The following is a 48,924-nucleotide window of genomic DNA, read 5'->3' as shown; positions in this document are numbered from 1 at the left end:
CGGTGGGTGCACCCGGCGGGCCGGGGGTGCGCCGGCGGGCGGCAGGGGCGCACCGGTGGGACCGGGGCGCGCCAGCGGGCGGGGAGGTGCGCCGGTGGGGGCGGGGAGTGCTGGTAGGCGGCCGGCGAGGCGTCAGGGTAGGACGTCGGCTGGGGTTAGTTGTGCTTGCAGCTCGTCGTGGTAGGCGCCGACTCGGGCGTAGACTCCCGGCTTTCCTGGTTCGGCACAGCCTTCGCCCCACGAGACGACTCCTACGACCCTTCCGGCGGCCACCAGGGGGCCTCCCGAGTCGCCCTGGCAGGTGTCCACTCCGCCCTCCGGGTAGCCGGCACAGACCATCGCCTCGGGGGTGTACTGCTGGGGGTACGCCTTCGCACAATAATCATCGCTCGTGACCGGGACCGTCGCCTTCAGCAGGACGTCCGACGAGTCGCCCATCGGCTCCGTGTTGCCCCAGCCCAGGATCGTCGCCTCGGTGCCGGCCTGGTAGCCCGGGTCGTCCTTCGTCGCCAGCGGCAGCGGCTGCGCGGTCAACGGCTGCGTGAGGGTCAGCAGCGCCACGTCGTAGCCCTGCGTGGCGTCCTTGAACTGCGGATGCACCCACACGTGGGACACAGTGGACACCGTCCCGTCCCGGCCGCTCAGCTGCGTCCGTCCACTGACGACTCGCAGCGACGGCGGGCTCTCCCCCTGCGCGCAGTGCGCCGCTGTCAGCACTTTGTCCGCCGCGACCAGCGTCCCGCCGCAGAACTGGAGGCCGGTGGCATCGGTCAGCGCCACGGTGAACGGGTACTCCGCGATGTTCGCGGGCTTGCCACCGACGATCCCGGGCTCCGCGTGCGCGGCCGGCACGCACACACACGCGGCGACCAAACTCGCGAGAACCACGATCGATCGGGTGAAACGGCGGACTACAGGGATCATTACCAGCTCCTTCGGCGCCCTGGTGAACGGTGTCGCAGTCCAGGATTGCGCGTCGGGAGGGTTCTACACATCTACCAAAAGACAGAAATTTTGCGGACAGGTCGGGCCCGGTAGGTGGAGCATACCTACCGGGCCCGAGTGTCCGCGCTGTCCGGCCACAGCCAGCGCGAGCCGGTTTTCCCCGTCAGGAGAGGGAAAACCGGGGTCCTCTCAACACGGACGGAGCTCTAGACCAGATCCGTCAGGTAGCGCGCGTACGCGCCGGTGGTCAGGAAGTTCGGCAGCTTCTCGCCGAGCGCCGTCTCCACGAAGATCTCGCGCGCATCGTCCAGTTTGGCCTCCGGGCCCAGGTCGGCCCGCACCGACGCGAGCTCCTCGTCCAGCATGGTCCGGACCAGCGAATCGGTCACCGCCGTGCCGTCGTCGAGCTTCGTGCCGTTGCGGATCCACTGCCACACCTGCGCCCGCGCGATCTCCGCGGTCGCCGCGTCCTCCATCAGGCCGAAGATCGCGGCGGCGCCGGTCCCCCGCAGCCACGCGTCCACGTAGCGCAGAGCGACGTTGATGTTGGCCCGCAGACCCTTTTCGGTGACTTCGCCACCCGCGCTGGCCACGTTCAGCAGATCCTCAGCGGTCACCGAAACGTCCTCGCGCGTCCGGCCGAGCTGGTTCGGCCAGCCGCCCAGCACGTCGTCGAAGACCTCCCGGCAGACCGGCACCAGACCGGGGTGCGCCACCCACGAGCCGTCGAAACCGTCGCGCGCCTCGCGTTCCTTGTCCTGCCGGACCTTCTCGAACGCCAGCGCGTTCGCCTCCGGGTCCTTGCTCGGGATGAACGCCGCCATCCCGCCGATCGCGTGGGCGCCACGCTTGTGGCAGGTCTGGACCAGCAGCTCGGTGTAGGCCCGCATGAACGGCGCGGTCATCGTGACCTCGGCGCGGTCGGGCAGGACGAAGTCCGCACCGGCGTCGCCGAAGTTCTTGATGATCGAGAAGATGTAGTCCCACCGGCCCGCGTTCAGGCCGGCCGCGTGCTCACGCAGCTCGAACAGGATCTCGTCCATCTCGAACGCCGCGGTGATCGTCTCGATCAGCACGGTCGCCCGGATCGTGCCCTGCGGGATGCCCAGCTCCTGCTGCGCGAGGCGGAACACGTCGTTCCACAGCCGCGCCTCGAGGTGGTTCTCCAGCTTGGGCAGGTAGAAGTACGGCCCGCTCCCCCGCGCCAGCAGCTGGCGCGCGTTGTGGAACAGGTACAGCCCGAAGTCCACCAGGCTCGCCGAAACCGGCCGCCCGTCGATGCGCAGGTGCTTCTCGACCAGGTGCCACCCACGCGGGCGAACGACGATCGTCGCGGGGTTGTCGCAGATCGTGTAGCGCTTGCCCGACTCGGTGGTGAAGTCGATGTCGCGCCGGATGGCGTCGAACAGGTTCAGCTGCCCGCCGACGATGTTCGACCAGGTCGGCGAGGTCGCGTCCTCGAAGTCGGCCAGCCACACCTTCGCGCCGGAGTTCAGCGCGTTCACGGTCATCTTGCGGTCGGTCGGGCCGGTGATCTCCACACGCCGGTCCTCGAGGCCGGGCGCCGCGGGCGCCACCTGCCAGGAGTCGTCGTTGCGGATCCAGCGGGTCTCCGGCCGGAAGTCGAGCACCTCTTCGCCGCCGGCGAGCTTCTCCCGCCGCTGCCGCCGCTCGTCGAGCAGCTCGCGCCGCCGTCCGGCGAACTCGTTGTCCAGCCGCGCGATGAAGGCCAGCGCCGCCGGGGTGAGGATCTCGTCGTACCGCTCGCCGGCCGGGCCGGCGACCTCGATCTGCGAGGTGAACCTGTGGGACATGGCAAGCCTTCCTGGAGGGGCCGCGAGGCGGCCAGGGCGAGCGCGCCCTGGCCGCTCGCGACTTCTTCTAGAACTGGGCTTCTTCGGTGGAACCGGTGAGCGCGGTGGTCGAGCTCTCCGGGTTCAGCGCGGTGCTGACCAGGTCGAACCAGCCGGTGCCGACCTCGCGCTGGTGCTTCGTGGCGGTGTAGCCCCGCTCCTCCGAAGCGAACTCGCGCTCCTGCAGGTCGACGTAGGCGGTCATGCCCTCGCGGGCGTAGCCGTGCGCCAGGTCGAACATCGAGTAGTTCAGCGCGTGGAAGCCGGCCAGCGTGATGAACTGGAACTTGTAGCCCATGTGGCCCAGCTCGCGCTGGAACTTCGCGATGGTCGCGTCGTCCAGGTGCTTCTTCCAGTTGAACGACGGCGAGCAGTTGTAGGCCAGCATCTGGTCCGGGTACTTGGCCTTGATCGCCTCGGCGTACTGGCGGGCGACCTCGAGGTCCGGCGTGGAGGTCTCCATCCACAGCAGGTCGGCGTACTCGGCGTAGGCCAGGCCGCGGTCGATGCAGGGCTCGATGCCGTTGCGGACCTTGTAGAAGCCCTCGGAGGTGCGCTCGCCGGTGATGTACTTCTGGTCGCGCTCGTCCACGTCACTGGTGATCAGCGTCGCGGCCTGCGCGTCGGTGCGGGCGACGACCAGGGTCGGCACGTTCAGCACGTCGGCCGCGAGGCGGGCCGCGTTCAGGGTGCGCTCGTGCTGCTTGGTCGGGATCAGCACCTTGCCGCCGAGGTGGCCGCACTTCTTCTCGGACGCGAGCTGGTCCTCCCAGTGCACACCCGCGGCGCCGGCGGCGATCATGCCCTTCATCAGCTCGAACGCGTTCAGCGGGCCACCGAAGCCGGCCTCGGCGTCGGCGACGATCGGCGCGTACCAGTCGATGTCGTTGTTGCCCTCGGCCCAGTTGATCTGGTCGGCGCGGCCCAGCGCGTTGTTGATGCGGCGGACGACGGCCGGCACCGAGTTGGCCGGGTACAGGCTCTGGTCCGGGTAGGTCTGGCCCGCGAGGTTCGCGTCGGCCGCGACCTGCCAGCCGGACAGGTAGATGGCCTTCAGGCCGGCGCGCACCTGCTGGACGGCCTGGTTACCGGTCAGCGCACCGAGGGCGTGCACGTAGTCCTCGGTGTGCAGCAGGTTCCAGAGCTTCTCGGCGCCGCGGCGGGCCAGCGTGTGCTCCTCGACGACGCTGCCCCGCAGCTTCACCACGTCGGCCGCGCTGTAGGAGCGCTTGACACCCTTCCACCGGGGGTCCGACGCCCACTGCTGCTCGAGCTTCGCGGCTTCCTGCTGCAACTCGTTGGGCTGCTCTGCCATGGGAGTTCTCCACCTTTGCGAACTTTGCGATGACTCGCTTGCTTGGATCGACCATGACATGCGCTGCGCAAACACCGCCAGCGCTCCAATTTGCCAATTTCTGCAAATTTTGGCGTAGCATGTTGTGAAGGTTGCGAAACGAGGTTTCGCAGCCGCTGCAAAGTTCGTGGACTGAATCGGTCACGTGATCGGTGCGGTCGGGAAAAGATCCTCGGGAAGGGCCTGTCGTGGAGAAGACTTTCGCCGGCGCGAAGCTGCGCCACCTACGCGAGAGCCGGTCGATGAGCCAGGCGGACCTGGCCAGGTTGCTGGAAATCAGCCCCAGCTACCTGAACCAGATCGAGCACAACTCGCGTCCCTTGACCGTTCCAGTGCTGCTTCGCATCACCGAGGCGTTCGGGGTCGACACCGAGTTCTTCGCCAACAACGACACCAGCCGCCTGGTCGCCGACGTGCGCGAAGCGCTGCTCGACGAGTCGCTCGGCATCGAGGCGACCACCAGCGAGCTCAACGAGCTGGCCACCAACCTGCCGACCATCGCGCAGGCACTGGTGCGGCTGCACCGCAGCTACCGGGCGGCGGTGGAGAGCACGGCCGCGCTGGTGACCGAGAACGGCACGGGCCCGCACGGCAGCGCCGCCGCGCCCCTGCCCCACGAGGAGGTCCGCGACTTCTTCTACGAGCGCGAGAACTACGTCGCCGAGCTGGACGAACGCGCCGAGCGGATGGCCGAGGACATCGGCCTGCGCCGCGGCGGCGTTCACAAGACTTTGCAGGACCGGCTCGCCGACCACTACGGCGTGCAGGTGACCACCGAGGGCATCAACGAGGCCGCGGGCGAGCAGCACCGCTACTCCCCCGACTCGAAGATCCTGCGGCTCGCGCCGAGCCTGCGCGTGGGCCAGCGGGCGTTCCGGATGGCTTCGCAGATCGCGTTGCTGGAGTACGACGACCTGATCACCGAACTGGCCGACTCGTGGGCGTTCTCCGGCCCGGCCGCGCGGTCGCTGGCGCGGGTGGGCCTTGCGAACTACTTCGCAGGCGCGCTGATCCTGCCCTACGGCCCGTTCCTGTCCATGGCGGAGAGCTTCCGCTACGACATCGAGCGGTTGTGCGACCACTTCGGTGTCGGGTTCGAGACGGTGTGCCACCGGCTGTCCACCCTGCAGCGGCCCAAGCGGCGCGGCGTGCCGTTCTCGTTCGTGCGGGTGGACCGCGCGGGCAACATGTCGAAGCGGCAGTCCGCGGCGGGCTTCCACTTCTCCCGGGTCGGCGGGTCGTGCCCGCTGTGGAACGTCTACGAGGCGTTCAGCTCGCCGGGCAAGATCCTCACCCAGATCGCGACGCTGCCGGACGGCAAGAGCTACTTCTGGATCGCGCGGACCGTGTCGCGCAACATCGGCGGATACGGCAGCCCGGGCAAGATGTTCAGCGTCGGACTCGGCTGCGAACTCCGGCACGCCGGGCGGCTCATCTACTCGACCGGTCTGGACCTGGACGTCAAGGCGGCCGCGACGCCGATCGGCATGGGCTGCAAGGTGTGCGAACGGCCGGCCTGCCCGCAGCGCGCGTTCCCGACGATCGGCAAACAGCTCACGGTCGACGAGAACACCAGCACCTTCGTCCCGTACCCGGCGGTGCCCAAGGGATAGCGTGGGCGCATGACGACGCTCTTCCGGATCCTGGCCGTCAGCGGGAGCACGCGGGCGGGCTCGACCAACTCGGCGATGCTCGCCACCGCGCAGGCGATCGCGCCGGAGGGCGCGGTCGTGGAGGTCTACGACGGGCTCCGGTCGTTGCCGCACTTCGATCCGGACGACGACCGGGACCCGCTCCCGGACGCCGTCGCCGACCTGCGCGGACAGCTCAAGGAAGCGGACGCGGTGCTGTTCTGCACACCGGAGTACGCGGGCGCGCTGCCCGGGTCGTTCAAGAACCTGCTCGACTGGGCGGTGGGCTCGGACGCGATGGACGGCAAGCCGGTGGCGTGGATCAACGTGTCGTCCTCGGTCACCGGCGCCGCGGGGGCGCACGCATCGCTGCGGACCGTGCTGGGTTACCTGGGGACGCGGATCGTCGAAGAGGCGTGCGTGCACATCCCGGTGCCGCGGGATGCGATCGGCGCGGACGGCCTCATCCACGACGAGTCGATCCGGGAGCGGGTGCGCGCGGCGCTGACCGCGCTGGCAACCCGCTAGACCCGGGCCAGCCCCTCGCCCACCGCCACCCTCAACGGAGCCGCTACGCGGCACTAGCTTTGTTCGAGGGTCTTCTGCAGCGCCTTGTTCGCCTTGCGGGCCATGTCGGCGATGGCTTCGCGGCGTTCGGCGTCGGCTTCGTAGTCGGCGCGCCGGTCGCGCACCACGCGCGCCGGGGAGCCGACCGCGATCGCGTAGTCCGGGATGTCGCCGCGCACCACGGCGTGCGCGCCGAGGACGCAACCGCGGCCGACGCGGGTGCCGCGCAGCACCGAGACCTTCGTGCCGATCCAGGTGTCCGGCCCGATGCGGACCGGCGTCTTCACGATCCCCTGGTCCTTGATCGGCAGGTTGATGTCCGTGGTGACGTGGTCGAAGTCACAGATGTAGACCCAGTCGGCCACCAGGGTCGCCGCGCCGAGCTCGATGTCGAGGTAGCAGTTGATGACGTTCTGGCGCCCGAAGACGGCCTTGTCACCGATGCGCAGCGAACCCTCGTGGCAGCGGATCGCGTTGCCGTCGCCGATGTGCACCCAGCGCCCGATCTCCAGGCGGCCGTAGCCTGGGCGGCAGTGGATCTCCACGTCCTTGCCGAGGAACACCATGCCGCGCAGGATGATGTGCGGGTTCGCCAGCCGGAACTTCAGCAGCCGCCAGTACCGCACCAGGTACCAGGGGGTGTAGGCGCGGTTGCGCAGCACCCAGCGCAGCGAGTCGGCGGTCAGGAACTTCGCCTGACGAGGGTCGCGCCGGGCGCGGCGCCACGCCTGAACCCGGGACAGCACCGGCGATCCCCACATCGATGTCATAGGTTGACAGTATGCCGACCCCGTTGATCATCGATACCGACCCGGGCGTGGACGACGCCTTCGCGATCGCGCTGGCGGCGCTGAGCGAGGACGTCGACCTGCTGGGGGTCACGACGGTCTTCGGCAACGTCCCGCTCGAGGCGACCACCCTCAACGCGCGCCGCGTGCTGGCGCTGTGCGGGCGCGTGGACGTGCCGGTCGCGGCAGGGGCCGCACGGCCACTGGTGCACGCCCAGCTGCAACGCGCCAGCCACGTGCACGGTTCGGACGGGCTGTCCGGGCGCTCGGCAGCGCTGCCCGAGCCGGACCGCGCGCTGGAGCCGGGCGGGGCGGTGAGCCTGCTGGTTTCCCTGCTGGAGGCGGCCGCGGAGCCGGTGACGATCGCGCCGATCGGGCCGCTGACGAACATCGCGCTGCTGCTCGCGGCGCACCCCGAGGTGCGGGAGAAGATCGGCCGCATCGTCGTGATGGGCGGCGGGTTGGCGGGCGGCAACACGACGGGCGCGGCGGAGTTCAACATCTGGAGCGACCCGGAGGCGGCGCGGCGGGTGCTGGTCGAAGAGACCGTGCCGTGCGTGCTGGTGCCGATGGACCTGACCTACCGGTGCGCGGTGGACAGCGCGTGGCTGGGCAAGCTCGCCGCGTCCGGGCCGATCGGCGCCGCGCTGGAGGCGCTGACGCCGGACTACCTGGCGCACTACCGCAAGGCGCTCGGGTGGGACGGGATCGTGCTGCACGACGCGGTCGCGGTGGCGGAGGCGATCCGGCCCGGGATCCTGCGGACGGAGAGCTACCCGATCGACGTGGAGTGCTCGATGGGCCCCGCCCGTGGCGCGACGCTGGTCGACCGGCGGCGGCAGGCGCTGCGCGCGGACGCGGAAGGCGACGTCGCGCCGGGGCGCGTCGAGGTGGCCGTGGACACGGACCTGGACGGGCTGCGGGGCTTCATCCTGGAGCGGCTGGCTCGCGGCTGACGGCCGGTCGTCAACGGGCGAGCCTGGCCCTGGCCTCTTCGGTGAGCGGCGCGAAGAGATTGACCAGGTTGCCGTCGGGGTCGCGGAACAGCAGCGAGCGGTTGCCCCACGGCATCGTCGTCGGCTTCTGCACGATCTCGGGGACGACCGCCAGCGACGTCAGCCGTTCGTACGCCCGGTCCACGTCCTCGACGAGGAACTCGAGGATCGTGGAACGGTTCGACTCGGGCACGGCAGCCCCGGGGCTGAACAGTGACATCGTCTCGGCGCCGCCGATCGCGAGCGTGCACGCGGAACCGGGGAACTCGGCGAACTGCTCGGCGAGCCACCGCGCCCGGAGGCCGGTCACCTGCTCGTAGAACTCGGCAAGACGGGCGACGTCGCTGGTGATTACACGGACGGAGACGAGCTGCACGGCGGGTCCTTTCGGCACTTCTGGGAGGAACACCGGCCACGCTAGGGGCGATAGTGGACAGGATCCGCCCGGTATTGCGAGGATCTTCGGGTGACCCGGCCGATCGCCCGCGTGCTGGCCCTGCTGGAGATCCTCCAGAGCGGCGGGACCCGGACCGTGGCCGAGCTCGCCGGGCGGCTCGACGTCGACGAGCGCACCGTCCGCCGCTACGTCGATCACCTCCGTGACCTCGACGTCCCGGTCCGCACGGTGCGCGGACGGCACGGCGGGTACCGGCTGTCGCCCGGCTACCGGATGCCCCCGCTGATGCTCACCGACGAGGAGGCGCTCGCCGTTCTGCTCGGTCTGGTCGCGGGGCGGCGGGCCGGCCTGATCACCACGTCGGTCGCGGCCGTCGAGAGCGCGGTCGCGAAGATCCGGCGGGTGCTGCCCGACGCCGTCGGGCGGCGGCTCGACGCGCTGCTGGAGATCGCCGGCTTCACCGCGCCCCCACGGCCGGCGCTCACGGCGGAGGCCGGGGTGCTGCTCACCGTGGCGGAGGCAGCGCGGGATCGCCGGCCGGTCGAAATCGCTTACACCGCGGGCCATGGCGGCGCCAGCGAACGCGTCGTCCACCCGTACGGGGTGGTGGCGCACTCCGGGCGGTGGTACCTGAGCGGCTTCGACTCGGCCAACGGGCAGGTGCGCACGTTCCGGGTCGACCGGATCAGGACTGTGGAAATCGCCGCGGGAACGTTCGACGTGCCGGCGGGGTTCGATCCCGCCGAGCGGGTGCTCAGCGCCCTCGCCGAGACGCCGTACGAGCACGAGGTGTCCGTGCGGATCCGGTCGACGCCCGAGCGGATCCGCTCCGTCTTCCCGCCGTCCGTCGCGTCGCTGGAGACGATCACCGGCGGCGATCCCTGGGTGCGGGCGCGGATCCGGGCGCAGCGACTCGACTGGATACCGCCCCTGCTCGCGGCGCTCGATCAGCCGTTCGTCATCGAGCAGCCCGGCGCACTCCGCGACCTGGTCCGGGCACTGGCGGATCGGCTGGCCCGCCACGCCGGCGCGCGAGCGGACGACTGATCACCAGGGGTGCGCGGGGTGCGGGATGCGCACGGCGGCCAGGCGCTTGTTGCGTGCGGAAGCGCTTTCCCCGACCTTGGACACGCTCGTGCAGCGCGGGTAGGTCAGGCCGGGGTCCGGGTCGAGGATCTTCTCGCACGTGACGGAGTGCTCCTCCGCGCCGAGGAAGAACCGCAGGCTCGTGCCCGGCCGCACCAGGACGTGGGAGAGCCGCACGTCGTGTTCGTCGCGGTCCTCGCCGAGGCCGAAGAACGGGTCGGCGTAGCGGACGCCGTCGGCCTCGAAGTGGTGCTCCGCGCCCTCCGCGTCGAGCGCCTCGGCGAGCACGCCGAGCGTCACGCTCGCCGGGATCACCAGCCGCCACCACTGCGGCGGCTTGCGGCCGGTCACGGTGACCTTCAGCTGGTAGACGGCCAGCTTCACGGTTTCCGCGAACGCCTGCAGCTCGCGGCGCAACGCCGTGGCCTCGGGCTCCAGCGCGCCGGGCCCGCCCCGGTCGCGCACGTAGTGGTAGGCCTCCTCGACCCCGCTGCGTTCCCGCGCCGACAACGCGTACTCGGTGACCAGCCGCCGGCGCTCCGATTCGGACAGACCCGGACCGTCGTCCCACATCTCCAGCATCGCCGCCGCGTGCGGGCGCACGTTGCGGTACCCCAGGGCGACGTGCCAGGCCGGCAGCACCTCGTCGCCGAAGCCGGCGACCACCTCGATCGCCGCGACGCGTTCGACCGGGGACGCGAACTCCGCGGCGTGCAGCAGTTGCGCGGCGCCGTCGACCGGGCGCCTGCCCTCGAACCAGCGCAGCGCCTGCCGCCAGGCCTCGTCGGCGGGCAGCGGCGCGAGACGGCTCAGCAGCTGGGCGGCGCGCAGCCCGGGCGTGACCGGTCGCGGTTCCCGGGCCGCCCACTCGTCGAGCGCCCACTGGCCCAGCGGCGTCACCTTCCGGTCGGCGTCGAGGGCGCCGAACTCGGTCAGCACGTCCAGCGCCGCGTCGAGGGGGAACAGGTCCGTGCCGCCGAAGCTGGACGCGACCGCGTCCCCGTCCTCGCTGCCCTTGAGCAGACGGTGCACCGAGAACACCAGGTCGTCGAGCAGCGGGCCGTTGGCCAGCGCGGTGAGCACCGCCCGGCACATCGCGAACGCCCCGCGACGGCGCGGATCGGCCGACTCGGCGCGCAGGACCGCGTCGAGCCCCTTGAGCCACAGCTGCGCCGGATCGTCGTGCGGCGGGCGCGCGACCGCCTCCGCGACGCCGACCTCGATCAGGCCCGCGCCTTCCGCGGCCACCCACGGCCGGTGGATCGTGACGACGTCCGCGGCCGAGCGGACCTTCTCGCCGACCTCGACCCCAAGCACCCCGGCGACCGAGGGGACGTCGGCGGGACGCAGAACTCCTTTGGGGGTAACGGGTCTCCCGTCGCCGACCCAGCTCGCCAGCGCCCTCGTCCGGGACAGCGCTGGGCACTGACTCGCCAGTGTGGAGATTCCGGTACTCACCCGCAGGACTTTAGCGAGGGCGGTCCGTTACCCGGACGGGTGTTTCCGTCCACAGTAGAGTTGTCGACTTGTCGATCATGAGACGCAGGCTAAGCTCGGCCCGGTGAGCGATCTCAGCCTGACGGTCCTCGGTTCCGCCACGCCCTACGCCGAGCCGGGCAACCCGTGCTCCGGTTACCTGGTGTCCAGCGGGGAGACGCACGTGTGGCTCGATGCGGGCCCCGGCACGCTCGCCGAGCTGCGCCGCCACACCAGCCTGGACCGGCTCGCCGCCATCTGGATCTCGCACCTGCACGCCGACCACTGCGCCGACCTGCTCACCGCGTACTACGGCGCCCTGTTCGCGGACGTCGAGCTGCCCGCGCCGATCCCGCTGTTCGGCCCGCCCGGGATCGCCGACCGGCTGGCCGACTTCCTGACCAACGGACCGTCGCGCAGCCCGGTCGAGCGGGCTTTCGCCGTGCACGAGCTGTCCGACGGGCACCGGGCGGAGATCGGGCCGATGACGTTCACCGCCGCGGCCGTCGAGCACGGCATACCCGCGTTCGGCGTGCGCATCGAGACGGGCGCGGCTTCGCTGGCCTACTCCGGCGACAGCGCGCCCTGCCCCGCGGTGACCAGCCTGGCCAAGAACTGCGACGCGCTGCTGTGCGAGGCGGACGGCCCGGAGCCTTCGGAGGCGCACCACACCCCGGAGGACGCCGGCGAGGCCGCGGCCGGCGCGGGGGTGCGGCGGCTGATCGTCACGCACGTCGGGCCGTTCCTCACACCTGGCGACGCCGTCACCCGCGCGGCGGCGCGCTTCGAAGGGCCGGTCGCGTACGCGGCTCCCGGCGCCGTCTTCCACCTGCCCTAGAGCCTGTCCTCGAAGCCGGATGAGCAGCGCGGCCAGGTCGATCATGCTCCGGTGGGAGCCGTCCGTGGCCGTCGCAGGCCAGGTGGATCTTGACGGTGGGTCCGCCGCGGGACCCGTCTTCCACGGCCCATATCGCTCCGGCAAGTCTCGCCACGCCGGTCATGACCTTGAACAACATCCCGTTGATCACCCGGCGGTCATCGCCCCGCGGGCGTCCCTTCGTCCCCGACACCGGCGCCAACGGCTCGATCACCTGCCACTGCTCATCAAGTCGAATCACCGACTCCTCGGCTGACCGGTCACTCCCGTTCCTCCGGATCGCCGGATTAGTGAGCGTTGCTAACAGCTCTTAAACAGAGCTACCTTGGGCGACGTGCGGGAACTGGCCGAGAACCTGATGACCACGACGGCCGCGCTGCGACGGGTCGTCCGCAGGCGCGTGCGCGACACCCTGCCGCACGCGCCCTTGCGCCCGGCGCAGGTCGAGCTGCTCCGCGTGGTCCACGAGCACCCCGGCATCGGCGTCGCCGCGGCTGCTCGTGCTCTGCACCTCGCCGGGAACTCCGTCAGCACGCTCGTCAACCAGCTCGTCGACGCCGGGCTGCTGGACCGCCACGTCGACCCGGACGACCGCCGCGCTGCGCGGCTCGAACTCACCGCCGCGGCGCGGGCCCGGCTGGCCAACTGGCGCCGCACCCGCACCGGCTTCGTGGCCGACGCGATCGCGACCCTGCCCGCCGGGGACCGGGACGCGATCGAGGCCGCCCTGCCCGCTCTCGGCCGGCTGATCGCCGCGATCCAGGAGGAGAGATGACCACACCCGCGGTGCGCTGCGCCGGGCTCCGGCACGCCTTCGGCGACACGGTCGCCGTCGACGGCGTAGACCTGGAGATCCCAGCGGGGCAGATCTTCGGACTGCTCGGCCCCAACGGCGCGGGCAAGACCACCACCATCCGCATGATCACCACCCTGCTGCCCGCGAAAGCCGGCGCGGTCGAGGTGTTCGGGCTCGACGCCGCGCGGCGCAAGATGCGCGTGCGGCGGCTCATCGGCTATGTGCCGCAACAACTTTCCGCCGACGGCGCGCTCAGCGGACGGGAGAACGTCGCGTTGTTCGCCCGCCTCTTCGACGTCCCGCGCCGCGAACGGGCCGAGCAGGTCGACAACGCACTGGGCGCCGTCGGCCTGCTGAGCGATGCCGACCGCCCGGCCTCGACCTACTCCGGCGGCATGATCCGCCGCCTCGAACTCGCGCAGGCGCTGGTCAGCGCGCCCCGGCTGCTGATACTCGACGAGCCGACCATCGGGCTCGACCCGGTGGCCCGCTCCAGCGTCTGGGAACGCATCGAGCAGGTCCGCGCCGACACCGGCATGACGGTGCTCGTGACCACGCACTACATGGACGAGGCCGAGCAGCACTGCGAACAGGTCGCGCTCATGCACCGCGGCAAGATCCGCGCCTTGGGCAGCCCGGCGGACCTGCGGGCGGAACTCGGAACCGGGTCCACTTTGGACGACGTATTCCGCGCGGTCACCGGTGACGCGTTCGACGACGCAGACAAGGGAGGGATCCGCGATGTCCGCGCCGCTCGCCGCACCGCCCGCCGCCTCGGCTGATCCGGGCGCCGTCCGCCGCCTGCTGTCCAGGGTCGGCACGATGTGCCTGGTCGAACTGCAGAAGCTGCGCCGCGACCGCGCCGAACTCCTCACCCGCGCGATCCAGCCCGCGCTGTGGCTGCTGATCTTCGGCGAGACCTTCACCCGCCTGCGTGCCATCCCCACCGGGAGCACCCCCTACCTGGACTTCCTCGCCCCGGGGATCCTCGCGCAGTCCGCGTTGTTCATCGCGATCTTCTACGGCATCCAGATCATCTGGGAACGCGACGCCGGCGTGCTGGGCAAGCTGCTCGTCACGCCTACGCCGCGCGCGGCACTGGTCACCGGCAAGGCTTTCGCGGCCGGGGTGCGGGCACTCGCGCAGGCCGTGATCGTGCTGATCCTCGCCGCGGTACTGGGCGTCGGCCTGACCGCGAACGCGCTGAAACTGGCCGGCGCGGCGCTCGCCGTGGTGCTCGGATCGGCGTTCTTCTGCTGCCTGTCGATCGTGATCGCCGGGCTCGTGTTGTCCCGCGAACGGCTGATGGGCATCGGGCAGGCGATCACGATGCCGTTGTTCTTCGGGTCCAACGCGCTCTACCCGGTGGATCTGATGCCCGGTTGGCTGCGCGTGCTCAGCCACGTCAATCCGCTCAGTTACGAAGTGGACGCCCTGCGGGGACTGCTGATCGGCACCGCGGACCACGTATGGGTGGATTTCGGGGTGCTCGCCGGCTCCGCCGTCATCGCCATCGCCGTCGCATCCGCCCTGCTCGGGCGGCTCGTGCGGTGAGTTTGCCCGATTCCACCCCCGGGTAACCCGTTGGGCACATCACGCAATCGTGGTGACCGTCGGATTAAGGGGACAGGCGACATGTCTCGTTCGGAACACGCCCGCGTCCGGGTGGCCGGCTTCCAGCCGGTCCAGGTGCTCGCCGCGCTCGTCGGTCTGGTCTACCTCGCGATCGGCATCGTCGGGTTCGTGCGCACCGGGTTCGGTGACTTCACCGGCAACACGGACCACATGCTGATGGGCTTCATGATCAACCCGCTGCACAACCTGGTGCACGTGGTGGTCGGCGTGCTCGGCCTGCTGTTCGCCGCGACATCGGCCTCGGCCCGCACCTACGGCTGGGTCCTGTTCATCGGGTTCGGCCTGGTGACCATCTGGGGCCTGATGATCACCGGGGTCATCTCGGCCAACCCGGTGTCCGGTCTCGGCAACCCGCTCAACCTCAACACCGCCGACAACTGGCTGCACGGGGCGACCGCGGTGCTCGGCCTGATCATGGCCGTGATGCCGGCGCGCAAGAAGGTGCACGTCGAGTCCACCGACACCGCCACCACCACGCAGCAGCCGGTGGTGACCGGTGACAACGTGCCGGGCAACGCGGACGTCCCGACCCGCCCGGTGCCGCAGCAGACCGCGGCCCAGACGGGACCGCAGACCGGCCACCACCGCCCGTCGCGCTGGCGGATGCACCGGTCGGGCCGCGCAGCCCACTGACCGTCGGGCAGACTGCCCGGCGTGAGCGGAACGGTGCTGGTGCTCGGCGGGCGCAGTGAGATCGGGCTCGCCGTGGCACGGAAACTCGTGGACGGCGGGCGGAAGTTCGTGCTGGCGGCCCGGCGCAGCGGCGACCTCGACTCCGAGGAAGCGTCGCTGCGCCGGGCCGGCGCGTCGGAGGTGGTCCGCGTCGAGTTCGACGCGGACGACGTGGCCCGGCACCGCGAGGTGCTCGACGGGATCGTCGCCGAGCACGGTCCACTGGAGACGGTCGTGGTGTCGTTCGGGATCCTGGGCGACCAGGAGCGGGCCGCACGGGACGCGGCGCACGCGATGGCCGTGATCCACACGGACTACGTCGCGCACGTGAGCATCCTGACGGAGCTGGCGAACCTGCTGCGCGCGCAGGGCGGCGGGCAGCTGGTGGTGTTCTCCTCGGTCGCCGGGGTCCGGGTGCGGCGGGCGAACTACGTGTACGGCTCGGCGAAGGCCGGGCTGGACGGGTTCGCGAGCGGCCTGGCCGACGCCCTGCACGGCAGCGGCGTGCGGCTGCTGCTGGTGCGCCCGGGTTTCGTCGTCGGACGCATGACCGAGGGCATGTCGCCCGCCCCGTTCTCCAGCACGCCGGAACAGGTCGCGACGGCGACGGTCCGCGCGCTGCGGCGGGGACGGGGCGAGGTGTGGGTGCCGCCGGTGCTGCGGCCGGTGTTCTTCCTGATGCGGCTGCTGCCGCGGGCGATCTGGCGGCGGATGCCCCGCTGAAACGACCGAAGGCCACTCCCGCCGGGAGTGGCCTTCGCCGTGGTGAGGGGTGGTCAGCCGCCGAGGAGACCGCCGACGAGTCCACCGAGGAGACCGCCGACCAGGCCGTCGTTCTTCTTGGTGGTCGGCTGGGTCGTGCCGGGCGAGCTGCTCGGCTGCTGGGAGCTCGGCTCGGTCGTGGTCTCCGGCGGCGTGGTCGTCTCCGGGGACGTGGTCTCGGCGCTGCCGGAGCCGGTCGTCGTGCTGACGGCGGGCGCCGGGGCGGCCTGCGAGGTGGTCGGCGCCGCCGTGGTGCCACCGGCCGTCGACTGGCTGGTGCGCGCCTGGCTGCTCGCGCTGCTGGTCCCGTTCTGCGCCGCCGGCGTCTGGGCCTGCGACGACGCGCTGCCGGACGGCGGCAGCTCGGCGCTGGTCGAGGTCGGCGTGCTGCTGGCGAGCAGTTGCTGCTGCGGGGCGGCGATCGTGCTGGTCGGCGTGTGACCGGTGCTCGTGTCCGGCCCGCCACCCGCGCCGCCCGGCGCCGCGGCGTCGTGCAGCTGCCCGGTGGTCAGCGTGCTGACCGCGACCCCGGCCAGCGCCGCCACACCGGCGGCGAGGGCGCCGATGCGGCCTGCCTTGCGCTTGTCCCACCGGCTGCCCGGCTCGCTCTCCCGGCGCAGGATGCTGGCCGCCGGGATGCGCACGGTGGGCGCGTCGGCCATCTCCGGGGTGATACCGGAGTCGTCGACGGGCTCCTTCGGCAGCTTGACCGCGGTGAACTCCTGCGTGACGCCTTCCCTGCGCAGCAACTCCGCGACGCTGATCTGCCGCGTCGTGGCACTCGGTCGAGTGTCTTTGTCGTCGCTCGTCACGCTGAACCTCTCCAAATCCGCTTACTGCCCGCGACATGATTACTGTTGTTATCAGTTCGTTGCCTCAGGTCGTGATCGAGGTCACAGCCATTGGGCCAAATGTCGTACGCACCGTGACGAGCCGATGGCTGAGGCGACCCGATACTGTGAGCCGCATCGCGCAGTTCCGGAGGTGACAGCGTGGCTGGCCGCAACCCCTTGTCGTGGGTGAGCAGCGTGGCGGACTGGTTCGAGCAACGCGGCGTCTACGTGCCGGGCGAGGACAACCACACGGTGGACCCGTGGCGCGACTTCGGCTGGTTGATCGTCGCCTGGCTGGTCGGCTGCGGCACCTTCATCCTCTTCCTCGCGATGGCCGTGTGACCCCATCGGGGTGAGCGCGATCACGGCTGGTGGCCCGCCGATCACGGATCGGCCACAGCCCGACACCAGGTCCGCGTCAACCCCGCGCCGTGACTCGCACCCGCCCGCGACTAGGGACAGAGTGGAGCGCGCCCGGCGGAAATACCTACCCCGAACGGACCAGCCGGCCGGGCAGCCGAAGATGTGAGGAAGTGGCCCCTGTGCGCACCCCGAGGCACGCGATGGCCGCCCTCGTCCTGGTGGCGGTGACCGCTTGCGGTGCGCCGGCGCAGGTCGAGAGCGGGTCGACGAGCACCGGCGGTGATGTCGCGATCCAGCAGGCGGTCCCCGCGCTGCGCACCCTGGACTTCGGCGGCCAGTACCGGTTCGACGACGGGGTCGCGGTGTCGGTGTCCGCGCCGAAACCGTTCAAGCCCAGCAACAGCGCCTATCCGCGCAGCGACCGGGCGGTCGCGTTCGAGATCATCATCCGCAACGAGGGTGACCAGCCGTACCGGCTGTCCGGGCTGAGCGTGTCGGCGACCGTCGGGGACGTCGCGTCGAAGCAGGTCGTGGACTCCACGCAGGGCTACAGCGGCATCGTCGACGCGGGCAAGGACGTGCAGCCCGGGCGCGACGTGCGCCTGAACCTGGCCTTCACCGCGCCGCCGGAGCCGGCCGAGATGCGGCTGACGCTGCGCCCGACGGCGACCAGCCCGGTCATCGCCGTGTACTGCGGGCCGGCCTGACCCTCCCCCGGATACGCTCGGGGCATGACTGACCCGCAGCGGCTCACCGCCGGCGACAAGGCCCCCGACTTCACCCTTCCCGACAGCACGGGCAAGCAGGTCTCGCTGTCGGACTTCCGGGGCAGGCACGTCGTCGTCTACTTCTACCCGGCCGCGGGCACGCCGGGGTGCACCAAGCAGGCCTGCGACTTCCGGGACAACCTCGGCGAACTCGACGGCGCCGGCTACCAGGTGCTCGGCGTCTCGCCGGACAAGCCGGAGAAGCTCGCGAAGTTCGCCGAGGCGGAGCAGCTGACGTTCCCGCTGCTGTCCGATCCGGACAAGACGGTCCTCACCGAGTGGGGCGCGTTCGGCGAGAAGAAGAACTACGGGCGCATCGTGCAGGGCGTGATCCGGTCGACGTTCGTGATCGACCCCGAGGGCACGATCGTGAAGGCGATGTACAACGTCCGGGCGACCGGTCACGTCGCGAAGCTGTTGAAGGACCTCAAGATCTCGGCTTGACCCCGCTTCCGGCGTGGGCGAAGTGCCGCCCGCGCCGGAACCGCGCTCACATCACCCGGCGGTAGGCCTCGACCAGCTGCTCCTCCGCGTCGTCGAGGTACGCGGCCAGCTGCCGCTCCGCCGTGAGGCCGTCGCCGGTGCGCAGCGTCTCCAGGATCTCCCGGTTGCGCTCCAGGTACGGCTCGTGGAACGGCTGCGGGTCGGCCATCACGTGGAACACCAGCCGCAGCTCGGCGAGCAGCCCGCGGACCAGCTCGTCGACCCGCGGGCTGCCGGCGAGCGTGATCAGCGCCTGGTGGAAGTGGATGTTCGCGGTGCCCAGCTCGCGCCAGGCCTGACGCTTCTTCGCGTCCTCGCCGTCCGCGACGGCGGCCTCCACGGCCTGCAGCTTGTCGCCCGGCGGGCTGGTGATCTCCCGCAGCACGGCGCACTGCACGAGCTTGCGCACCTTGTACAGGTCGATGACGTCCTCGACCGACAGCCGCCGCACGAAGACGCCCCGGTTCAGCTCGTGCACCAGCAGCTTCTCGTGGGTGAGCAGCCGGAACGCCTCACGCAGGGTGTTCCGGGAGACGCCGAGCGCCCCGCCGATCGCCTCCTCGGAGAGCCGGCTGCCGGGCTCGAAGAAGCCCTCGGTGATGCGCCCCCGCAGGATGTCCGCCAGCCGTTCGGCCGTGCTGGTGCGGCCCAGCAACAGGCGGTCGGCTTCGAGCCCGGTGCTGAGGATCGAGCCCATGGACTCGGCGTCGGTGGTCACGCTGGGCCTCCGGTTTATCAGGGGTCGGACCGTGTAACGGAAACTTAACCAGTCCATCGAAGGACGGTCCAACCTGCGACTTGTTCTACGAAAAGTCTATCCAGACGCTTCGAAGCGGTGTCCATGTTCCTCGAAAGTATTGACGGATCGTTCAACAATCCCTAACTTCATGACCTACCTCACTCCCCTTCGATGGATGGACACCGTGATGACCGCTTCGACTGAGCCCACGGACAAGCGCTCACTGCGCCGCGCGTTCGTGGCTAGCCTGTCCGGCACCACTCTGGAGTACTACGACTTCGCGGCCTACTCCGTGGCGGCCGCGACGTTGTTCGGCAAGCTGTTCTTCCCCTCGGGTGACAGCCTCGCCGGCACCATGGCGGCCTTCTCGACCTACGCCGTCGGTTACCTCGCCCGCCCGCTCGGTGGGTTCATCTTCGGGCGCCTCGGCGACAAGCTGGGCCGCAAGCAGGTCCTGGTGTTCACCCTCCTGCTGACCGGTATCGCCACCTTCCTGATCGGCATCCTGCCCACCCACGCGGCGATCGGCGGCTGGGCGGCCGTGCTGCTCGTGGCGCTGCGGTTCGCGCAGGGTGTCGGTGTCGGTGGCGAGTGGGGCGGCGCGGTACTGCTGTCCAGTGAGTTCGGCGATCCGAAGAAGCGCGGTTTCTGGGCCTCGGCGGCCCAGATCGGCCCGCCGGCGGGCAACCTGCTGGCCAACGGTGTGATCGCGCTGCTGGCCGCGGTGATGACCACCGCCGCGTTCGAGTCCTGGGGCTGGCGCATCGCGTTCCTGCTCTCCGGTGTCCTGGTGCTGTTCGGCCTGTGGCTGCGGATGAAGCTGGAGGAGACCCCTGTCTTCAAGAAGATCGCCGAGCAGGGCGAGAAGCCGAAGGCCCCGATCAAGGAGGTCTTCACCCAGGAGCCGCGTGCCCTGATCGCCGGCATCCTGATCCGCATCTGCCCGGACGTCCTGTACTCACTGTTCACCGTCTTCGTCCTCACCTACATGACCAGCGAGCTGGGCATGAGCCGCAGCCAGGGCCTGACCGCCGTCATGATCGGTTCGGCGTTCCAGCTGTTCCTGATGCCGGCCGCCGGTGCGCTCTCCGACCGCGTCAGCCGCCGCAAGCTCTACGCGATCGGCACCATCGCCGCCGGTGTCTGGCCGTTCCTGTTCTTCCCGCTGGCCGGCACCAAGTCCTACCTGGCGATCGCGGTCGGCATGGTCGTCGCGCTGGCGATCCACGCCCTGCTCTACGGCCCGCAGGCCGCGATGATCACCGAGCAGTTCACCGAGCGGCTGCGCTACACGGGTAGCTCGCTGGCCTACACCCTCGCCGGTGTGGTCGGTGGCGCCGTCGCTCCGCTGATCTTCACCGCCCTGCTCGACGCCTACGACTCCTGGTTCGCCGTGGCGCTCTACGTCCTGGTGACCGCGATCGTGACGGGCATCGGTGTCGCCCTGAGCCGCCGGGCGCCCGAGGAGCAGCCGGTCGTCACCTCGGCCGACACGGTGGAAGTCGCACGATGAGCGCCCCCGCGACCACCGCCACCATCGACCTGAACTGCGACGTGGGCGAAGGGTTCGGCGCCTGGCGGATCGCCGATGACGAAGCCCTGCTGGACGTCGTGACCGGCGCCAACGTGGCCTGCGGCTTCCACGCCGGTGACCCCTCGACCATGCGGCACGTCTGCGAGGCGGCGGTGAAGCGCGGGGTCACCATCGGAGCCCACGTCGGGTACCGGGACCTGGCCGGGTTCGGCCGCCGGTTCCTCGACGTGGACCCCGTCGAACTGATCGACGAAATCCTCTACCAGCTGGGTGCGCTCGACGCACTGGCCGGCGCGTCGGGCGGCGAGATCGCCTACGTCAAGCCGCACGGCGCGCTGTACAACGCCATCGCCACGCACGAGAAGCAGGCGGGCGCGGTGGCCGAGGCGGTGTGGCAGTACGACCCGACGCTGCCCGTGCTCGGGCAGCCCGGGTCCCGGTGGCTGGCGCGTGCCGCCGAGGCCGGGCTGACCACCATCGCCGAGGCCTTCGCCGACCGCGGTTACTCGCCCGACGGGCGGCTCCTCCCCCGGCGCGAGCCGGGGGCGGTGCTGACCGACGCGGACGAGGTGGCGCGGCGGTGCGTCCGGCTGGTGCGGGACGGCGAAGTGGTGGCCGTGGACGGCACGGTCATCCCACTCCAGGCGGGTTCGCTGTGCGTGCACAGCGACACCCCGGGCGCGGTGGAACTGGCCACCGCGGCCCGGGCCGCCCTGGTGTCGGCCGGGGTCGAGGTGCGGAGCTTCGCATGAACATCCGGCGATGCGGGGACCAGGCGCTGCTGGTCGACGTCGGCGACACCGGCGGGATCGACGCGGTGCTCGGCCTGTACTCCGCGCTGTCCGACCCTCGTCCCGACGGCGTGACGGAACTGGTGCCTGCGGCGCGCACCCTCCTGGTGCGCTTCGACCCGGCCGTGATCGGCGCCGGCGAGCTGGCGGAGCTGCTGACGGGCACCGAACCGGTGCCCGCCCAGGCGATGCGCGGCGAACTGGTGGAAATTCCCGTGTACTACGACGGCGCCGACCTGGCCGAGGTCGGCAAGCACACCGGCCTCGGCGCGGACGGCGTCGTCGAAATGCACACCGCCGCCGAGTACACGGTGGCGTTCGGCGGGTTCGCGCCCGGTTTCGGTTACCTGACCGGGCTGCACCCGAAACTGCACCTGCCGCGGCGGGCCACGCCGCGGACGCACGTGCCCGCCGGGGCGGTCGCCATCGCCGGTGAGTTCACCGGCATCTACCCGCGGTCCTCGCCGGGTGGCTGGCAGCTGGTCGGCCGGACCGAGGTCCCCCTGTGGGACCCGGCCCGCCGTCCGCCCGCCCTGCTGCGGCCCGGCACCCGCATCCGCTTCCGGGAGGTTCGATGATCGAGGTGGTGCGGCCGGGTCCGCTGACCACGGTGCAGGACCTGGGACGTCCCGGACTGGCCGCCCTGGGGGTCGGCCGGTCCGGGGCGGCCGACCGCCGGTCGGCCGCACTGGCAAACCGGCTCGTCGGCAACCTCGACGGCGCCGCGGTGCTGGAAACCACGTTCGGCGGCCTGGTGCTGCGGTTCCGGCAGGTGGCGCGGGTCGTGGTGACCGGCGCGCCGTGCCCGATCCGGCGGGGCCGCCGCGGTGAGGCGATGAACGCGCCGTTCACCGTCTGGCCAGGCGAGGAGCTGACGCTGGGTGCGCCGACCTCCGGCCTGCGCACCTACGTCGCCGTGCGTGGCGGGATCGGCGTGGACAAGGTGCTGGAGTCCCGCTCGACCGACCTGCTGGCCGGGCTCGGCCCCGCCGCGCTGAGCGAGGGCGACGAGCTGCCGATCGGCGACGACGAGTGCGGCCCGCTGCCCTCGGTCGAGGTCGCGCCGGTGCCCGACCCGGCCGGGTTCGCGCTGACCGTGCGCGTGATGCCCGGCCCGCGGGACGACTGGTTCACCCCGGAGGCGCTGAAGACCTTCGCGACGGCGACCTACGAGGTGACCTCGGAGAGCAACCGCGTCGGCGTCCGGCTCACCGGCCCCGTCCTGGAGCGCGCCCGCGAGGGCGAGCTGCTCAGCGAGGGCATGGTGCCGGGCGCGATCCAGGTGCCGCCATCGGGACTGCCGCTGGTGTTCCTCGCCGATCACCCGGTGACCGGCGGATACCCGGTCATCGGTGTGGTGCTGACCGACGACCTGCCGGTGATGGCCCAGGCGCGGCCTGGGCAGACCGTGTCGTTCCGCCTCGTGTCCGCCGATCTCCCGGCGGCCGCCTGAAAACTCCCGGGAGCCATCCGTCAGGGTGGCTCCCGGGCTCCAAACCTCAGCGCCCGGCGAGTTCCCGCAACGCCGGCAACAGCGCCCGCAGCGCGCGACCGCGGTGGGAGGACGCGTCCTTCTCCGCCGGTTCCATCTCCGCCGACGTGCGGGTCTCCCCCTCCGGCACGAAGATCGGGTCGTAGCCGAACCCGTTGGTGCCGCGCGACTTCCGGATCAGCCGGCCGCGCCATTCGCCGCGCACCACCGTCTCCTCGCCGCCCGGCAGCACCAGCGCCGCCGCGCACACGAAGGCCGCGCCCCGGCGCTCGTCCGGGGTGTCGGTGAGCTGGGCGAGCACCAGGTCCAGGTTCGCCTGGTCGTCGCCGTGCCGCCCGGCCCAGCGGGCGGACAGCACACCGGGCATCCCGTTCAGCGCGTCCACCGCCAGGCCGGAGTCGTCCGCGATGGCGGGCAGGCCGGTGGCCGCGACGGCGTCCCTGGCCTTGGCTACCGCGTTCTCCTCGAAGGTCGCGCCGGTCTCCGGCGCCTCGGGGAACTCCGGCACGTCGGCGAGACCGACCACCTCCAGCCCCTCGACCCCCTCGGCCGCGAGGATGCGCCGCAGCTCGCCGAGCTTCTTGGCGTTGCGGGTGGCCAGCAGGACGCGGCTCACTTCGAGCCTTTCTTCTTGCCCGTGACCGGCTCCGGCAGCTCGTACGGGTACGGCTCGGCCAGCGCCGCCGTCTGCAGCCGGGTCAGCTCCGCGCACCCGGTCTGCGCCAGGTCCAGCATCTTGTCCAAAGTGGAGCGGGTGAAGGTCGCGCCCTCGCCGGTGCCCTGCACCTCGATGAGCGTGCCGGCGTCGGTGGCGACGACGTTCATGTCGACCTCGGCCCGCGAGTCCTCTTCGTAGGGCAGGTCCAGGCGCACGCGCCCGTCCACCACGCCGACGCTGACCGCGGACACCATGGCGGAAAGCGGTTGCGGATCAGCCAGCCGCCCCGCCGCCGCGAGCCAGGTGACCGCGTCGGCCAGCGCCACGTAGGCGCCGGTGATCGCGGCCGTGCGGGTGCCGCCGTCGGCCTGGATCACGTCGCAGTCGAGCTGGATCGTGTTCTCGCCGAGCGCGGCCAGGTCGATGCACGCCCGCAGGGAGCGGCCGATCAGCCTGCTGATCTCGTGGGTCCGCCCGCCGATGCGGCCCTTGACCGACTCGCGGTCGCCGCGGTCGTGCGTGGCCGAGGGCAGCATGGCGTACTCGGCGGTCACCCAACCGAGACCCGATCCGGTCCGCCACCGCGGCACGCCCTCGCTGACGCTCGCCGCGCAGAGCACCTTCGTGTTGCCGAACTCGATGAGCACCGAGCCGGCCGGCCACTGCTGGAATCCCCGCGTGATCTTCACGTCGCGGAGCTGGTCGTCGTTCCTGCCGTCTTTTCGCACCACGCGTGCAGCGTAGAACCCCGCTACTGTGCCTGTTCATGCGCGCCGCCTTCGCGACCCTGCTCGCCTGCCTGCTGTGCCTGACCGCCGCACCCGCCACCGCGTCCACCGCCACTTGCGCGGACTCGCTGACCTGCACCGCCGAGGACATCGACGGGATGACGATCGCGCAGCGCCTGGAGTTCGTGCGCGCGATGTCGGCCGGTCCGGCGGCGGAGGTCGTCCCCGGTTACGCGCCGCGGTGGCGCAACATCGAGGGGGTGCTGGAGTTCTTCGCCGACCGCGGGCTGGGCGCTCCGGGCACCTGGGTGTCCTATGTGGATGCCGGGATTCTGGAGGGCATCGAACGGGGCATCGCGCTGGCCCGTGGGGACAGCACGGACACCTTCGGCAACCCCGGTGCGACCTTGTGGGCGAGCTACCTCACCCGCCTGCGTGACGGGAAGCTGACGGCCCGTTCGGCGCACGACCGCGCGTGGAGCGAGGCCGAGCAGGCCTCGACCGAGTACGGCGTCGCGCTGGCCGAGCGGGTGCACGGCATCGCCGCAACTCCGGTCGAGGAGCGCTTCTACCAGTTCTCCGAGTTCTACCGGTGGACGCTGCGCAGCCGCCCGATGCTGCTCGACCTGCTGACCCCGCCGGTCGGCCCGGGCGACCAGCGGCAGCTGACCTTCCTGGACTGGTTCACCGACGTCACCAACGACGTGCCCGCCCACCGCGGCTCACACCTGGCCTACGACCTCGCCGAGTTCGACGCCCCGGGCGGCACGCTGAACTTCCTGGCCCTGTTCACCGCCTACGCCGACGCGCTGGCCGAGGACTACCTGCCGGTGTAATTCAGCACATGTTGACAAACTCGCGCCCGCGCGGAGAATTCATCGTAAGGTGAATTAGGGGGTGCGTGATGCTGCGCAGACTCTTGGCCGGCCTCGGGCTCGTGGCCGTCCTGGCGATCGTGGTCCTGACCCTGCGCGACCGCGTCCCCTCGCCCGCGGAGATCGGCGCCGCGCTCCGCGAGGCGGACCCCGGGTGGCTGGCCGTGGCGGCGGCCGCCGAGTTCGTGTCGATGGGGATGTTCGCCCGCCAGCAGCGGCGGCTGCTCACCGCGTTCGGCGTGACCCTGCAGCGCCGCCGGATCCTGGCCCTGTCCTACAGCCGGTCCGCCATCTCGATCAGCCTGCCCGCCGGCTCGGCGGTGTCCGCCGCCTACGCGTTCCAGCAGTTCCGGGCAGGCGGCGCGGACCGGAAGTCGGCCGCCGCCGTGATGGTGCTCTCCGGCGTGCTGTCGGCGCTGGGGCTGGCGCTGCTCTACGGCACCGGGGCGCTGGCCGCGATCCACCCGGCGGCCGCGGCGGCCCTCGTCGTGGGCGCGGTCCTGCTGGTCACGCTGGTGTCCCGGCAGTCGAGCGCGATCGCGCCCCGGCACTGGCTGCTCGCGCTGGCCGCGGCCACCGCGAACTGGCTCGGCGACCTGGTGTGCCTGATCGCGGCGGCCCGCGCCTTCGGCATCGGCCTCGGCCTGCTCGAACTGGCCACGGTCTACCTCGCGGTACAGCTCGTGCGGCAGATCCCGCTGACCCCGGGCGGCATCGGCGTCATCGAGGTCAGCCTGCTCACCGGGCTGGTCTCCGCGGGCGCGGCGGAACCGGCGGCCGCCGCGGCGGTGCTCACCTACCGGCTGCTGTCCTGCTGGCTGATCATCCCGATCGGGCTGGCCTGCTGGGCGGCGCTGCGGCGGGCCTCAGACGTCGTAGACCGCGCCCCGCTCGACGAGCGCAGCGCCGGGGAAGACCGCCCGGGCCTCGGCGAGGATGGCGTTCCGGTCGCTCCACGGCGCGACGTGCGTGATGAGCAGGCGCTCCACACCCGCGTCCCGCGCCAGCTCGCCCGCCTGCTTGCCGGACAGGTGCACGCCAGGCGGCCGGTCCGCGGCGTCGGTCCAGGACGCCTCGGCGAGCAGGACGTCGACGTCGCGGACCAGGTCGGCCAGTGCGTCGCAGGGCCCGGTGTCACCGGTGTAGGCGAGCGTGCGGCCGGCGTGCCGCACCCGTAACCCAAACGCCTCGGTCGGGTGGACCACCGGGATCGCGGTGACCTCGAACGGGCCGATCTTCACCGGCTCGCCGGACAGGGCGTGGAACTCGTAGACGTCGGACAGGTCGGTCTCGGCCAGCTCCGCCTCGTTCGGCGCGTACGCCATCGCCAGCCGGACCGGCGCGTTCGCCGGAGCGTGCACCGGGAGCCGGCGCGCAGTGGTGTCGTACGGCGGGGCCGGGTGGTAGCGGCGCAGCACGGTCAGCGCGCTGAAGTCCGCGCAGTGGTCCGGGTGCAGGTGCGACAACACCAGCGCGTCGAGGTCGAACGGGTCACGCCGCTGCTGCAGCTCGGCGAACACGCCGTTGCCGAACTCGAGGCCGAGCAGGAAACCGTCCGCTTCGAGCAGGTATCCGGACGCGGGCTGGCCCGGGCCGGGAACGCTGCCCGAGCAACCGAGGATCGTCAGTCGCACGGGACAACACCCTGCCAGCTCAGGCGCTGATCGGCGAGAGCACGCCGGGTGCGAATCCCATGAAGCGCTGCGCGAGCCGGACGAACGGCTCCGGCGAGCCGGTCGCGATGAACTCGTGCTGGGGCGGAACGTCCCGTTCGGCCAGCATGTCCTGTTCGGTGAGCACGCGGACGACGTCCTTCGCGGTCTCCTCGGCGCTGGACACCAGCGTCACGTCCGGCCCCATGACGATCTGCAGGACCCCGGTCAGCAGCGGGTAGTGCGTGCAGCCGAGCACGAGGGTGTCGACCTCGGCACGCAGCAGCGGTTCGAGGTACCCCTGCGCGAGGCCGAGCACCTGGCGGCCGGACGTGACACCGCGCTCGACGAAGTCGACGAACCGGGGGCACGCGACGCTGGTGACCGACACGTCGCGCGCCGCGGCGAAGGCGTCCTCGTAGGCGCGGGAGCGGATCGTGCCCTCGGTGCCGATCACGCCGATGCGACCCGTGTGGGTGGCGGCGACGGCCCGGCGCACGGCGGGCAGCACGACCTCGATCACCGGGACGTCGTAGCGCTCGCGTGCGTCCCGCAGGCACGCCGCCGACGCCGTGTTGCACGCGATGACCAAGGCCTTCACCCCGTCCGCGACGAGCTTGTCCAGCGCGGTGAGCGCCAGTTCCCGCGCCCGCGCGATGGGCAGCGGGCCGTACGGGTTGTGCGCGGTGTCCCCGACGTAGCGCAGCTGCTCGGACGGCAGCTGGTTCAGGATCGCGCGGGCGACCGTGAGGCCCCCGACTCCGGAATCGAACACACCGATCGGGGCCTCACGACTGCTCACGGCTTCGAGGGTACCGCCCGCTTCCGGCCCGCCCGCGCGGCGAACCAGGCGGCGAGAACACCGCCGAGCGCGCCGAACAGGTGCGCCTGCCAGGAAATGCCGGGCTGGCCGGGCAGCACGCCCCACAGCATCCCGCCCCAGCCGATCAACAGCACCGCGGCGAGCGCGATCTGCCAGAACGCCCGGTTGAACAGCCCGCGGACCAGCAGGTAGGCCAGCCAGCCGAAGGCGAGCCCGGACGCGCCGATGGTGATCGTGCCCGGTTCCGAGGTGAGCCACACCCCGATGCCGCTGACCAGCCAGATCGTCGCCGTGACCAGCGCCCAGCGGGCGATCCCGCTCGCCATCGCGAGGAAGGCGAACACCATGACCGGCAGGGTGTTGGCCAGCAGGTGCGCCCAGCTGCCGTGCAGCAGCGGCGCCCACACGACGCCGTCCAGCCCGCCGAGCGAGCGCGGCGCGATGCCCTCCGCGTCGAGCCGGTTGTCCAGCACGACGTCGACGCCCTCGACGAGGTACAGCAGCGCGGTGAAGGCGAGCACCACGAGCGCGGCGGTCTTCGGCTTCGCCGGCAGGACGCGCTTCGCCTGGTCGGCCTGGGGTGCGGGCAGCGTGCTCATGACTCCACGGTACGAGCGGCGCTGGTGTGCGGAATCGGGTGAAAACCCTGAATTGACACCGGTATTACCCGGCGGAAACCACGCTCCGTTTCGCTGGGGGCAGGTGACCACCACTGCCTGGAGGAACGCACGTGACGAGCATCTACGAACAGATCGGCGGGCAGGACGCGCTGATCGCCGTGGTCGACGACTTCTACGAGCGGGTGCTCGACGACGCCGAACTGGCTCCCTTCTTCACCGGCACCAACCTGCCGCGCCTGAAGGGCATGCAGGTCGAGTTCTTCGCCGCCGCGCTCGGCGGGCCTGACGAGTACCGGGGCCGGTCGATGAAGGACGTGCACCGCGGCCGCGGCATCGCCCAGCACCACTTCGACCTCGTCGCGAAGCACCTCACCGAGTCGCTGCTGGCCGCCGGGGTGCCGGAGGAGACCACGAACACGATCATCGGCGCGGTCGCGCCACTGTCCGCCGACATCGTCTCCCCCACCGCCTGAACGACGAAAACGCCCCTCTCCCAGCCGGGAGAGGGGCGTTTTCGCGTGGTTCCTAGGCCCAGAGCTGCCCGTCGAGGCGCTCGGCGGCCTCGTCCAGCGTGCCGCTGTACGCGCCGGTCGACAGGTACTTCCACCCGGCGTCGGCGACGACGAACGCGATGTCGGCCTTCTCGCCCTTCGCGGCGACCTTCTCGGCCACCCCCAGCGCGGCGTGCAGCACCGCGCCGGTGGAGATGCCGGCAAAGATGCCCTCGTGCTCCAGCAGCTCACGCGTGCGGCGCAGCGCGTCGTAGGCGCCCACCGAGTAGCGGCCGTTGAGCACGTCCGGGTCGTACAGCTCCGGCACGAACCCCTCGTCGAGGTTGCGCAGCCCGTACACCAGCTCGCCGTACCGCGGTTCGGCGGCGATGATCTGCACGTCCGGCTTCTGCTCGTGCAGGTACCGGCCGACGCCGACCAGCGTGCCCGTGGTGCCGAGGCCACCGACGAAGTGGGTGATCGTCGGCAGGTCCTTCAGCAGCTCCGGCCCGGTCGTGCGGTAGTGCGCGTCCGGGTTGGCCGGGTTGCCGTACTGGTAGAGCATCACCCAGTCCGGGTTCTTCTCCGCCAGCTCCTTGGCGCGCCGCACGGCCTCGTTGGAGCCGCCCGCGGCCGGCGAGAACACGATCCGCGCGCCGTAGGCCTGCAGCAGCTGCTTGCGCTCGGCCGAGGTGTTCTCCGGCATCACGCACACCAGGCCGTAGCCCTTGAGCTTGGCGGCCATCGCCAGCGAGATGCCGGTGTTGCCCGAGGTCGGTTCGAGGATTGTCGAGCCCCGGCGCAGCCTGCCCTCGCGCTCGGCGGCCTCGATCATGGCCAGCGCCGGCCGGTCCTTGATCGAGCCGGTCGGGTTGCGGTCCTCCAACTTGGCCCACAGGCGCACGTCGTGCGTCGGGGACAGCCGGGGCAACCCCACCAGCGGCGTGCCGCCGAGGGCTTCGAGCAGCGATTCGTACCGGGCCATGACCTAGCGGGCGCCGCCGGCCACCGCGGGCAGGATGGTGACCGTGTCGCCGTCCTTGACCTCGGCGTCCAGACCGCCGGCGAAGCGCACGTCCTCGTCGTTGACGTAGACGTTGACGAAGCGGTGGAGCTTGTCCTCCTTGACCAGGCGGGCCTTGAGGCCACCGTGGCGCGACTCGATGTCGTCGATCACCTCGGCCACGGTCTTGCCGGCCGCCTCGACCGACTTCTGACCACCCGTGTGCGTGCGCAGGATGGTGGGGATGGACACGGTCACGGCCATGGGTAACTACCTCCGCTTGGGTTTCTTCCAGGTCTGACGTCGGGCTGCCCGGCGTTTATTCCGTGATCTCCACGGGCTCTTCGGTGACGACCCCGTCGACGATCCGGTACGACCGGAACTCGTGCGTCTCGGGGTCGCGGGTGGAGACCAGCACGTAGTGCGCGTCGGGCTCGGAGGCGTAGGACACGTCGGTGCGTGACGGGTAGGCCTCGGTCGCGGTGTGCGAGTGGTAGATCACGACCGGGACCTCGTCGTTCGCGTCCATCTCGCGGTAGAGCTTGAGCAGGTCACCGGAGTCGAACTCGTAGAACGTCGGCGAGCGGGCCGCGTTCAGCATGGGGATGAACCGCTCGGGGCGGTCGGAGCCCTCGGGCCCGGCGATCACGCCGCACGCCTCGTCCGGGTGGTCCCGGCGAGCGTGGGCGACGATCTCGTCGACGAGTTCACGGCGGATCCGAAGCACGACGGACATCTTACGTGCCGGACACCGGGGGTTCACAGAGTGAGACTGCGCACGCCAGCGCGACGTCGTCCTGAGCGTGCGCGAGCCACTCGAGCGTGTAGTCCCGCTGGCTGACCGGGAGACGCGCCCAGGCGCGCCGGTCCCGCCACCGGGGGTTCCGCAGGTAGAGGACCTGCGCGTGGCCGAAAGTGATGATCCACGCCCGCTGCCAGGCCGCATCCAGGGTGAACGCGGTCGCGCCGGTCCACCCGCGCACCACGGCCCGGACCGCGGCGGTCACGCTCTCGCGCATCGCCGCGCCGTGGCGTTCCCGGAACGCCCTGGCCTCGCGGATGAGCAGGTAGGCGTCGGGGAAGAGGTCCTCGTTCCGGAGCCTGCGCCGACCGCGGTAGCCGGTTTCCAGCGCGGTCAGCAATTCGCCCGCGATGGTGTAGAGGCACTGGCCCACGTTCGGCGACATCTCGACCAGGACCTGGCCGCCGGGCAACGGCTGAGCGTTCAGGAAGTCCACGTCAGACGCCCTGCACCGTGGCGTGCAGACCGAGCACCTGCAGCTCGGCGACCAGCCCCTCGGCCTGCTCGCGCGCGCTGAACCGGGTGAGCTCGGCCGCCCCCTGGTGGTGCACGACGTCGGCGAACTCCATGCCCCGCTCGACCGAGAGCCCGACCACGGTGTGCAGCGCGAAGATCGCCGTCTGGTACGAGTTCACGTCGTCGTTGTGCACGACGACCGCCCAGGCCTTTTCCACGGCCATCAGATCGCTCCGGGACCAGCCGCGTTACTCGAACGCTTCCGGCCACACGTCGCGGTACGCGGGCACGCCCGCCACACCGACGGCGCTCACCAGCCCGTGCACACACGCCCGCGCGAAGACCCGCGCCGCCGCCGCGCACAGGTCGTCCAGGCCTGCCGCACGCGTGGTCACCCCGAAGGGGCCTTCGGCCGCCGGCAGGTCCCGCGCGCCCGTGGCCAGCGCGAACACCGTGTCGCCGTCGAACATCGAGTGCGCCGGGCGCACCGCGCGGGCCAGGCCGTCCTGCGCCGCGACCGCCAGGCGGCGGCACTCGGCCTTCGACAGGTCCGCGTCGACCGCCACCACGCCGATCGTGGTGTTCAGGTCCGCCTCCCGGCCGGGCACCGACGCCGCCCGCTCCGGCCAGCGCACGCCGAACTCGCCCGCGACCTCGTGATCCGCCGCGAACGGGCGGCCGCTGTCGAACGACACCGCCTCGCCACGCGCGTTGACCACCGCGAGCGCCCCGACCACGAAGTCGCCGACCCGCTCGCTCGCCGTGCCGACCCCGCCCTTCAGCGAGCCGACCGTCGCACCCGCTCCCGCGCCGACGCAGCCCTGCTCGACCGCGGTGCTCGCGGCCTCGCAGGCGGCGTACCCGAAGGAAGCGTCCGGCCGGTTGCCCCACGCCGACCGGGGCAGGTCGAAGATCACCGCGCCCGGCACGATCGGCACCACCTCGTGCGGCTCGACGCCGACCTGGAACCCGCGGTCCCGCTCGGCCAGCCACCGCATCACCCCGTCCGCGGCCGCCAGCCCGTAGGCGCTGCCGCCGGACAGGCAGATCGCGTCGACGTACCGGACCAGGTTCTCCGGTTCCAGCAGGTTCGTCTCGCGCGTGCCGGGCGCACCGCCGCGCTGGTCGACCGCGCCCGTCGTGCCTGGCGGCGCGAGCACGACCGTCGTCCCGGTCGCCCAGCCGTCCCCGATCCGGTGGTGGTGCCCGACCAGCACCCCGGGCACGTCGGTGATCACGCCGTCAGTGCCTGGACCAGGCTTTCCTGCACCCAGGTCAGCCAGTGGTAGACCCCGAGGTGGGGCGAGCGCGGGTCGTCCTCCGGCAGCTCGTCGGGCATGTCCTCGGTGACGTCCAGCGCGGTGCCCAGCGCCAGCCGGACGTCGTTCAGCGCGGACAGCCACGCGTCGGCCTGCTCGTAGGTCAGCTTCACGTCGCCGCCGTCGCGCGGCAGGGTCTCCATGACCACCGCGGCGACGCCGACCTTCGCGTCGACCAGCTCGGGCTCGTGCAGCGACCGCAGCGCGCTCGCCGAGTCCAGGACCTCCTGGCTGGGCGTGTCCGGGTCGATCTTGTGGTAGTCCGGCAGCAGGCGGGACAGCACCGGGTCGTCCGGCGACTGCGACGGGCCGGTGCGGATGCCGGTCAGCTCGGCCAGCGGGTCCTGCGGCGCCTCCTCGGCGCGCGCCCGCAGCATGTCCTCGAGCTGGCTCACCAGGCCGCGCAGCACCGCGGCCTCCTGCTGCTCGAACCCGGCGTGGATGCGGCCGCCCTTGCGCTGCCAGCCCCTCACGAAGTGTGCTCCATCGTCGCCCACAGTCCCGCGGCGTGCAGTTTCGTCACGTCCGCCTCGACCTTCTCCTTCGTGCCCGAGGACACCACCGCGCGCCCCTTGTGGTGCACGTCCAGCATCAGCTTGGTGGCGTGGTCGCGGCTGTAGCCGAACAGCTTCTGGAAGACGTACGTCACGTACGACATCAGGTTCACCGGGTCGTTCCAGACGATCGTCTGCCACGGCTGGTCTTCGGCGCCTGCCTCGGTGCCGAGTGGTTCAACCTGCGTCTGTTCGGATGCGACAGGCGTGGTCATGCGCCCCATGGTGTCACGGAACCGGCACGGCGTGGACCGGTGGTGGGTCTGTTCGGGTGATTCGGCCGAACGCGCAAGTACCTCATAGTCTGATCCCATGGGTTTCCCCGAGACGCACGGCAGCACGGCCCTGCTGACCGACCACTACGAGCTCACCATGCTGGGCAGCGCCCTCGCCGACGGCACCGGCGACCGCCAGTGTGTGTTCGAGGTCTTCGCCCGCCGCCTGCCCGCCGGGCGGCGCTACGGCGTGGTCGCCGGCACCGGGCGCGTGCTGGAGGCGATCGCCGACTTCCGGTTCACCGACGCCGAGATCGACCAGCTCGCGGCCACCGCGGTGGTCGACGACGACACGCTGTCGTGGCTGGCGAACTACCGGTTCGGCGGCGACGTCGACGGCTACCCCGAGGGCGAGCTGTACTTCCCCGGCTCGCCGATCCTCACCGTTCGGGGGACCTTCGCCGAGGCGGTCCTGCTGGAGACCGTCGCGCTGTCCATCCTCAACCACGACAGCGCGATCGCCTCCGCCGCGGCCCGCATGTCCTCGGCCGCGCACGGCAGGCCGATCATCGAGATGGGCGGCCGCCGCACGCACGAGATGGCCGCGGTCGCCGCCGCGCGCGCCGCCTACATCGGCGGGTTCGCCACCACGTCGAACCTGGAGGCCGGGCGCCGCTACGGCATCCCGACCCGCGGCACCGTGGCGCACGCGTTCATGCTGCTGCACGACAGCGAAGAGGACGCCTTCCGCGCCCAGGTCGAGAAGATGGGCACCGACACCACCCTCCTGGTCGACACCTACGACATCACCCGCGGCATCGAGACCGCGGTGCGCGTGGCGGGCCCGGAGCTGGGCGCGGTCCGCATCGACTCCGGCGACGTCGGCGTGCTGGCCCGCAAGGCACGCGAGCAGCTCGACTCGCTCGGCGCGAAGGACACCCGGATCGTGGTGTCCGGCGACCTCGACGAGCACGCGATCGCGGCCCTGCGCGCCGAGCCGGTCGACGCCTACGGCGTGGGCACGTCGGTGGTCACCGGGTCCGGCGCGCCGACCGCCGGGATGGTCTACAAGCTGGTCGAGGTCGACGGCCGCCCGGTCGCCAAGCGCAGCGAGAACAAGGCCTCGCGCGGTGGCGAGAAGTCCGCGCTGCGCCGCCACAAGCCGACCGGCACCGCGCTGGAGGAGGTCGTCTACGCGGCCGGCCAGCGCCCCGAGGCCGGGGAGAACGACCGCGAGCTGCCGATCCCGCTGGTGCGCGGCGGCAAGCCGGTCGACGACCTGCCCACGCTGGAGGACAGCCGTCAGCGGCTGCGCGAGGGCCTGGTCAGCCTGCCGTGGGAGGGCCTCAAGCTCTCCAGCGGCGAACCCGCGATCCCCACCGTCTTCCCCCAGGAGGCGTGATGAGCAGGGCACTGATCGTCGTCGACGTGCAGAACGACTTCTGCGAAGGCGGCTCACTCGCCGTCACCGGCGGGGCCGAGGTGGCCGCGAAGATCACCGAGCACCTCGCCCGCGGCGGCTATTCGGCGGTCGCCGCGACCCGCGACTACCACATCGACCCCGGCGCGCACTTCAGCGAGAACCCGGACTACGTGCGGTCGTGGCCGCGGCACTGCGAGGCCGGGACGCCGGGCGCGTCGTTCCACCCCGCGCTCGACGTCGGGCCGATCACGGCGGTGTTCTCGAAGGGCCAGTACAGCGACGGCTACTCCGGGTTCGAGGGCCACACCGACGCCGGTGAGAAGCTCGTCGACTGGTTGCGCGAGCGGCAGATCACCGAGGTCGACGTGGTCGGCATCGCGACGGACCACTGCGTGCGGGCGAGCGCGCTGGACGCGGCGGCGGCCGGGTTCTCGGTGCGGGTCCTGCTGGACCTCACCGCGGGCGTGGCCCGCGAGACCGTGGACAACGCGCTGGAACAGCTGCGGGCCGCGGACGTGGATCTCGTGGGCACCCCGCGGGTCGGCTGATGCGCACCGTCCTGCGGAAGCACAACAACCGCTTCCGGGAGCGGCTGGCGACCGGCCGTGTGGTGGCGATCCTGCGCGCGGACGACCCGTCCTGGTTCGCCGACGCCGGCCAGGTCCTCTACGAGGCCGGGCTCGGCGTGCTGGAGGTCGACCTGACGACACCGGGCGCGCTGGACGCGATCGGCGTCCTGCAGGCCGAACTGGGGCAGGACGCGTTGATCGGCGCCGGCGGGGTGCGCACGGTCGCCGCCGTGGACCGGTGCGCCGCGGCGGGCGTGGACTTCGTCGCGACGACGGTCTTTTCGCCGGACGTGCTGTGGCGGGCGCAGGAGTACGCGCTGCCCATCGTGTGCGGCGCGCTCACGCCCACGGAGGTGGACGCGGCCTGGCGCTACGGCCCGGCCGCGGTGAAGCTCCACCCGGCGGCCACCGCCGGCGGGGCGCGGTACCTGGAGGAGGTCCAGGCCGCGCTGCCGGAGGTGCCGCTGGTGCCCGCGGGCGGGGTGGAACTGCCCGATGTGGACGCTTACCTGGCGGCGGGCGCTCTCGCGGTCGGCGTCGGATCCCCGCTGCTCGGCGACGCCCTCGACGGCGGCCGCCTCGACGAGCTGGGCAAACGGGCGGCCCGGCTGGCCGCGACCGCCGACCGCTACGCCTGAGCCGTCAGAGCCCGAACGGCGAGCAGCTCGCGGACCCGACGAGGATGTCGCCGGAAGCTGGGCCGCCCTGCGGGAACAGCTTGATGTGCATGGCGTTCGTCGTGAGGCTGCCGTCCGCGGGCACCGGCACGACGAGCTCGTTCAGCACGACCTCGGCCATCGGCGGCGCGCCCGGCGTCGTGCCCGGGATGGTGATCACGTGGTTCGGCGGGATGTTCTGCGGCACCGTGATGCCCGTGACGGTGCCCAGCGACATGTAGCCGTTGCTGCCGTTGGCCGTGGTGTTGCAGCCCGCGCCGAACGTCCTCGCCTTGATCACCGGCCCGCCGAACTGCTGCAGCACACTGGTCTCGAACCGCTGGCCGGTCACCTTCACGCTCGCCGTGCCGTCGGCGTTGCGGGTGCAGGTGGTGCTGCCCAGGCCGTACTTCGTGCGGGTGCCGACGGTGATCGGGTCGGTGCGGCCCTCCGCGGCGGTGTCCACGACGCACGGCGCGATCGGGTCCGCGTGGGCCGACACGCCGTCGACCGTGATGTCAACCGCGCCCACCGAACCGGCGCCGGTCGCTTCGGCCTGCGCCTGCGCGGTCGCCGGCGCGGCCACCACCGCCCCGAACAGGGCCCCCACCGCCACCATCCGCCTGGCCCGCTTCATGAGCCGCTCCTTTCGCCTGAGGAAATCCCTCCTCGACAATCGGCAGGACGTCCGGCCGGCCTGACCCACCCGGCCGGATGCCACCCGGACGAGTGGATCTCGATCTTGCCGGGAGCGGGGCGGTGGCCCGTTCTTGACGGTGGCCCCCGGTACCGTGTCCTGGTGGCCGTCCGTACTGCGTTCCCCGGTGTCAACGAGCTCCTCACGACCGCTGTCGAGGCGCTCGGCGGTGCGGAGCGCCCGGGGCAGGTCAAGATGGCCGAGGCGGTTGGCCGCGCCATCCGCACCGGCGAGCACCTGGCCGTGCAGGCGGGCACCGGCACCGGGAAGTCGCTGGCGTACCTGGTCCCGGCCATCCGGCACGCGGTCGAGAAGGACACCACGGTGGTCGTGTCGACGGCGACGATCGCGCTGCAGCGCCAGCTCGTCGACCGCGACCTGCCCCGGCTGGCGAAGGCGCTGAAGAAGCCGCTGGGCCGGATGCCGACGTTCGCGATCCTCAAGGGCCGCCGCAACTACCTGTGCCTGCACCGCCTCGACTCCGGCGCGCCGGAGGAGCCGGAGGACCCGGCCCTGTTCGACCCGTTCGCGGTGTCGCGGCTGGGCAAGGAGGTCACGCGGCTGCGCGAGTGGGCCTCCGACACCGAGACCGGTGACCGCGACGAGCTGGTGCCCGGCGTGACCGAGCAGGCGTGGCGGCAGGTGTCGGTCACCGCCAAGGAGTGCCTCGGCGTGGCGCGCTGCCCCATCGGCCAGGACTGCTTCGCGGAGCGGGCGCGCGGTGAAGCGGGCAAGGCGGACGTGGTGGTCACCAACCACGCGCTGCTGGCGATCGACGCGCTGCAGGGCTACCAGGTGCTGCCGGAGCACGACCTGGTGATCATCGACGAGGCGCACGAGCTGGTCGACCGCGTCACGTCGGTCGCGACGGGCGAGCTGACGTCGTCGGCGGTCGCGGTGGCCGTGCGGCGCTGCGGGAAGCTGATCGACGCCGACACGGCCGACCGGCTGCAGGAGGCTTCCGAGGGCCTGGCGATGATCCTGGAGGACATGCCGGCCGGGCGGCTGGACACGTTGCCGAAGGCGCTGGGCGGCGCGGTGGCCGCGGTGCGGGACGGCGCGCACGCGTGCCTGAGCGCGCTGGGTTCGGACCGCAAGGAGGACGTCGAGGAGGCCACGGCCCGCAAGCTCGCGCGCTCGCAGCTGGAGGAGGTGCACGACACCGCGGTGCGGCTGCTCGACGCGTTCGCCGAGGACACCGCGCATCAGCGGGACGTGGTGTGGCTGTCCAACGACAAGTTCTCGTTCAGCAGCAGGCCGCCGATGCTGCACGTGGCGCCGCTGTCGGTGGCCGGGTTGTTGCGGGAGCGGGTGTTCGCGCAGAAGACGACGGTGCTGACGTCGGCGACGCTGGCGCTGGGCGGCGCGTTCGACACGCTGGCGCGGCAGTGGGGGCTGCCGCCGTCGCAGGCGCGGGTGGTCGCCGCGGAGGGCACGGCGACGGAGAAGGCCCCGCCCGCGGACGACGACGAGCTGAAGTGGACCGGTCTGGACGTCGGTTCGCCGTTCGACCACCGGCGCAACGGGATCCTCTACATGGCGAAGCACCTGCCGCCGCCGGGCCGCGACGGGCTGGGTGAGAAGACGCTGGACGAGATCGCGTCGCTGATCGAGGCCGCGGGCGGCCGGACGCTGGGCCTGTTCTCGTCGATGCGCGCGGCGAAGCAGGCGACCGAGGAGCTGCGGGACAGGGTCGGCTTCCCGATCCTGTGCCAGGGCGAGGACACGACGTCGCTGCTGGTGACGAAGTTCGCGGAGGACCCGCGGACCTGCCTGTTCGGGACGTTGTCGCTGTGGCAGGGCGTGGACGTGCCGGGGCCGTCGCTGCAGCTGGTGATCGTCGACCGGATCCCGTTCCCCCGCCCGGACGACCCGGTGCAGTCGGCGCGCCAGCGGGCGGTCGAAGCCCGCGGCGGCAACGGTTTCCTGACGGTGGCGGCCACCCACGCGGCGCTGCTGCTGGCGCAGGGCACCGGACGGCTGCACCGCTCGGTCGGCGACAGGGGCGTGGTGGCGGTGCTGGACTCCCGCCTGGCAACGGCTCGCTACGGCGGCTTCCTGCGCTCCTCGCTCCCCCCGTTCTGGCCGACCTACGACCCCGAGGTGGCGAAAGCGGCGCTCAAACGCCTGGACGCGGCCGCCGGCTGACGCCGAGGCTCGCACCGCGCCCACCGACGCGAGCGCCACACCCAGCACCGCGAGCGCCCCCCCACCGCCGCGAACCCCGCGCTCAGCGGCGCGCGTCAGCAGCGCGAGTCACCACCCCCGCCGCAAGCGCCGCGCTCGGCGCACCCGAACCATCCTCCGGTGCGGGCCGAGCGCTCACGCGAGGGCCCGCGTCCCACTCGCCAGTCCCCGCCTGCCCAACCGGCGCGAGCAGCCGTCCGCCGGTCTAACCGGCGAACTCCTCCGTCACCGGGATCCCCTTCTTCAGCGTCCGCGACACCGTGCACAACCGCTCGATGGCCCGGTCCACCGCGGCCACCAGCTTCTCCCGCTCGTCGTCCGGCAGGCTCGACAGGTCGACGTCGAAGAGCACGTGCACGGCATCCAGCTCGGACGCGCCTTCGCGGCGGTCGGCGGTCACCGCCACACGCAGCGGCGCGTCGGTCCGGCGCGTGATCAGCTCCTCGGCCGTCACCGCGGCGCACCCGGCCGCCGCGATCTGCAGCAGCTCCGCCGGCGAGAACGACCCGGGCGCGCCCTTCCGCCCGATCCGCACCGACGCGCCTCGCTCGTTGCGCCCGACGAACTCGTGCTCGCCCTCGCGGCGGACGTCCAGGCTCACACGCACTCCTCGATCGGGGTCAACGCCACTGGGCGAGGACCGTGACGGTCCCGGGGTCGACCTCGGTGAACCCGGCGTCCCGCACGGCGACGACCCGCCGCTCGCGCCAGGCCCCCGCAGGGTCGTCACCCGGGTGCAACTGCTTCCACTGGTCCACGGTCGCGGTCCGCACCGCGCACGCGTAGCCACGCTCGCCCCACGCGGCCAGTTCGTCGTCGCCGAGGAGCGACGCGAGGATCATCGTGCCGTGACCGACCTGGGCGGCCGCCTTGCCGACGGTCATCGCGACCTCGGGGTTGAGCAGCAGCAACGGCAGGTCCTCCGGGGCGGGACCGGGCTCGTCGGGCGGCAGGTCGCTGCCCGAGATCTGCAGGCGGCTGATCTCCTTCGGCACGTCGACCACGCGGCCCGGCACCAGCGCGCGGACCTCGGCCCCCTCGACCGACACGGTCACGCCGGGGAAGTCCTGCGCCGCGGCCCAGTGCGCGCCCCGCGCCCGGCGGGCGACCTTCCGGATGTGCCCGGACACCCAGTCGTGCACCGGCTCGTGCCACTCCCCGCCCGGCTGCGCGCGTTCGTCCAGGCAGACGGCGAGCGCCGCGGTGGCGGCGGCTTCGAGCAGCGGGGTGCGCGACGGCGGTTCGGCCTTTTCCAGCCGCAGGATCACCGGCATCGCCCGGACCTCCTCGGGCGCGGCCTCCGGCAGCGCGGTCTCCTCCGCGGGCAACCCGAGCCAGGTGGCGTACCGGGCGGCCAGCGGGTCGAGAACGCTCATGGCCGGGCGAGCGAGAGGCCGTCGGCCGCGTCGGCGGCCTCGACCTCCGCGCGGCTGACGCCGAGCACGAACAACACGGCGTCGAGGTACGGGTGGGACAACGCTGTGTCGGCGACCTCGCGCAGCGCGGGCTTCGCGTTGAACGCGACCCCCATGCCGGCCGCCTTGAGCATGTCGATGTCGTTGGCGCCGTCACCGACCGCCACGCACTGGGCGAGCGGGATGCCGTAGTGGTCGGCGAACCGGCGCAGCGCCGTCGCCTTCCCGGCCCGGTCGATGATCTCACCGACGACCCGGCCGGTGAGCTTGCCGCCGACGACCTCCAGCTCGTTGGCCGCGACGAAGTCGAGCCCGAGCTGGTCGGCGATCGGCTGGATGATCCGTGTGAACCCGCCGGACACGACACCGCAGCGGAACCCGAGCCGCTTGAGCGTCCGGACGGTGGTGCGCGCGCCCGGGGTCAGCTGGATCTGGTCGCCCACCTCGTCGAGCACCGACTCGGGCAGCCCGGCCAGCAGGCCCACCCGCCGTTCGAGCGACTCGGTGAAGTTCAGCTCGCCACGCATGGCGGCCTCGGTGATCTCGCGGACCTTCGGCTCGACCCCGGCGTGCGCGGCCAGCATCTCGATGACCTCACCCTGGATGAGGGTCGAGTCCACGTCGAACACGATCAGGCGCTTGGCCCGCCGCGCGAGCCCGCCGCGCTCGATGGCGATGTCCACGCCGCCGGCGGACGCGACATCGGCGACCGCGGCCCGCAGCTCGGTGTCGGCCTGCTCGGTGTCCTCGGCGACCGACAGGTGCACCTCGAGCCCGGTGACCGGGTAGTCGGCGATGCGCCGGATCGCGTCGATGTTGGCCCCGAGCGCGGCCAGCCTGCCCGCGAAGTCGGTGAACGCGCGGGCGGTCAGCGGCCGCCCAAGGATCACGGCGACGTGCGTCGAGCCCTGCCGGGCGGGGGCGAACGGGTCCTCCCCGATCTCGTCCCCGATCCGGACGTCGACGTGCATGGCCACGCTGGCCATCGCCTGCTCGACGGACTCCTGCAGGCCCTCCGGGTCGTCGGCCACCGCGACCAGCACACCAAGGGTGAGCCGGCCGCGGATGACGACCTGTTCGACGTCGAGCATCTCGACGCCGTGCCGCGTGAGGGCGGCGAAGAGCACCGACGTGACGCCCGGCTTGTCCGGACCGGTCGTCGTGATCAGCACTGGCGTCATGGTCTCGTTCCTACCCGGACGCCGCGGATCACTGCTCGCTCGCGTTGTCCTTGTCGTGGTCGCCCGGGATGACCGCGTCGGTGAGGGCCTGCGACGGGGCCTTGACCCCGGCGTGGACCTTCGGCTTGCCGAAGAAGCCGATCTCACCCTCGTGGTGCATCCGCTCGACCATGTGCGGGTAGTGCAGCTCGAACGCCGGGCGCTCGGAACGGATCCGGGGCAGCTCGGTGAAGTTGTGCCGCGGCGGCGGGCACGAGGTGGCCCACTCCAGCGAGTTGCCGTAGCCCCACGGGTCGTCCACCGTGACGAGCTCGCCGTAGCGGTAGCTCTTGAACACGTTGTAGATGAACGGCAGGGTCGACGCGCCCAGGATGTAAGCGCCGATCGTCGAGATCGTGTTCAGCGTGGTGAAGCCGTCGCTGGCCAGGTAGTCGGCGTAGCGGCGCGGCATGCCCTCCGCGCCCAGCCAGTGCTGCACCAGGAAGGTGGCGTGGAAGCCGAGGAACGTGGTCCAGAAGTGCAGCTTGCCCAGCTTCTCGTCCAGCATCCGCCCGGTGATCTTCGGGAACCAGAAGTAGATCCCGGCGAAGGTGGCGAACACGATCGTGCCGTAGAGCACGTAGTGGAAGTGCGCCACCACGAAGTAGCTGTCCGACACGTGGAAGTCGATGGCCGGGGCGGCCAGCAGGATGCCGGTCAGACCACCGAACAGGAAGGTCACGAGGAAGCCGACCGAGAAGATCATCGGCGTCTCGAAGCTCAGCTGGCCCTTCCACATGGTGCCGATCCAGTTGAAGAACTTGACACCGGTCGGGACCGCGATCAGGAAGGTCATGAAGGAGAAGAACGGCAGCAGCACTGCGCCGGTGGCGTACATGTGGTGCGCCCACACCGCGACCGACAGCGCCGCGATGCCCAGCGTCGCGAAGACCAGGCCCTTGTAGCCGAAGATCGGCTTGCGCGAGAACACCGGGATGATCTCGGAGACGATGCCGAAGAACGGCAGCGCGACGATGTACACCTCAGGGTGGCCGAAGAACCAGAACAGGTGCTGCCAGAGGATCACACCACCGTTGGCCGGGTCGAACACGTGCGCCCCGATGTGCCGGTCGGCCATCAGGCCCATGAGCGCCGCGGTGAGGATCGGGAAGGCGAGCAGCACCAGGATGCTGGTGACCAGGATGTTCCAGGTGAAGATCGGCATCCGGAACATCGTCATGCCGGGCGCGCGCAGGCAGACGATCGTGGTGACCATGTTGACCGCGCCGAGGATGGTGCCCAGACCGGAGACCGCGAGGCCGGCGATCCACATGTCCGCGCCGATGCCCGGCGAGTGGATGGCGTCCGACAGCGGGGTGTAGGCGAACCAGCCGAAGTCGGCGGCGCCACCCGGGGTCAGGAAGCCGGAGACGGTGATGATGCCGCCGAACAGGTACAGCCAGTAGGAGAAGGCGTTCAACCGCGGGAACGCCACGTCCGGCGAGCCGATCTGCAGCGGCAGCACGAAGTTGGCGAAACCGAACAGGATCGGGGTCGCGTACAGCAGCAGCATGATCGTGCCGTGCATGGTGAACAGCTGGTTGTACTGCTCCTGCGACAGGAACTGCTGCCCTGGGCGCGCCAGCTCGGTGCGGATCAGCATCGCCATCGCGCCGCCCACCATGAAGAAGGCGAACGACGTGACCAGGTACATGATGCCGATCTGCTTGTGGTCCGTCGTGCGGAACAACCGCAGCAGCAACGAACCCTTGGCCTCCTGTCGCGCCGGGTACGGACGCGTGACAATCGGCTGCGGGGCTACGGCTGTCACTCCTGCCTCCAAGATCCTCTTCGGTGTGTCAGCGGCCGCGGCGACGCGACCAGTCCGGATCGTATCCCTCGCCCCCGACACTGGTGCGCACCGGCTGGGAAGATCACGCCATGGGAGACCGCTACACGACCGCCGCCGTGGCCGCCGCGGTCGAGGTCGGGCAGCGGTTCCGGCTGCCCGCCGAGCACCCGGAAGTCCTGGCCACGCGGTCGAACGTGCTGGTGAGACTGGGTGCGGTCGTGGCGAGGGTGCCGGGAACGACGCTGGTGGCGCGGCCCGGGGTGCTCCAGTCGCTGGCGCGCGAAGTGGCACTCTCGTCGTTCCTCGAGATGCGGGACGCACCGGTCGTGCCGCCGTTCGAAAGCCCAGGTCCGCACGTCGCGAACGGCCTTCCGGTCACACTGTGGCGTTTCACACGTCACGACCCGGATCACGTCTTCTCCCCCGGCGAGGTGGCCTGGTCGCTGGCCGAGCTGCACGTCGCGCTGCGGGATTTCCCCGACACGCTGGACGCGCCGGGGCCGCTGACGGAGGCCCGGTCCTGGATCGCGCGGTTCGACCTGCCCGCGGAGCTGGCGGACGAGGTCGATGCGCTCGAAGCGGTGTTGCCTGAGGCCCGCGCGCAGGCCCTGCACGGCGACGCGCACCCGGGGAACCTGCTGGCCACGGCGAGCGGACCGCGCTGGGTCGACTTCGAGGACACCTGGGCCGGGCCGGTCGCGTGGGACCTGGCGTGCCTGGCGCTGACCAGCAGGCTGGACGGCCGCGCCGCGGTCGCCGCGTACCCGGACGCGCCGGACCCCGACGAGCTGGCGCCGTGGGTGCGGCTGCGCGACCTGTTCGGGGTGTGCTGGCGGTTCGCGATCGCGCGCCGGTTCCCGGAACGACTCCCGGAAGCGCAGGCTGACCTGCGGCGATTCAAAACTGTCGGTGGGTCCCGCTAGCTTTCCCGGCATGGAGAAGACCGGGTACCTCACGGCGTTGCGCAGGGACGGCGGCCGCTTGGCGGAAGCGGTGCGAGACCTGCGTGCGCCGGTGCCGGCGTGCCCGGGCTGGGACGTGGCCGAACTGGTCTGGCACACCGGCGAGGTCCACTGGTTCTGGCGGCAGATCGCGTCCGGAGCGGTTCCCGGGCCGGACGACTACCGGGAGCCGCCGCGTCCGGCGGACGACGAGCTGGTGGCGTGGTTCGCCGAGGGTGTCGAGGCGCTGGCGGGTGCCTTGGCCGCCCTCGATCCGGCCGAGCCCAGGTGGACGTGGGCGGAGCGGAAGGACGCGGGGTTCATCCAGCGCCGGATGGCCCAGGAGACGGCGGTGCACTGCTGGGACGCGCTGTCGGCGGCGGGGCGGGACGAACCGGTCGAGCGGGAGCTCGCGGTGGACGGGATCGACGAGTTCCTGCGGTTCTTCCTCCCGGACGTCCCGCCGCCCGGCTTCCGGGCGGACGTGCACCTGCACGCGACGGACGGTTCGGGCGAGTGGCTGGTCCAGCCGTCCGGCGCGGGCTGGTCGGTGACGGCCGAGCACCGGAAGGCGACGACGGCGGTCCGCGGGACGGCGTCGGACCTGTTGTTGCTGCTGTGGCGCCGGAAGGCTCCCGAAGACGTCGAGGTACTCGGCGACGCCGGGGCCCTGAAGGAGTTCGTTGATGTTTCTCAACTGAATTAGCCGGGCGGGGCTGGTCGCGGTGGGCTGGGGCGCGCAGAGGGCGTTCCGGCTGTGGTGGCTTGCGCGCTGCTGCGCGGCGGCGCCGTGCGCACGACTGCCCGCGGTAGGCAGCCGACTCTCCCCTAGTGAGCTGCCCAGCGAACGCAACCAAGCACCCACACGCGACGGGCCACCAGCCCAGGATCGCCTCGGCAACCATGACCGGCGCCTTCAAGCGCCGCAAGGTGGCCGCCGTCAGACATGACTGCCCCGCACCAACCAGCCAACTAGGCCATTGCCCCAGCGAAAGCACCCAACCTCAGCCGAGCCCCCTCACGCGAAAGGCCACCAGCCCAGGATCGCCTCGGCAACCATCGCCGGCGCTTCCAGCGGCGTGAGGTGCCCGGCCTGGGGCACCACCACCAGTTCGCCGCTGGGCAGCGTCTCCGCCATGGCCTGTGCGCCGTCGGGTGGGGTGAGTCCGTCGTCCTCGCCCACGATCACCAGCGCGGGCACGTCGGTGGCCGCCAGCAGCTCGGTGGAGTCCGGCCGGTTGGCCATCGCTCGGGCGGCCCACGCCACGCCCGCCGAGGGCTGGCTGTCGATGAGGTCGCGCACCGTCTCGACCACGTCCGGGCGGGTCTGGCGGGTCTCGACGCTGAGCACGTTCGGCAGCATGGCGTCGGCGAGCCAGCCGGTCACGCCCTCGGACTCCGCGCGCTGCGCCAGATCCCGGCGGGCCTGCGCGGCCTCGGGCGCGTCCGCGGTCGCCTTCGTGTCGATGAGCACCAGCCCGGCGACACGCTCGGGTGCGGCGCGCAGCACGGCCATGGTCACGTAGCCACCCATGGAACAGCCGCCGAGCACCACCTGCTCGAGTTCGAGCTTGTCGAGCAGGGCGATCACGTCCCGGGCCGCGTCGTCGAGGCTGGGTTCGCGGTCGGTCCCGGGCAGCGGCGTCCGCCCGAGGCCACGCTGGTCGGGCGTGATCAGCCGGTGCCGGGTGGTCAGACCGCCGCGGACGGGGTTCCACATGCGGGCGTCCACCGGGAACGCGTGGAGGAGGACCAGGGGAAGATCAGCCATACCGAGATTGTGCTGGACCGGCGCGCTACCGTCGCCCTGTGAGCGTCGAGTGGCGGGAGATCCGCACTGACCGCCTGTTGCTGCGGCCACTGGGCCCGGAGGACCGGGACGACGTCGTCGAGATCCAGACCGACCCGCGGACCAACCGCTACCACCCCGCGCCGCCCAGCGAGGAGGAGACCGAGGTCAAGCTCACGGCCTGGCTCGAGCACTGGAAGGCCCACGGGTTCGGCTACCTCGCGGTGGTGCCGCTCGCCACCGGTGAGGTCGCGGGCATCGGGGGGCTGCAGCACCTGGAGTTCGGCGGCGCCCGGCTGCTGAACCTTTACTACCGCTTCCGCCCGGAGGCGTGGGGACGCGGCTACGCCACCGAGATGGCGCGGGCCGTGGTCGACTGGGCGGAGCGGGAGCTGCCCGAGTTCCCGGTGCAGATCAGCGTGAACATCGCCAACGAGCCGTCGCTGCGCGTCGCGGAGCGGCTCGGGTTCACCGCCTACACCGAGACCTTCTACGACGGCGCGGTGTCCCGGCACTTCCGGAAGATTCCGAAGCCCGGAGACGCGCGGCGGGCCTAAAAGCGCTTGCGGGTCGGGCCGCGGCGGTCGCGGGCGTTCCAGCAGGCGCGGTGCCAGTGCCTGCGGTCGGCCACCGAGCCGAGCTCGTCGGCGGGCCAGGCCACCACGTGCGGCACGCCGGGCTGGATTTCGTGGTCGCACCCGGGACAGCGGTACACCTTGGTCGCCTGGCTGCCCGGGACGCTGCGCACCAGCCAGTCACCGTCCGGACCGGACTCGGCGTGCGCCCAACCGGGAGCCGCCCCGGCGCGGTCGGCGTCGGGGCGGCCACGGTGTGGTCGGTTGCGGCGGGGCACCCGGCCACGGTAACGCCTACGCGGCGCGGTCCGCGTCGCGGCGGAAGGTGAGTGCCACCACGAAGGTGAGGCACGCGATCACCACCGAGCCGGTGAACGCGGCCGTCATCCCGGTGACCAGCACGTCGTGCGGCGAGCCGGTCGCGGTGCGGGTGGCCGTGCCGAAGATCGTGACCAGGATGGCGAGGCCGAGGGTCGCGCCGGTCTGCTGCATCGTCTGCAGCACACCGCCCGCGGCGCCGGCGTCGCGAGCCGGGACGCTGCCCATGATGATCACGTTGAGCGGCGAGAAGGCCAGTCCCATGCCCAGTCCCATGAGGACCATCGGGCCGAGCACACCGGTCAGGTACGCGGTGCCGGTTCCCAGCTGCGTCAGCCAGCCCACCCCGGCGATCATCGACAGCGTCCCGGCGATCGCGACCGGCTTGGGCCCGAACCGGGGCAGCAGCCGCGGGATGGCCCGGCTCAGCGCGAACACCAGCAGCGCCATGGGAAGGAACGCGAACCCGGTGCCCAGCGCGTTCATGCCCCGCACGTCCTGCAGGTACTGGGTGAGGAAGAAGAACATCGACATGCCGGCCATCGGGCCGAGGAAGAAGTTGGTGTAGGCGGCGGCGCGGTTGCGGTCGGCGAACAACCGCAGCGGCAGCAGCGGCTCGGTGGTGCGGACCTCGACGGCGAGGAAAGCGCCGAGCAGCACCACTCCGCCGATCAGCGAGGCCAACGTCAGCGTGTCCGACCAGCCCGCCTCGGCGGCGCGGATGAAGCCGTAGACGAGGGCCGCGACACCCACCGTCCCGGTCACCGCGCCGGGCAGGTCGAGCCGTGCCCGCTGGCGCGGCGGCTCCACCACGAACCGGGCGGCCAGCGCGGCCACGACCAGTCCGAACGGCACGTTGATGAACAGCACGGCCCGCCACGACAGCCACTCGGTGAGCAGCCCGCCGAGGATGAGGCCGACCGCGAACCCGGCGCTGGACATGCCGGAGAACAGGGCGAGCGCGCGCAGCCGGGCGCGGGATTCGGTGATGGTCGTGGTGAGCAGGGCCAGCGTGCTCGGCCCCGCGGCGGCGGCGCCGAGGCCTTGCGCGATCCGGGCGACGATCAGCCACTCGGCCGATCCGGCCAGGCCACCGGCGAGCGAGGCCACGGTGAACAGCAGCACGCCGCCGACGAACATCCGCTTGCGGCCGAAGAGGTCGCCCGCGCGTCCGCCGAGCAGCAGCAGACCGCCGAAGACGAGGGTGTAGCTCGACATCACCCAGCTCAGCGAGGCCGCGGTGAACCCGAGGTCGGCCTGGATCCGGGGCAGCGCGACGTTCATGACGGTGATGTCGAGGACGATCATCAACTGGCAGGTGAGCAGGGTTGCCAGCACCACGCCGGGGCGTGGCCGCGCCGCGGTCGCGGCGACAGCCGTGCCGGACGCGGGCAGCGTTGTCTCAGACAAGAGGCTCCATCGAAAGAGGACGACAGAAGCGGACGAACTCTCCGCTTCGATGGAGCTAGCATATGGAGAACGTCTCCGGTTGCGCATGGGTATCCGGAGAATGTGTCCGGTTTTGGGGTGAGGCGCATGACGGCACCGCGGCCGATGCGGGCTGACGCGCGGCGCAACTACGAACGGATCCTGGTCACAGCGCGCGAGGCGTTCCGGGAGCACGGACCGGACGCCCCGCTGGACGACATCGCGCGCCGGGCCTCCGTCGGCGCGGGCACCCTCTACCGGCACTTCCCGACTCGGGAGACGCTGATCGAAGCCGTCTACCGCGACGACATCGAAACGCTCAGCTCCGCCGCGCACCGGTTGCTGGAGGAGCACGAGCCGGCGGAGGCGCTGGAGCTGTGGATGCGCGAGCAGGTCGCGTTCGTGCTGCACAAGCGCGGGCTGGCGGCCACGCTGAAGGCCGCGATGGACCGGGACTCCGAGACGTTCGCCGCGTGCAAGACGCTGATCAACGACGCGGCCGCCGTGCTGCTCAGCCGAGCGCAGGAAAGCGGCGCCATCCGCGACGACGTGCGGCCGCGCGATCTGCTGCTGCTCGGGCACGGGGTGGGCGTGGCCGCGGAAGGCAGCGACGAGACGGCCGAACGACTGCTCACCGTCCTGCTCGACGGCCTGCGCCGACCGAAGTCCTGACCCGGCGGGAATCCAGCACCCGGGGATTCCTCGGCGACGGAAATCCCCGGCGACCGGGACTCTCCACGAGCGGGCGGCTCCGCCCGCCCACCTGGCCCGATCACGACCGACAGCAGCCCGGGCGGAACTGGCGCCTCAGCGGTGGGTGATCACCAGCAGGCGAGGCGCGGTGCCGCAACGGCGCGCAACCGCCAGCAGAACCGGCCGCCC

General features: G+C 71.6%; 56 protein-coding genes and 2 pseudogenes. 28 read left to right on the top strand and 30 right to left on the bottom strand.

Translation table 11 applies throughout. The features are described 5' to 3' along the window. Positions 1-132: 132 nt before the first annotated feature. The 3 genes from AMY39116_RS0336155 to aceA all read right to left on the bottom strand — a co-directional run bounded on the left by AMY39116_RS0336155 (position 133) and on the right by aceA (position 4,113). Positions 133-924 (bottom strand): trypsin-like serine protease, encoded by a 792-nt coding sequence (locus AMY39116_RS0336155; RefSeq protein ID WP_020422470.1) that lies wholly within the window; start codon positions 922-924, stop codon positions 133-135. Positions 925-1,151: 227 nt separating this feature from the next. Continuing rightward, positions 1,152-2,759 carry a malate synthase A gene (aceB, locus tag AMY39116_RS0336150; protein WP_020422469.1) on the bottom strand — a complete coding sequence of 536 codons (1,608 nt, stop codon included), beginning with the start codon at positions 2,757-2,759 and terminating at the stop codon, positions 1,152-1,154. A gap of 67 nt (positions 2,760-2,826) precedes the next feature. After that, positions 2,827-4,113: an isocitrate lyase gene (gene aceA / locus AMY39116_RS0336145; RefSeq protein WP_020422468.1), complete on the bottom strand. Its 1,287-nt coding sequence runs from the start codon at positions 4,111-4,113 to the stop codon at positions 2,827-2,829. A gap of 227 nt (positions 4,114-4,340) precedes the next feature. Between aceA and AMY39116_RS0336140 the strand changes: the two genes are divergently transcribed. Further along, the gene (locus AMY39116_RS0336140; RefSeq protein WP_020422467.1) at positions 4,341-5,765 is read left to right on the top strand and encodes a short-chain fatty acyl-CoA regulator family protein; all 1,425 of its coding nucleotides are present in this window, start codon (positions 4,341-4,343) and stop codon (positions 5,763-5,765) included. A gap of 9 nt (positions 5,766-5,774) precedes the next feature. Further along, on the top strand, positions 5,775-6,311 hold the full coding sequence (locus AMY39116_RS0336135; protein WP_020422466.1) for an NADPH-dependent FMN reductase: 537 nt from the start codon (positions 5,775-5,777) through the stop codon (positions 6,309-6,311). A gap of 53 nt (positions 6,312-6,364) precedes the next feature. Here AMY39116_RS0336135 and AMY39116_RS0336130 read toward each other — a convergent pair whose 3' ends face one another. Beyond that, a complete protein-coding gene (locus tag AMY39116_RS0336130) occupies positions 6,365-7,120 on the bottom strand; it encodes an acyltransferase (RefSeq protein WP_020422465.1) in 756 nt (251 codons plus the stop codon). A gap of 11 nt (positions 7,121-7,131) precedes the next feature. Between AMY39116_RS0336130 and AMY39116_RS0336125 the strand changes: the two genes are divergently transcribed. Next, positions 7,132-8,094, top strand: coding sequence for a nucleoside hydrolase (locus AMY39116_RS0336125; RefSeq protein ID WP_020422464.1), 963 nt, complete (start codon positions 7,132-7,134; stop codon positions 8,092-8,094). Positions 8,095-8,104: 10 nt separating this feature from the next. On the opposite strand, the gene AMY39116_RS0336120 is transcribed toward AMY39116_RS0336125, so the two are convergent. Next, positions 8,105-8,509: a VOC family protein gene (locus AMY39116_RS0336120; RefSeq protein ID WP_020422463.1), complete on the bottom strand. Its 405-nt coding sequence runs from the start codon at positions 8,507-8,509 to the stop codon at positions 8,105-8,107. 90 nt (positions 8,510-8,599) lie between these two features. Between AMY39116_RS0336120 and AMY39116_RS0336115 the strand changes: the two genes are divergently transcribed. Then, on the top strand, positions 8,600-9,577 hold the full coding sequence (locus AMY39116_RS0336115) for a YafY family protein (protein WP_020422462.1): 978 nt from the start codon (positions 8,600-8,602) through the stop codon (positions 9,575-9,577). On the opposite strand, the gene AMY39116_RS0336110 is transcribed toward AMY39116_RS0336115, so the two are convergent. After that, complete coding sequence (locus AMY39116_RS0336110) at positions 9,578-11,074, bottom strand: plasmid pRiA4b ORF-3 family protein (protein WP_235716284.1); 1,497 nt, start codon at positions 11,072-11,074, stop codon at positions 9,578-9,580. It lies immediately after the preceding gene. A gap of 103 nt (positions 11,075-11,177) precedes the next feature. Here AMY39116_RS0336110 and AMY39116_RS0336105 point away from each other — a divergent pair, with 103 nt between their 5' ends. Further along, positions 11,178-11,930 carry an MBL fold metallo-hydrolase gene (locus AMY39116_RS0336105; protein ID WP_020422460.1) on the top strand — a complete coding sequence of 251 codons (753 nt, stop codon included), beginning with the start codon at positions 11,178-11,180 and terminating at the stop codon, positions 11,928-11,930. Between the two features lie 114 nt (positions 11,931-12,044). On the opposite strand, the pseudogene AMY39116_RS47710 reads toward AMY39116_RS0336105, so the two are convergent. Continuing rightward, positions 12,045-12,210 (bottom strand): annotated as a pseudogene (locus AMY39116_RS47710) (transposase); the annotation flags it as partial. A gap of 84 nt (positions 12,211-12,294) precedes the next feature. Here AMY39116_RS47710 and AMY39116_RS0336100 point away from each other — a divergent pair. The 5 genes from AMY39116_RS0336100 to AMY39116_RS0336080 all read left to right on the top strand — a co-directional run bounded on the left by AMY39116_RS0336100 (position 12,295) and on the right by AMY39116_RS0336080 (position 15,795). Beyond that, positions 12,295-12,744 carry a MarR family winged helix-turn-helix transcriptional regulator gene (locus AMY39116_RS0336100; RefSeq protein WP_020422459.1) on the top strand — a complete coding sequence of 150 codons (450 nt, stop codon included), beginning with the start codon at positions 12,295-12,297 and terminating at the stop codon, positions 12,742-12,744. Beyond that, entirely contained in the window at positions 12,741-13,547 is an 807-nt protein-coding gene (locus AMY39116_RS0336095; RefSeq protein WP_020422458.1) for an ABC transporter ATP-binding protein, read from the top strand. Before AMY39116_RS0336100 ends, AMY39116_RS0336095 begins: the two co-directional genes overlap by 4 nt. Beyond that, complete coding sequence (locus AMY39116_RS0336090; protein WP_020422457.1) at positions 13,507-14,319, top strand: ABC transporter permease; 813 nt, start codon at positions 13,507-13,509, stop codon at positions 14,317-14,319. Before AMY39116_RS0336095 ends, AMY39116_RS0336090 begins: the two co-directional genes overlap by 41 nt. A gap of 81 nt (positions 14,320-14,400) precedes the next feature. Continuing rightward, positions 14,401-15,033, top strand: coding sequence for a DUF4383 domain-containing protein (locus AMY39116_RS0336085; protein WP_027936527.1), 633 nt, complete (start codon positions 14,401-14,403; stop codon positions 15,031-15,033). Between the two features lie 21 nt (positions 15,034-15,054). Continuing rightward, a complete protein-coding gene (locus AMY39116_RS0336080) occupies positions 15,055-15,795 on the top strand; it encodes an SDR family NAD(P)-dependent oxidoreductase (protein ID WP_027936526.1) in 741 nt (246 codons plus the stop codon). A 53-nt stretch (positions 15,796-15,848) separates the two neighbouring features. Here AMY39116_RS0336080 and AMY39116_RS0336075 read toward each other — a convergent pair whose 3' ends face one another. Then, positions 15,849-16,646, bottom strand: a complete 798-nt coding sequence (locus tag AMY39116_RS0336075) for a hypothetical protein (RefSeq protein ID WP_020422454.1) — start codon at positions 16,644-16,646, stop codon at positions 15,849-15,851. Positions 16,647-16,826: 180 nt separating this feature from the next. Here AMY39116_RS0336075 and AMY39116_RS45785 point away from each other — a divergent pair, with 180 nt between their 5' ends. The 3 genes from AMY39116_RS45785 to bcp all read left to right on the top strand — a co-directional run bounded on the left by AMY39116_RS45785 (position 16,827) and on the right by bcp (position 18,241). Beyond that, entirely contained in the window at positions 16,827-17,009 is a 183-nt protein-coding gene (locus tag AMY39116_RS45785; protein ID WP_017987385.1) for a hypothetical protein, read from the top strand. 200 nt (positions 17,010-17,209) lie between these two features. Beyond that, positions 17,210-17,737: a hypothetical protein gene (locus AMY39116_RS0336065; RefSeq protein ID WP_235716283.1), complete on the top strand. Its 528-nt coding sequence runs from the start codon at positions 17,210-17,212 to the stop codon at positions 17,735-17,737. A gap of 24 nt (positions 17,738-17,761) precedes the next feature. Next, on the top strand, positions 17,762-18,241 hold the full coding sequence (gene bcp / locus AMY39116_RS0336060) for a thioredoxin-dependent thiol peroxidase (RefSeq protein WP_020422451.1): 480 nt from the start codon (positions 17,762-17,764) through the stop codon (positions 18,239-18,241). Positions 18,242-18,287: 46 nt separating this feature from the next. Here the strand turns inward: bcp and AMY39116_RS0336055 are convergent, their stop codons facing one another. After that, entirely contained in the window at positions 18,288-18,977 is a 690-nt protein-coding gene (locus AMY39116_RS0336055; RefSeq protein ID WP_027931978.1) for a GntR family transcriptional regulator, read from the bottom strand. A gap of 217 nt (positions 18,978-19,194) precedes the next feature. Between AMY39116_RS0336055 and AMY39116_RS0336050 the strand changes: the two genes are divergently transcribed. Genes AMY39116_RS0336050 through AMY39116_RS0336035 form a run of 4 tightly spaced genes read left to right on the top strand, consistent with a single transcriptional unit; the run spans position 19,195 to position 22,797 of the window. Then, on the top strand, positions 19,195-20,532 hold the full coding sequence (locus AMY39116_RS0336050; protein ID WP_020422449.1) for an MFS transporter: 1,338 nt from the start codon (positions 19,195-19,197) through the stop codon (positions 20,530-20,532). Continuing rightward, the gene (locus AMY39116_RS0336045; protein ID WP_020422448.1) at positions 20,529-21,305 is read left to right on the top strand and encodes a LamB/YcsF family protein; all 777 of its coding nucleotides are present in this window, start codon (positions 20,529-20,531) and stop codon (positions 21,303-21,305) included. Before AMY39116_RS0336050 ends, AMY39116_RS0336045 begins: the two co-directional genes overlap by 4 nt. Beyond that, the gene (gene pxpB / locus AMY39116_RS0336040) at positions 21,302-21,922 is read left to right on the top strand and encodes a 5-oxoprolinase subunit PxpB (protein ID WP_020422447.1); all 621 of its coding nucleotides are present in this window, start codon (positions 21,302-21,304) and stop codon (positions 21,920-21,922) included. Before AMY39116_RS0336045 ends, pxpB begins: the two co-directional genes overlap by 4 nt. Beyond that, positions 21,919-22,797, top strand: a complete 879-nt coding sequence (locus tag AMY39116_RS0336035; protein ID WP_020422446.1) for a biotin-dependent carboxyltransferase family protein — start codon at positions 21,919-21,921, stop codon at positions 22,795-22,797. The genes pxpB and AMY39116_RS0336035 overlap by 4 nt, the downstream gene beginning before the upstream one ends. Positions 22,798-22,843: 46 nt before the next feature. Here the strand turns inward: AMY39116_RS0336035 and rdgB are convergent, their stop codons facing one another. Continuing rightward, entirely contained in the window at positions 22,844-23,452 is a 609-nt protein-coding gene (gene rdgB / locus AMY39116_RS0336030) for an RdgB/HAM1 family non-canonical purine NTP pyrophosphatase (RefSeq protein WP_020422445.1), read from the bottom strand. Next, a complete protein-coding gene (gene rph, locus AMY39116_RS0336025) occupies positions 23,449-24,225 on the bottom strand; it encodes a ribonuclease PH (RefSeq protein WP_020422444.1) in 777 nt (258 codons plus the stop codon). The genes rdgB and rph overlap by 4 nt, the downstream gene beginning before the upstream one ends. 35 nt (positions 24,226-24,260) lie before the next feature. Between rph and AMY39116_RS0336020 the strand changes: the two genes are divergently transcribed. Together AMY39116_RS0336020 and AMY39116_RS48205 are read left to right on the top strand one after the other, a co-directional pair. Continuing rightward, a complete protein-coding gene (locus AMY39116_RS0336020) occupies positions 24,261-25,058 on the top strand; it encodes a hypothetical protein (RefSeq protein WP_020422443.1) in 798 nt (265 codons plus the stop codon). A 68-nt stretch (positions 25,059-25,126) separates the two neighbouring features. Next, positions 25,127-25,939, top strand: a pseudogene (locus AMY39116_RS48205) (YbhN family protein); the annotation flags it as partial. Between the two features lie 24 nt (positions 25,940-25,963). On the opposite strand, the gene AMY39116_RS45780 reads toward AMY39116_RS48205, so the two are convergent. Genes AMY39116_RS45780 through AMY39116_RS0336000 form a run of 3 tightly spaced genes read right to left on the bottom strand, consistent with a single transcriptional unit; the run spans position 25,964 to position 28,171 of the window. Further along, positions 25,964-26,731: an MBL fold metallo-hydrolase gene (locus AMY39116_RS45780; protein WP_027936524.1), complete on the bottom strand. Its 768-nt coding sequence runs from the start codon at positions 26,729-26,731 to the stop codon at positions 25,964-25,966. 19 nt (positions 26,732-26,750) lie between these two features. Beyond that, the gene (gene murI, locus AMY39116_RS0336005; RefSeq protein ID WP_020422440.1) at positions 26,751-27,551 is read right to left on the bottom strand and encodes a glutamate racemase; all 801 of its coding nucleotides are present in this window, start codon (positions 27,549-27,551) and stop codon (positions 26,751-26,753) included. After that, entirely contained in the window at positions 27,548-28,171 is a 624-nt protein-coding gene (locus tag AMY39116_RS0336000) for a rhomboid family intramembrane serine protease (RefSeq protein WP_020422439.1), read from the bottom strand. Before AMY39116_RS0336000 ends, murI begins: the two co-directional genes overlap by 4 nt. A gap of 131 nt (positions 28,172-28,302) precedes the next feature. Here AMY39116_RS0336000 and AMY39116_RS0335995 point away from each other — a divergent pair, with 131 nt between their 5' ends. After that, on the top strand, positions 28,303-28,665 hold the full coding sequence (locus tag AMY39116_RS0335995) for a group 1 truncated hemoglobin (protein ID WP_020422438.1): 363 nt from the start codon (positions 28,303-28,305) through the stop codon (positions 28,663-28,665). Between the two features lie 52 nt (positions 28,666-28,717). Here the strand turns inward: AMY39116_RS0335995 and AMY39116_RS0335990 are convergent, their stop codons facing one another. Genes AMY39116_RS0335990 through clpS form a run of 8 tightly spaced genes read right to left on the bottom strand, consistent with a single transcriptional unit; the run spans position 28,718 to position 33,032 of the window. Next, complete coding sequence (locus AMY39116_RS0335990) at positions 28,718-29,668, bottom strand: PLP-dependent cysteine synthase family protein (RefSeq protein ID WP_020422437.1); 951 nt, start codon at positions 29,666-29,668, stop codon at positions 28,718-28,720. Positions 29,669-29,671: 3 nt separating this feature from the next. Continuing rightward, positions 29,672-29,950 (bottom strand): MoaD/ThiS family protein, encoded by a 279-nt coding sequence (locus AMY39116_RS0335985; protein WP_017987368.1) that lies wholly within the window; start codon positions 29,948-29,950, stop codon positions 29,672-29,674. A gap of 55 nt (positions 29,951-30,005) precedes the next feature. After that, a complete protein-coding gene (locus tag AMY39116_RS0335980) occupies positions 30,006-30,422 on the bottom strand; it encodes a Mov34/MPN/PAD-1 family protein (protein WP_017987367.1) in 417 nt (138 codons plus the stop codon). Position 30,423: 1 nt separating this feature from the next. Next, positions 30,424-30,924: a hypothetical protein gene (locus AMY39116_RS0335975; protein ID WP_020422436.1), complete on the bottom strand. Its 501-nt coding sequence runs from the start codon at positions 30,922-30,924 to the stop codon at positions 30,424-30,426. Position 30,925: 1 nt separating this feature from the next. After that, positions 30,926-31,168: an ATP-dependent Clp protease adaptor ClpS gene (locus tag AMY39116_RS0335970; protein WP_020422435.1), complete on the bottom strand. Its 243-nt coding sequence runs from the start codon at positions 31,166-31,168 to the stop codon at positions 30,926-30,928. A 24-nt stretch (positions 31,169-31,192) separates the two neighbouring features. Continuing rightward, the gene (locus tag AMY39116_RS0335965; protein ID WP_020422434.1) at positions 31,193-32,182 is read right to left on the bottom strand and encodes a P1 family peptidase; all 990 of its coding nucleotides are present in this window, start codon (positions 32,180-32,182) and stop codon (positions 31,193-31,195) included. Beyond that, positions 32,179-32,736: a DUF2017 domain-containing protein gene (locus AMY39116_RS0335960; protein WP_020422433.1), complete on the bottom strand. Its 558-nt coding sequence runs from the start codon at positions 32,734-32,736 to the stop codon at positions 32,179-32,181. The genes AMY39116_RS0335965 and AMY39116_RS0335960 overlap by 4 nt, the downstream gene beginning before the upstream one ends. Further along, positions 32,733-33,032, bottom strand: a complete 300-nt coding sequence (gene clpS / locus AMY39116_RS0335955) for an ATP-dependent Clp protease adapter ClpS (protein WP_017987362.1) — start codon at positions 33,030-33,032, stop codon at positions 32,733-32,735. The genes AMY39116_RS0335960 and clpS overlap by 4 nt, the downstream gene beginning before the upstream one ends. Positions 33,033-33,129: 97 nt before the next feature. Between clpS and AMY39116_RS0335950 the strand changes: the two genes are divergently transcribed. From AMY39116_RS0335950 to AMY39116_RS0335940, 3 genes are read left to right on the top strand one after another with little or no spacing between them, the layout of a single operon-like run. Continuing rightward, the gene (locus AMY39116_RS0335950) at positions 33,130-34,434 is read left to right on the top strand and encodes a nicotinate phosphoribosyltransferase (RefSeq protein WP_020422432.1); all 1,305 of its coding nucleotides are present in this window, start codon (positions 33,130-33,132) and stop codon (positions 34,432-34,434) included. Further along, positions 34,434-35,003, top strand: coding sequence for an isochorismatase family protein (locus tag AMY39116_RS0335945; protein WP_020422431.1), 570 nt, complete (start codon positions 34,434-34,436; stop codon positions 35,001-35,003). The genes AMY39116_RS0335950 and AMY39116_RS0335945 overlap by 1 nt, the downstream gene beginning before the upstream one ends. After that, positions 35,003-35,662, top strand: a complete 660-nt coding sequence (locus AMY39116_RS0335940; RefSeq protein WP_020422430.1) for a bifunctional 4-hydroxy-2-oxoglutarate aldolase/2-dehydro-3-deoxy-phosphogluconate aldolase — start codon at positions 35,003-35,005, stop codon at positions 35,660-35,662. The genes AMY39116_RS0335945 and AMY39116_RS0335940 overlap by 1 nt, the downstream gene beginning before the upstream one ends. Positions 35,663-35,666: 4 nt before the next feature. Here AMY39116_RS0335940 and AMY39116_RS0335935 read toward each other — a convergent pair whose 3' ends face one another. Further along, complete coding sequence (locus tag AMY39116_RS0335935) at positions 35,667-36,317, bottom strand: choice-of-anchor P family protein (protein WP_020422429.1); 651 nt, start codon at positions 36,315-36,317, stop codon at positions 35,667-35,669. A gap of 162 nt (positions 36,318-36,479) precedes the next feature. Between AMY39116_RS0335935 and AMY39116_RS0335930 the strand changes: the two genes are divergently transcribed. Beyond that, a complete protein-coding gene (locus AMY39116_RS0335930; protein WP_020422428.1) occupies positions 36,480-38,525 on the top strand; it encodes an ATP-dependent DNA helicase in 2,046 nt (681 codons plus the stop codon). A gap of 244 nt (positions 38,526-38,769) precedes the next feature. On the opposite strand, the gene AMY39116_RS0335920 is transcribed toward AMY39116_RS0335930, so the two are convergent. From AMY39116_RS0335920 to ctaD, 4 genes are read right to left on the bottom strand one after another with little or no spacing between them, the layout of a single operon-like run. Beyond that, complete coding sequence (locus tag AMY39116_RS0335920) at positions 38,770-39,165, bottom strand: OsmC family protein (RefSeq protein WP_020422427.1); 396 nt, start codon at positions 39,163-39,165, stop codon at positions 38,770-38,772. Positions 39,166-39,184: 19 nt separating this feature from the next. Beyond that, positions 39,185-39,940, bottom strand: coding sequence for a peptidyl-tRNA hydrolase (locus tag AMY39116_RS0335915; RefSeq protein WP_020422426.1), 756 nt, complete (start codon positions 39,938-39,940; stop codon positions 39,185-39,187). Beyond that, a complete protein-coding gene (gene serB / locus AMY39116_RS0335910; RefSeq protein ID WP_039791952.1) occupies positions 39,937-41,160 on the bottom strand; it encodes a phosphoserine phosphatase SerB in 1,224 nt (407 codons plus the stop codon). Before serB ends, AMY39116_RS0335915 begins: the two co-directional genes overlap by 4 nt. Positions 41,161-41,188: 28 nt before the next feature. Next, positions 41,189-42,970 carry a cytochrome c oxidase subunit I gene (ctaD, locus tag AMY39116_RS0335905; RefSeq protein WP_027936521.1) on the bottom strand — a complete coding sequence of 594 codons (1,782 nt, stop codon included), beginning with the start codon at positions 42,968-42,970 and terminating at the stop codon, positions 41,189-41,191. A 110-nt stretch (positions 42,971-43,080) separates the two neighbouring features. Here ctaD and AMY39116_RS0335900 point away from each other — a divergent pair, with 110 nt between their 5' ends. Then, a complete protein-coding gene (locus tag AMY39116_RS0335900; protein ID WP_027936520.1) occupies positions 43,081-43,914 on the top strand; it encodes a phosphotransferase in 834 nt (277 codons plus the stop codon). A 10-nt stretch (positions 43,915-43,924) separates the two neighbouring features. Beyond that, a complete protein-coding gene (locus AMY39116_RS0335895) occupies positions 43,925-44,638 on the top strand; it encodes a maleylpyruvate isomerase family mycothiol-dependent enzyme (protein ID WP_020422422.1) in 714 nt (237 codons plus the stop codon). 312 nt (positions 44,639-44,950) lie between these two features. Here the strand turns inward: AMY39116_RS0335895 and AMY39116_RS0335890 are convergent, their stop codons facing one another. After that, complete coding sequence (locus tag AMY39116_RS0335890; protein ID WP_020422421.1) at positions 44,951-45,703, bottom strand: alpha/beta fold hydrolase; 753 nt, start codon at positions 45,701-45,703, stop codon at positions 44,951-44,953. 38 nt (positions 45,704-45,741) lie between these two features. Between AMY39116_RS0335890 and AMY39116_RS0335885 the strand changes: the two genes are divergently transcribed. Then, positions 45,742-46,278, top strand: coding sequence for a GNAT family N-acetyltransferase (locus AMY39116_RS0335885; protein WP_020422420.1), 537 nt, complete (start codon positions 45,742-45,744; stop codon positions 46,276-46,278). Here AMY39116_RS0335885 and AMY39116_RS0335880 read toward each other — a convergent pair. Next, on the bottom strand, positions 46,275-46,574 hold the full coding sequence (locus tag AMY39116_RS0335880; protein ID WP_020422419.1) for a hypothetical protein: 300 nt from the start codon (positions 46,572-46,574) through the stop codon (positions 46,275-46,277). The genes AMY39116_RS0335885 and AMY39116_RS0335880 overlap by 4 nt on opposite strands. 16 nt (positions 46,575-46,590) lie before the next feature. Continuing rightward, positions 46,591-48,024 (bottom strand): MFS transporter, encoded by a 1,434-nt coding sequence (locus AMY39116_RS0335875; RefSeq protein WP_157358808.1) that lies wholly within the window; start codon positions 48,022-48,024, stop codon positions 46,591-46,593. A 126-nt stretch (positions 48,025-48,150) separates the two neighbouring features. Here AMY39116_RS0335875 and AMY39116_RS0335870 point away from each other — a divergent pair, with 126 nt between their 5' ends. Next, positions 48,151-48,714: a TetR/AcrR family transcriptional regulator gene (locus tag AMY39116_RS0335870; protein ID WP_020422417.1), complete on the top strand. Its 564-nt coding sequence runs from the start codon at positions 48,151-48,153 to the stop codon at positions 48,712-48,714. Positions 48,715-48,924 lie beyond the last annotated feature (210 nt).

Origin of the sequence: Amycolatopsis sp. ATCC 39116, from assembly GCF_000231075.2 — a bacterium.
Classification (GTDB): Bacteria; Actinomycetota; Actinomycetes; order Mycobacteriales; family Pseudonocardiaceae; genus Amycolatopsis_E; species Amycolatopsis_E tucumanensis.
The sequence above is the reverse complement of the archived record's forward strand: the minus strand, read 5'-3'. Positions and strand labels throughout refer to the sequence as shown.

Excerpts from the sequence above, each read along its gene's own strand:
- AMY39116_RS0336155 (WP_020422470.1), bottom strand. The coding sequence starts at position 924 with ATGATCCCTGTAGTCCGCCGTTTCACCCGATCGATCGTGGTTCTCGCG.
- aceB (WP_020422469.1), bottom strand. The coding sequence starts at position 2,759 with ATGTCCCACAGGTTCACCTCGCAGATCGAGGTCGCCGGCCCGGCCGGC.
- aceA (WP_020422468.1), bottom strand. The coding sequence starts at position 4,113 with ATGGCAGAGCAGCCCAACGAGTTGCAGCAGGAAGCCGCGAAGCTCGAG.
- AMY39116_RS0336135 (WP_020422466.1), top strand. The coding sequence starts at position 5,775 with ATGACGACGCTCTTCCGGATCCTGGCCGTCAGCGGGAGCACGCGGGCG.
- AMY39116_RS0336130 (WP_020422465.1), bottom strand. The coding sequence starts at position 7,120 with ATGACATCGATGTGGGGATCGCCGGTGCTGTCCCGGGTTCAGGCGTGG.
- AMY39116_RS0336125 (WP_020422464.1), top strand. The coding sequence starts at position 7,132 with ATGCCGACCCCGTTGATCATCGATACCGACCCGGGCGTGGACGACGCC.
- AMY39116_RS0336095 (WP_020422458.1), top strand. The coding sequence starts at position 12,741 with ATGACCACACCCGCGGTGCGCTGCGCCGGGCTCCGGCACGCCTTCGGC.
- AMY39116_RS0336090 (WP_020422457.1), top strand. The coding sequence starts at position 13,507 with ATGTCCGCGCCGCTCGCCGCACCGCCCGCCGCCTCGGCTGATCCGGGC.
- AMY39116_RS0336085 (WP_027936527.1), top strand. The coding sequence starts at position 14,401 with ATGTCTCGTTCGGAACACGCCCGCGTCCGGGTGGCCGGCTTCCAGCCG.
- bcp (WP_020422451.1), top strand. The coding sequence starts at position 17,762 with ATGACTGACCCGCAGCGGCTCACCGCCGGCGACAAGGCCCCCGACTTC.
- AMY39116_RS0336055 (WP_027931978.1), bottom strand. The coding sequence starts at position 18,977 with ATGGGCTCGATCCTCAGCACCGGGCTCGAAGCCGACCGCCTGTTGCTG.
- AMY39116_RS0336050 (WP_020422449.1), top strand. The coding sequence starts at position 19,195 with ATGGACACCGTGATGACCGCTTCGACTGAGCCCACGGACAAGCGCTCA.
- AMY39116_RS0336045 (WP_020422448.1), top strand. The coding sequence starts at position 20,529 with ATGAGCGCCCCCGCGACCACCGCCACCATCGACCTGAACTGCGACGTG.
- pxpB (WP_020422447.1), top strand. The coding sequence starts at position 21,302 with ATGAACATCCGGCGATGCGGGGACCAGGCGCTGCTGGTCGACGTCGGC.
- AMY39116_RS0336035 (WP_020422446.1), top strand. The coding sequence starts at position 21,919 with ATGATCGAGGTGGTGCGGCCGGGTCCGCTGACCACGGTGCAGGACCTG.
- AMY39116_RS0336020 (WP_020422443.1), top strand. The coding sequence starts at position 24,261 with ATGCGCGCCGCCTTCGCGACCCTGCTCGCCTGCCTGCTGTGCCTGACC.
- AMY39116_RS0336000 (WP_020422439.1), bottom strand. The coding sequence starts at position 28,171 with ATGAGCACGCTGCCCGCACCCCAGGCCGACCAGGCGAAGCGCGTCCTG.
- AMY39116_RS0335990 (WP_020422437.1), bottom strand. The coding sequence starts at position 29,668 with ATGGCCCGGTACGAATCGCTGCTCGAAGCCCTCGGCGGCACGCCGCTG.
- AMY39116_RS0335985 (WP_017987368.1), bottom strand. The coding sequence starts at position 29,950 with ATGGCCGTGACCGTGTCCATCCCCACCATCCTGCGCACGCACACGGGT.
- AMY39116_RS0335980 (WP_017987367.1), bottom strand. The coding sequence starts at position 30,422 with ATGTCCGTCGTGCTTCGGATCCGCCGTGAACTCGTCGACGAGATCGTC.
- AMY39116_RS0335970 (WP_020422435.1), bottom strand. The coding sequence starts at position 31,168 with ATGGCCGTGGAAAAGGCCTGGGCGGTCGTCGTGCACAACGACGACGTG.
- clpS (WP_017987362.1), bottom strand. The coding sequence starts at position 33,032 with ATGACCACGCCTGTCGCATCCGAACAGACGCAGGTTGAACCACTCGGC.
- AMY39116_RS0335950 (WP_020422432.1), top strand. The coding sequence starts at position 33,130 with ATGGGTTTCCCCGAGACGCACGGCAGCACGGCCCTGCTGACCGACCAC.
- AMY39116_RS0335945 (WP_020422431.1), top strand. The coding sequence starts at position 34,434 with ATGAGCAGGGCACTGATCGTCGTCGACGTGCAGAACGACTTCTGCGAA.
- AMY39116_RS0335940 (WP_020422430.1), top strand. The coding sequence starts at position 35,003 with ATGCGCACCGTCCTGCGGAAGCACAACAACCGCTTCCGGGAGCGGCTG.
- AMY39116_RS0335935 (WP_020422429.1), bottom strand. The coding sequence starts at position 36,317 with ATGAAGCGGGCCAGGCGGATGGTGGCGGTGGGGGCCCTGTTCGGGGCG.
- AMY39116_RS0335915 (WP_020422426.1), bottom strand. The coding sequence starts at position 39,940 with ATGAGCGTTCTCGACCCGCTGGCCGCCCGGTACGCCACCTGGCTCGGG.
- serB (WP_039791952.1), bottom strand. The coding sequence starts at position 41,160 with ATGACGCCAGTGCTGATCACGACGACCGGTCCGGACAAGCCGGGCGTC.
- AMY39116_RS0335900 (WP_027936520.1), top strand. The coding sequence starts at position 43,081 with ATGGGAGACCGCTACACGACCGCCGCCGTGGCCGCCGCGGTCGAGGTC.
- AMY39116_RS0335895 (WP_020422422.1), top strand. The coding sequence starts at position 43,925 with ATGGAGAAGACCGGGTACCTCACGGCGTTGCGCAGGGACGGCGGCCGC.
- AMY39116_RS0335890 (WP_020422421.1), bottom strand. The coding sequence starts at position 45,703 with ATGGCTGATCTTCCCCTGGTCCTCCTCCACGCGTTCCCGGTGGACGCC.
- AMY39116_RS0335870 (WP_020422417.1), top strand. The coding sequence starts at position 48,151 with ATGACGGCACCGCGGCCGATGCGGGCTGACGCGCGGCGCAACTACGAA.